This is a genomic window from Methanosarcina sp. 2.H.T.1A.6 (assembly GCF_000979455.1).
In the GTDB taxonomy this organism is placed as follows: Archaea; Halobacteriota; Methanosarcinia; order Methanosarcinales; family Methanosarcinaceae; genus Methanosarcina.
Window position 1 is genome coordinate 1 of sequence record NZ_JJOY01000003.1, and the last position, 57,671, is coordinate 57,671.

54 protein-coding genes, 7 tRNA genes and 1 pseudogene (1 of these 62 running past the window's edge) are annotated in these 57,671 nt (G+C 43.7%); 27 read left to right on the top strand and 35 right to left on the bottom strand.

Annotated elements, in window-relative coordinates:
• Positions 1–45: 45 nt before the first annotated feature.
• Both EO98_RS00240 and EO98_RS18065 read right to left on the bottom strand, forming a co-directional pair.
• Positions 46–690, bottom strand: a pseudogene (locus tag EO98_RS00240) (hypothetical protein); the annotation flags it as partial.
• 652 nt (positions 691–1,342) lie between these two features.
• Positions 1,343–1,498: a hypothetical protein gene (locus tag EO98_RS18065; protein ID WP_156160964.1), complete on the bottom strand. Its 156-nt coding sequence runs from the start codon at positions 1,496–1,498 to the stop codon at positions 1,343–1,345.
• Between the two features lie 493 nt (positions 1,499–1,991).
• Between EO98_RS18065 and EO98_RS00245 the strand changes: the two genes are divergently transcribed.
• Positions 1,992–2,879, top strand: a complete 888-nt coding sequence (locus EO98_RS00245; protein WP_048141947.1) for a hypothetical protein — start codon at positions 1,992–1,994, stop codon at positions 2,877–2,879.
• A 148-nt stretch (positions 2,880–3,027) separates the two neighbouring features.
• Positions 3,028–3,693 (top strand): DUF3795 domain-containing protein, encoded by a 666-nt coding sequence (locus EO98_RS00250; protein ID WP_235283732.1) that lies wholly within the window; start codon positions 3,028–3,030, stop codon positions 3,691–3,693.
• A gap of 396 nt (positions 3,694–4,089) precedes the next feature.
• Here EO98_RS00250 and EO98_RS18070 read toward each other — a convergent pair whose 3' ends face one another.
• The 6 genes from EO98_RS18070 to EO98_RS00280 all read right to left on the bottom strand — a co-directional run bounded on the left by EO98_RS18070 (position 4,090) and on the right by EO98_RS00280 (position 9,676).
• Positions 4,090–4,236 (bottom strand): hypothetical protein, encoded by a 147-nt coding sequence (locus EO98_RS18070; protein ID WP_156160965.1) that lies wholly within the window; start codon positions 4,234–4,236, stop codon positions 4,090–4,092.
• A 137-nt stretch (positions 4,237–4,373) separates the two neighbouring features.
• Positions 4,374–4,458 (bottom strand) — tRNA-Leu (locus EO98_RS00260).
• Positions 4,459–4,661: 203 nt separating this feature from the next.
• Entirely contained in the window at positions 4,662–5,570 is a 909-nt protein-coding gene (gene argF / locus EO98_RS00265) for an ornithine carbamoyltransferase (RefSeq protein ID WP_048141946.1), read from the bottom strand.
• A gap of 437 nt (positions 5,571–6,007) precedes the next feature.
• Positions 6,008–7,309 carry a phosphoribosylamine--glycine ligase gene (purD, locus tag EO98_RS00270; RefSeq protein ID WP_048141945.1) on the bottom strand — a complete coding sequence of 434 codons (1,302 nt, stop codon included), beginning with the start codon at positions 7,307–7,309 and terminating at the stop codon, positions 6,008–6,010.
• Between the two features lie 1,126 nt (positions 7,310–8,435).
• Positions 8,436–8,999 carry an orotate phosphoribosyltransferase gene (gene pyrE, locus EO98_RS00275; RefSeq protein WP_048141944.1) on the bottom strand — a complete coding sequence of 188 codons (564 nt, stop codon included), beginning with the start codon at positions 8,997–8,999 and terminating at the stop codon, positions 8,436–8,438.
• A 149-nt stretch (positions 9,000–9,148) separates the two neighbouring features.
• On the bottom strand, positions 9,149–9,676 hold the full coding sequence (locus EO98_RS00280; RefSeq protein ID WP_048141943.1) for a CDP-2,3-bis-(O-geranylgeranyl)-sn-glycerol synthase: 528 nt from the start codon (positions 9,674–9,676) through the stop codon (positions 9,149–9,151).
• Positions 9,677–9,987: 311 nt separating this feature from the next.
• Between EO98_RS00280 and EO98_RS00285 the strand changes: the two genes are divergently transcribed.
• From EO98_RS00285 to EO98_RS00295, 3 genes are all read left to right on the top strand, one after another.
• A complete protein-coding gene (locus tag EO98_RS00285) occupies positions 9,988–11,007 on the top strand; it encodes a cytochrome c-type biogenesis CcmF C-terminal domain-containing protein (RefSeq protein ID WP_235283729.1) in 1,020 nt (339 codons plus the stop codon).
• Positions 11,008–11,031: 24 nt separating this feature from the next.
• The gene (gene ccsA, locus EO98_RS00290; RefSeq protein ID WP_048141942.1) at positions 11,032–12,093 is read left to right on the top strand and encodes a cytochrome c biogenesis protein CcsA; all 1,062 of its coding nucleotides are present in this window, start codon (positions 11,032–11,034) and stop codon (positions 12,091–12,093) included.
• Positions 12,094–12,972: 879 nt separating this feature from the next.
• The gene (locus tag EO98_RS00295; protein WP_048126873.1) at positions 12,973–13,371 is read left to right on the top strand and encodes a transcriptional regulator protein; all 399 of its coding nucleotides are present in this window, start codon (positions 12,973–12,975) and stop codon (positions 13,369–13,371) included.
• Here EO98_RS00295 and EO98_RS00300 read toward each other — a convergent pair.
• The 9 genes from EO98_RS00300 to EO98_RS00340 all read right to left on the bottom strand — a co-directional run bounded on the left by EO98_RS00300 (position 13,355) and on the right by EO98_RS00340 (position 15,673).
• On the bottom strand, positions 13,355–13,543 hold the full coding sequence (locus EO98_RS00300; protein ID WP_048141939.1) for a hypothetical protein: 189 nt from the start codon (positions 13,541–13,543) through the stop codon (positions 13,355–13,357). The two genes, EO98_RS00295 and EO98_RS00300, sit on opposite strands and share 17 nt — an antisense overlap.
• A 442-nt stretch (positions 13,544–13,985) precedes the next feature.
• Positions 13,986–14,198: a MoaD/ThiS family protein gene (locus EO98_RS00305; RefSeq protein WP_048141938.1), complete on the bottom strand. Its 213-nt coding sequence runs from the start codon at positions 14,196–14,198 to the stop codon at positions 13,986–13,988.
• Positions 14,195–14,323: a hypothetical protein gene (locus EO98_RS19355; RefSeq protein ID WP_255350246.1), complete on the bottom strand. Its 129-nt coding sequence runs from the start codon at positions 14,321–14,323 to the stop codon at positions 14,195–14,197. The genes EO98_RS00305 and EO98_RS19355 overlap by 4 nt, the downstream gene beginning before the upstream one ends.
• A gap of 584 nt (positions 14,324–14,907) precedes the next feature.
• A tRNA-Gly gene (locus EO98_RS00315) sits at positions 14,908–14,979 on the bottom strand.
• A 12-nt stretch (positions 14,980–14,991) separates the two neighbouring features.
• Positions 14,992–15,066 (bottom strand) — tRNA-Phe (locus EO98_RS00320).
• A 116-nt stretch (positions 15,067–15,182) separates the two neighbouring features.
• Positions 15,183–15,256 (bottom strand) — tRNA-Val (locus EO98_RS00325).
• A 67-nt stretch (positions 15,257–15,323) separates the two neighbouring features.
• A tRNA-Gly gene (locus tag EO98_RS00330) sits at positions 15,324–15,395 on the bottom strand.
• A gap of 12 nt (positions 15,396–15,407) precedes the next feature.
• Positions 15,408–15,482, bottom strand: a tRNA-Phe gene (locus EO98_RS00335).
• 117 nt (positions 15,483–15,599) lie between these two features.
• Positions 15,600–15,673, bottom strand: a tRNA-Val gene (locus EO98_RS00340).
• A gap of 453 nt (positions 15,674–16,126) precedes the next feature.
• Between EO98_RS00340 and EO98_RS00345 the strand changes: the two genes are divergently transcribed.
• Positions 16,127–16,882, top strand: a complete 756-nt coding sequence (locus EO98_RS00345) for an MBL fold metallo-hydrolase (protein ID WP_235283833.1) — start codon at positions 16,127–16,129, stop codon at positions 16,880–16,882.
• 174 nt (positions 16,883–17,056) lie between these two features.
• Positions 17,057–18,373 (top strand): methanogenesis marker 16 metalloprotein, encoded by a 1,317-nt coding sequence (locus EO98_RS00350; RefSeq protein WP_048142655.1) that lies wholly within the window; start codon positions 17,057–17,059, stop codon positions 18,371–18,373.
• A gap of 473 nt (positions 18,374–18,846) precedes the next feature.
• Here the strand turns inward: EO98_RS00350 and comE are convergent, their stop codons facing one another.
• The 3 genes from comE to EO98_RS00370 all read right to left on the bottom strand — a co-directional run bounded on the left by comE (position 18,847) and on the right by EO98_RS00370 (position 22,119).
• The gene (gene comE, locus EO98_RS00355; protein WP_235283839.1) at positions 18,847–20,001 is read right to left on the bottom strand and encodes a sulfopyruvate decarboxylase subunit beta; all 1,155 of its coding nucleotides are present in this window, start codon (positions 19,999–20,001) and stop codon (positions 18,847–18,849) included.
• A 97-nt stretch (positions 20,002–20,098) separates the two neighbouring features.
• Positions 20,099–21,349, bottom strand: a complete 1,251-nt coding sequence (locus tag EO98_RS00360) for a cysteate synthase (protein WP_048142657.1) — start codon at positions 21,347–21,349, stop codon at positions 20,099–20,101.
• A 311-nt stretch (positions 21,350–21,660) separates the two neighbouring features.
• Positions 21,661–22,119, bottom strand: coding sequence for a hypothetical protein (locus tag EO98_RS00370; protein ID WP_048142662.1), 459 nt, complete (start codon positions 22,117–22,119; stop codon positions 21,661–21,663).
• Positions 22,120–22,469: 350 nt separating this feature from the next.
• Here EO98_RS00370 and EO98_RS00375 point away from each other — a divergent pair, with 350 nt between their 5' ends.
• Positions 22,470–22,679, top strand: coding sequence for a zinc ribbon domain-containing protein (locus EO98_RS00375; RefSeq protein ID WP_048134804.1), 210 nt, complete (start codon positions 22,470–22,472; stop codon positions 22,677–22,679).
• Positions 22,680–23,066: 387 nt separating this feature from the next.
• On the opposite strand, the gene EO98_RS00380 is transcribed toward EO98_RS00375, so the two are convergent.
• Complete coding sequence (locus tag EO98_RS00380) at positions 23,067–23,846, bottom strand: tetratricopeptide repeat protein (protein ID WP_048142664.1); 780 nt, start codon at positions 23,844–23,846, stop codon at positions 23,067–23,069.
• A 209-nt stretch (positions 23,847–24,055) separates the two neighbouring features.
• Between EO98_RS00380 and EO98_RS00385 the strand changes: the two genes are divergently transcribed.
• Positions 24,056–24,496 (top strand): hypothetical protein, encoded by a 441-nt coding sequence (locus EO98_RS00385; RefSeq protein ID WP_048142786.1) that lies wholly within the window; start codon positions 24,056–24,058, stop codon positions 24,494–24,496.
• Positions 24,497–24,566: 70 nt separating this feature from the next.
• Here EO98_RS00385 and EO98_RS00390 read toward each other — a convergent pair whose 3' ends face one another.
• Positions 24,567–25,331, bottom strand: coding sequence for a tetratricopeptide repeat protein (locus tag EO98_RS00390; RefSeq protein ID WP_048142666.1), 765 nt, complete (start codon positions 25,329–25,331; stop codon positions 24,567–24,569).
• 458 nt (positions 25,332–25,789) lie between these two features.
• On the opposite strand from EO98_RS00390, the gene lonB reads away from it, so the two are divergent.
• Genes lonB through EO98_RS00405 form a run of 3 tightly spaced genes read left to right on the top strand, consistent with a single transcriptional unit; the run spans position 25,790 to position 30,554 of the window.
• Positions 25,790–27,898, top strand: a complete 2,109-nt coding sequence (gene lonB, locus EO98_RS00395; RefSeq protein ID WP_048142669.1) for an ATP-dependent protease LonB — start codon at positions 25,790–25,792, stop codon at positions 27,896–27,898.
• A 2-nt stretch (positions 27,899–27,900) separates the two neighbouring features.
• Entirely contained in the window at positions 27,901–29,241 is a 1,341-nt protein-coding gene (locus tag EO98_RS00400; protein WP_235283840.1) for a TldD/PmbA family protein, read from the top strand.
• Between the two features lie 2 nt (positions 29,242–29,243).
• The gene (locus EO98_RS00405; RefSeq protein ID WP_048142674.1) at positions 29,244–30,554 is read left to right on the top strand and encodes a TldD/PmbA family protein; all 1,311 of its coding nucleotides are present in this window, start codon (positions 29,244–29,246) and stop codon (positions 30,552–30,554) included.
• Positions 30,555–30,992: 438 nt separating this feature from the next.
• Here the strand turns inward: EO98_RS00405 and EO98_RS00410 are convergent, their stop codons facing one another.
• From EO98_RS00410 to EO98_RS00430, 5 genes are all read right to left on the bottom strand, one after another.
• A complete protein-coding gene (locus EO98_RS00410; RefSeq protein ID WP_048142677.1) occupies positions 30,993–31,442 on the bottom strand; it encodes a universal stress protein in 450 nt (149 codons plus the stop codon).
• Between the two features lie 823 nt (positions 31,443–32,265).
• On the bottom strand, positions 32,266–33,204 hold the full coding sequence (locus EO98_RS00415) for a nucleoside recognition protein (protein ID WP_048134795.1): 939 nt from the start codon (positions 33,202–33,204) through the stop codon (positions 32,266–32,268).
• Positions 33,205–33,423: 219 nt separating this feature from the next.
• A complete protein-coding gene (locus EO98_RS00420; protein ID WP_048142679.1) occupies positions 33,424–33,882 on the bottom strand; it encodes a universal stress protein in 459 nt (152 codons plus the stop codon).
• Positions 33,883–34,203: 321 nt separating this feature from the next.
• A complete protein-coding gene (locus EO98_RS00425) occupies positions 34,204–34,719 on the bottom strand; it encodes a 4Fe-4S dicluster domain-containing protein (RefSeq protein WP_048142681.1) in 516 nt (171 codons plus the stop codon).
• Between the two features lie 14 nt (positions 34,720–34,733).
• Complete coding sequence (locus EO98_RS00430; protein ID WP_255350247.1) at positions 34,734–35,615, bottom strand: hypothetical protein; 882 nt, start codon at positions 35,613–35,615, stop codon at positions 34,734–34,736.
• Between the two features lie 720 nt (positions 35,616–36,335).
• Between EO98_RS00430 and EO98_RS00435 the strand changes: the two genes are divergently transcribed.
• The 7 genes from EO98_RS00435 to EO98_RS00455 all read left to right on the top strand — a co-directional run bounded on the left by EO98_RS00435 (position 36,336) and on the right by EO98_RS00455 (position 42,364).
• Positions 36,336–36,518, top strand: coding sequence for a methytransferase partner Trm112 (locus tag EO98_RS00435; protein ID WP_048134791.1), 183 nt, complete (start codon positions 36,336–36,338; stop codon positions 36,516–36,518).
• 14 nt (positions 36,519–36,532) lie between these two features.
• Complete coding sequence (locus tag EO98_RS00440) at positions 36,533–37,303, top strand: hypothetical protein (RefSeq protein WP_048142684.1); 771 nt, start codon at positions 36,533–36,535, stop codon at positions 37,301–37,303.
• A 458-nt stretch (positions 37,304–37,761) separates the two neighbouring features.
• Complete coding sequence (gene pyrG, locus EO98_RS00445) at positions 37,762–39,366, top strand: glutamine hydrolyzing CTP synthase (RefSeq protein WP_048142686.1); 1,605 nt, start codon at positions 37,762–37,764, stop codon at positions 39,364–39,366.
• A gap of 258 nt (positions 39,367–39,624) precedes the next feature.
• The gene (locus EO98_RS19360; protein ID WP_255350243.1) at positions 39,625–39,756 is read left to right on the top strand and encodes a hypothetical protein; all 132 of its coding nucleotides are present in this window, start codon (positions 39,625–39,627) and stop codon (positions 39,754–39,756) included.
• A gap of 639 nt (positions 39,757–40,395) precedes the next feature.
• Positions 40,396–40,917, top strand: coding sequence for a YIP1 family protein (locus EO98_RS00450; RefSeq protein ID WP_048142688.1), 522 nt, complete (start codon positions 40,396–40,398; stop codon positions 40,915–40,917).
• 258 nt (positions 40,918–41,175) lie between these two features.
• The gene (locus tag EO98_RS18075; protein WP_156160967.1) at positions 41,176–41,313 is read left to right on the top strand and encodes a hypothetical protein; all 138 of its coding nucleotides are present in this window, start codon (positions 41,176–41,178) and stop codon (positions 41,311–41,313) included.
• Between the two features lie 466 nt (positions 41,314–41,779).
• A complete protein-coding gene (locus tag EO98_RS00455; protein WP_235283849.1) occupies positions 41,780–42,364 on the top strand; it encodes a DUF4013 domain-containing protein in 585 nt (194 codons plus the stop codon).
• 162 nt (positions 42,365–42,526) lie between these two features.
• On the opposite strand, the gene EO98_RS00460 is transcribed toward EO98_RS00455, so the two are convergent.
• The 3 genes from EO98_RS00460 to EO98_RS00470 form a co-directional block, all read right to left on the bottom strand.
• Positions 42,527–44,005, bottom strand: a complete 1,479-nt coding sequence (locus EO98_RS00460; protein ID WP_048142689.1) for a right-handed parallel beta-helix repeat-containing protein — start codon at positions 44,003–44,005, stop codon at positions 42,527–42,529.
• A gap of 113 nt (positions 44,006–44,118) precedes the next feature.
• Positions 44,119–44,358, bottom strand: a complete 240-nt coding sequence (locus tag EO98_RS00465; protein ID WP_048142691.1) for a hypothetical protein — start codon at positions 44,356–44,358, stop codon at positions 44,119–44,121.
• Between the two features lie 103 nt (positions 44,359–44,461).
• On the bottom strand, positions 44,462–44,938 hold the full coding sequence (locus EO98_RS00470) for a hypothetical protein (RefSeq protein WP_048142693.1): 477 nt from the start codon (positions 44,936–44,938) through the stop codon (positions 44,462–44,464).
• A 277-nt stretch (positions 44,939–45,215) separates the two neighbouring features.
• Between EO98_RS00470 and EO98_RS00475 the strand changes: the two genes are divergently transcribed.
• The 5 genes from EO98_RS00475 (at position 45,216) to EO98_RS00495 (ending at position 51,816) form a co-directional block, all read left to right on the top strand.
• Positions 45,216–45,695 carry a hypothetical protein gene (locus tag EO98_RS00475; protein WP_048142695.1) on the top strand — a complete coding sequence of 160 codons (480 nt, stop codon included), beginning with the start codon at positions 45,216–45,218 and terminating at the stop codon, positions 45,693–45,695.
• Between the two features lie 17 nt (positions 45,696–45,712).
• A complete protein-coding gene (locus tag EO98_RS00480; protein ID WP_048142697.1) occupies positions 45,713–47,536 on the top strand; it encodes a PQQ-like beta-propeller repeat protein in 1,824 nt (607 codons plus the stop codon).
• A gap of 374 nt (positions 47,537–47,910) precedes the next feature.
• Positions 47,911–48,777, top strand: a complete 867-nt coding sequence (locus tag EO98_RS00485) for an ABC transporter ATP-binding protein (RefSeq protein ID WP_048142699.1) — start codon at positions 47,911–47,913, stop codon at positions 48,775–48,777.
• 11 nt (positions 48,778–48,788) lie between these two features.
• Positions 48,789–51,065, top strand: coding sequence for a M1 family aminopeptidase (locus tag EO98_RS00490; protein ID WP_048142701.1), 2,277 nt, complete (start codon positions 48,789–48,791; stop codon positions 51,063–51,065).
• An 85-nt stretch (positions 51,066–51,150) separates the two neighbouring features.
• Positions 51,151–51,816, top strand: coding sequence for a hypothetical protein (locus EO98_RS00495; protein ID WP_156160968.1), 666 nt, complete (start codon positions 51,151–51,153; stop codon positions 51,814–51,816).
• A gap of 117 nt (positions 51,817–51,933) precedes the next feature.
• On the opposite strand, the gene EO98_RS00500 is transcribed toward EO98_RS00495, so the two are convergent.
• The 3 genes from EO98_RS00500 to EO98_RS00510 all read right to left on the bottom strand — a co-directional run bounded on the left by EO98_RS00500 (position 51,934) and on the right by EO98_RS00510 (position 52,769).
• Positions 51,934–52,158 (bottom strand): DUF3658 domain-containing protein, encoded by a 225-nt coding sequence (locus tag EO98_RS00500; RefSeq protein ID WP_048142705.1) that lies wholly within the window; start codon positions 52,156–52,158, stop codon positions 51,934–51,936.
• A gap of 111 nt (positions 52,159–52,269) precedes the next feature.
• Entirely contained in the window at positions 52,270–52,590 is a 321-nt protein-coding gene (locus tag EO98_RS00505) for a hypothetical protein (RefSeq protein WP_048142707.1), read from the bottom strand.
• Entirely contained in the window at positions 52,566–52,769 is a 204-nt protein-coding gene (locus tag EO98_RS00510; RefSeq protein WP_048142709.1) for a DUF1835 domain-containing protein, read from the bottom strand. Before EO98_RS00510 ends, EO98_RS00505 begins: the two co-directional genes overlap by 25 nt.
• Before the next feature lie 283 nt (positions 52,770–53,052).
• Here EO98_RS00510 and EO98_RS00515 point away from each other — a divergent pair, with 283 nt between their 5' ends.
• From EO98_RS00515 to EO98_RS00525, 3 genes are read left to right on the top strand one after another with little or no spacing between them, the layout of a single operon-like run.
• On the top strand, positions 53,053–53,481 hold the full coding sequence (locus EO98_RS00515; RefSeq protein WP_048142711.1) for a MarR family winged helix-turn-helix transcriptional regulator: 429 nt from the start codon (positions 53,053–53,055) through the stop codon (positions 53,479–53,481).
• Complete coding sequence (locus EO98_RS00520) at positions 53,478–54,878, top strand: MATE family efflux transporter (RefSeq protein ID WP_048142713.1); 1,401 nt, start codon at positions 53,478–53,480, stop codon at positions 54,876–54,878. The genes EO98_RS00515 and EO98_RS00520 overlap by 4 nt, the downstream gene beginning before the upstream one ends.
• Positions 54,879–54,889: 11 nt before the next feature.
• Complete coding sequence (locus EO98_RS00525; protein WP_048142715.1) at positions 54,890–55,069, top strand: hypothetical protein; 180 nt, start codon at positions 54,890–54,892, stop codon at positions 55,067–55,069.
• A gap of 37 nt (positions 55,070–55,106) precedes the next feature.
• On the opposite strand, the gene truD is transcribed toward EO98_RS00525, so the two are convergent.
• Together truD and EO98_RS00535 are read right to left on the bottom strand one after the other, a co-directional pair.
• Positions 55,107–56,423, bottom strand: a complete 1,317-nt coding sequence (gene truD / locus EO98_RS00530; protein WP_048142717.1) for a tRNA pseudouridine(13) synthase TruD — start codon at positions 56,421–56,423, stop codon at positions 55,107–55,109.
• A gap of 265 nt (positions 56,424–56,688) precedes the next feature.
• Positions 56,689–57,671 carry the 3' portion of a transglutaminase family protein gene (locus EO98_RS00535; protein WP_048142719.1) on the bottom strand. The gene runs 259 nt beyond the window's last position, so the window shows 983 of its 1,242 coding nt (coding positions 260–1,242); its start codon lies off the right edge, out of view; its stop codon occupies positions 56,689–56,691.

The window sequence follows — 57,671 nt, forward strand, 5'->3', positions numbered from 1 at the left end:
ACACAGAGTAGATCGTCGGCAGCGTCAGATGTGTATAAGAGACAGTTTCTGCCATTCTTTTAAATTGTTTTCCTTTCCATAAGTCAAAATCTTGTCATACAGTGACCATACTCCAGGCTTGGTTTCCGTTGCAGGTTTATCTTCAACCTCTTCAAGGGTATATGCATCTACAAATATTCGGTGTTCAACTCCAGTGGCCTTGTCTTTCACCACAGTCATCGCCCCTATACTTGGATAGCTGTATACAACCAAATTGGTTGATTTGATTTTCCCATCCGAATATTCACTTTTGGCTATTTCGATTGATTTTTTCATGGCTTCAGCTGTTTTATAAGGTTCAGGATCAAATACAATGTCGTAGACTGAAGGTCCCAACGTTTTATCGGCACAAATGTCAATTGTACCTATTAATTTATTTTCATTATATACTGAGAACCGATAAAATAATTTTTTACCGTTTGGATCGTAAAGCTCCAATGGTTTGGGGTCAATAGATGCCCCTGTCCAGTTTTCAAAGCCTGGTGCATTGCCTGCCATAAAACTTATCATGTTTGCATTAGCATGTTTAAACGCTTCCTCAGCAGTTACAGAATATTTATCCTCTTCCTGTGCACTTGCAGCTGGTATCAGTGCCATACCAACCAGCATTACCAAAAGAAGTATGCTTATCGTAAGTTTGTTTCTACTCATTCGTCTAACTCCTAAAGTTGTTCTTCCCAAGAGGCAGCAGAATCAGGCAAGCTTAAATACACGCAAAGCTAACATTAATCATGCCTCTTAGGGCGTATTTTATGGAGTTCGGGTTATTGGGAAAGTACTTTTGAACTCCATAAACTCCTCATAGTCGACTCCTTATAACTTTTCTGACCATTCCATCGAACTATCCGTTTTTCATACTTGTTTTGAATCTGAAATTATTTCTTGACCTTTGATTGTTTGATAGTATGGAGAGAAGATGCATATATGAGGACATTACCCCAACTCATATTCAAGCGTTTGTATCAAAGAGAAATTATCACAACTTAGAGCAATATAAATCGATGCGTTGTTGAACCTTATTAATCTTGGACTGGCGTGCGATTATAGGCTTTTCTAGTTACGTACAGCCTCATGACAAAGAGATCTTGCCTACCCTCCTATGGTTCGCCATCCTCTCCGGGGCTGTAAATCACTCCACATTGTAAAGTTGACAGGCTCCGCACAAAAACAGCCTATGAACTTCATCACATTATTACATTTAGCCCCTTCTTTACTTCGTTACCCCTAGAAGGCTTGTAATTCCTTCCTTTCTTTCTTTAATGCCGTAATTTACTGTTATCCCCACTAAATTTGCCGAAAGGCATTATACCCGTGCCTCCCTGCGCATAAATTTGATTCCATTTGGTTCATCAGAGATGAAAAACTCATCGCCCTTTACCCAACCCTTAGCCTTTAAGCTCGATTTCGGAATGATGAACCAAAAAGCTCCTGTGTTGTTGTTTTGTTGGAGTTTTGCCATAATTCTGGCGAATCCTTTCAAGCATATATAGCTGAGTGGCTAGTCTGTCAATAATAGGAGATAAACTAAAAAAATCTCTTAATACGAGCATCTGCGCATTATGTACGCATACCTATTGGGTACCTTGGGATGTTTACAGGCTCATGGATTGAAAACTATACTATATACCAACACAATACCAACACAACCCACAGAACAGCCTAAAATCACCAAAAAACTTGCAAATAAGTTCAAAGAAAGCCATATACCTCTTGTGCTTCTTAAAGAAGCGTCTCTATTACAAAATCGCAACACTAATAATCTCCTAATATCATAGAGTAAGCCAGGCAATATCACCCTGTATATTTATTTATCCGGCGGAAAAGTTTTGTACTGATTAGTAGTTCAAAGTAGCATAAAAAGTATAACAATAATTGTATAAATATGCAGGAAAGCCGGCTTGAAACCTGAATACTATACTACATAATATAGACTGATAAAAGGGGCAAAAATAATGATAACATTAAACGAGGCAGAGGCAGTCGACATAGGTTTATCTTCAGTTGAGGAAAAAAATGAGAGCAAAGTTTTCCAGGCCCTGGATTCCCTTACAGGGATTGCAGAAGATTTCCTCTCTGAAAATGAAGAGGCAGATGCCGGGAGGGTTATCCTCTCAATTTCGGATATCGCACAGGCAGCTGCACAGGAAGGAATGGAACTTGTTACGATCAACTCAGTCCTTGCCCTCGGGAAACTGGCAAAAATAGCAGCAAAAAAAGGATGCTGGCTCGTTCTGAACAGGACGATGGTAGAAACAGGAAAGCTGGGGAGAACAGCAGCTTCAAGTTCGCTTGAAGCCGGTTCAAAGGTAGCTGCTACTACCATGATGGAAATCTGGAACCTTTCCTCTCCTGAGAAGAAAGATCAGGAAGAAATTGTTGCCTTTTCCCTGCTCTTAAGAGATATCGGGTCTGCTGCTGCAGTGCGGGGTATGGAAGACGCTTTGCTTAACGCAATAACCTGTCTTGGAGAGGTCGGAAAAAAGGTAGCCTCAGAAAGCCGTGAGGCTGAAACTATCAGCGCCCTTCTGCTGCTTGAGGAAATAGGTAAGCTTGCTGCAGAAAAATACTTTGATAAAGCACTGAGTTCAGTGGCCCTTTCGATTGAAGATACAGGAAAGCTTTCTTTGAAGAACAAGCTTCATGAGGCTGTACTCCAGAGCCAGTGGGCGCTTGAAACCTTAAAAGTACAGGCTGAAGAAAAAGCCCTGACCAATTCTCCTATTGTTACGGAAATGGCTCTTGAAAGCTTTAAATTCCCAGGAGTCACGGAAACTGGTGAAAAAACCGGGAAACTTCAGGAGATAAAGGAGCTGCAGAAAAAGGTTTATTCAAACCTATAACCTATATTCGGCAGGTCAACATGAGATTTTGAGTATTTTTGCTGATGGTGTTTTTCAAACATTAGGCAAATATGAAGTGGGTTTGAAACTGGTTAACATATGACCCAAATCTCACGACATATATAAACAATGAGCCGTTTTTGCAATAATGTTTAGTATCAAGGATAATGTGTTTTCCAGCAAAAACGCTATCAGTAAAAATATTGCGAAAAAAACAAGTTACCTGCCGAAAGCAGGTTATACTAAAAAGATAAGCATGCATATTAACTATCCTGAGATTGGAGTCTGTGGTCTTTCTTGTAGACTTTGCCCCATGCATAATTCCGAAGCAAAGAGCAGATGCTCAGGATGTAAGAGTCCAACCAGAATGGCTGTTGGTTGCCCATTTATCACATGTGCTGTAAAGAAAAAAGGAATTGAATTTTGTTGGAAGTGCAAAGAAAGCAATAATTGTGAAAAATGGAAGAAACACATAGAAGCAGGTAATAGACATGATTCTTTTAAATGTTATCAAACACTTGAGAAAGATATTTTGTTTATAAATAAGAATGGCATTAATGAATTTGAAAATATACAGAAGCAAAGAGAGCGTTTACTCAAAGAGATGTTAAATGGCTTTAACGAAGGTCGTTCAAAAAGCTATTATTGTATTGCTGCAACCGTTTTAGAATTTGAAGAACTTAAGGAAGCATTGACCCAATCAAAAAAAGAATCCGATGGAATTGATGATATTAAAGAAAAATCAAAGATTCTTCATTCGATTTTAGATAACATCTCTTTGAAGAAAAAATATTACTTAAAATTGAGGAAATGAACAGGCTAGTGTCGCATCAATCCTCCAGAATTTAAGGATTATGAATAGCTGTGATCGGCTATATGCGACATTTTACCGCTGACGCGATACCAGGTTATACGGGCCGTATTGAGAAAAGAAATAATTAATAAATGCCGGATAGCTTTCCAATTAATCAATGTCTGTTTATTACGGCTTTAGATTCAATTGTATCGGCCACTAGAGCAACAAATCCTACTAATTCGTTTTTCCAAAAGCATAACCCGGTTCTACTGATCATATTATCCTGATCACCTAAAGCGTCATTTATCAAAAAGTCATTCAATTCCGAACTTGCACATTTGAAAGAAAAAAGATTATAATTTTTGTCAAGGGGTACCATGGAAAGTTCAGAATCTGAAATAATAGAAGGCAAAATTAAAACCTGTTTTTCTCGTATATTCTCTTTCCACGTTTAAATAATCCTACTAATTCCCTTGATACAACCGGATTTTTCTCGTTCCTGAAGAACTCTTTTGCGTCTTCTCCTTCAAGAACCAATCCGAGTTCAATAGGTTTTGCCATTGTGTACCACCATCTTTTCTGTGATTTAGTAATCTATTATAGAGTTATATTTTTTTATTGCTGGCTTTTAAACTGTTAATGTAAAAGGAATCTTAAAAAACTAGATAAAAGCATAGAATTTATCAAAAAAAGTTTAGTGCGAGAGGTGCGATTCGAACGCACGAACTCCTACAAGACTGGACTCTGAATCCAGCGCCTTTGACCTGGCTGGGCAACTCTCGCATGATGTACTTTGTGTTGTTCAGCAGCACATAGTAGTATTCTTTGTTCTTAAACTTTTTCCTTGGATGCATTCTCGGAGAGTGAAAAATCCCTCTAACCGGGAAAATATATTTATTTTTCTGGTATTCCCTCAACAATAATAGGGAAAATATATTTATTTTTCTGGTATTCCCTCAACAATAATAGGGAAAATTGATGAAATATTATCTCATCAATTTCAGGATAAGGGCTTTCTGGGCATGCAGGCGGTTTTCTGCCTCTTCAAAGATTACAGAGTTCGGGCCGTCCATGACCTCATCCGTAATTTCAAGGCCTCTACGGGCGGGCAGGCAGTGCATCACTATTACATCCGGCTTTGCAGCCCCAAGAAGTTCGGTGTTGACCTGGAAAGAAGCAAAGTCCCTCAGGCGTTTCTCCTGTTCGGCCTCATCACCCATAGAGACCCAGACATCCGTATAGATGACGTCAGCATCTTTTGCAGCAGCTTTCGGGTCGTCTGTAATTGTGAACTTGCCTCCCAGGGCTTTTGCCTGTTCAATGAACTCGGCTTTGGGCTCATAGCCTTTCGGGCAGGCAACTACAAACTCCATTCCCATGATGGCCGAGCCGAGCAGGGCAGAGTTGCAGACATTGTTTCCGTCCCCTACCCAGGCGAATTTCAGGCCTTCTAGCCTGTGCTTGTGCTCCATAATGGTCATGAAGTCGCCCAGGATCTGGCAGGGGTGTTCCCTGTCTGAAAGCGCATTGATTACAGGTATGGTTGAATATTCGGCAAGCTTCTTCACCGTTTCATGGCTCATAACCCTTGCCATGATCCCGTGCAAGTAACCGGAAAGGGTCCTTGCTGTGTCCTCGATGGTCTCGCCTCTTCCCACCTGGATGTCCCTGGAGTTCAGGTAGAGAGAATGTCCCCCAAAATCGGTCATTGCAACCTCAAAGGAAACCCTGGTCCTTGTGGAAGATTTCTCAAAAATCATCCCAAGGCTTTTGTTCTTAAGGTACTCTGTGTTTTCTCCTGCCTTACGCTTTGCTTTCAGGTCCACGGCCGATTCAAGGAGCTCGTAGATCTCCTCCCGGGACAGGTCCGTTATAGAAAGTACATCTTTCTTCATAGTCTCAAACCCCGAATTATTTCTGGCTGAATTTAAAATTTATAAGAAGAAGCGTTAAACCCCCCGGTTTAGCCTGGGGGATATAAGCGTCAACTTCCACAAGATTCGTTTCGTTATCCTTTGACTTGATATGCATCGAAACCAATATAATATTAAGCAATGGTTACGAGAACCAAGTGGCCAATGCAATATATGTTCACCTTCAGACTCACGAGTCATGGAAAATACACCGCCTCTAGCTTGAAACCATTTAAAGCCGAAACAAGCGACGGGGCGGGACATAGTAGGGCAGGGACTGCCCGAATTAATGCCTTTGGAGATTCCGGAAGGTAGTCTATGAATTAGGAAGCCCGTTAAATCTTTAGATTTAGCGAGCAGTTCACATTATTGCATAGTACTTATTTACACGCGCTACTCCTGCATAGTGTTTTAAACAGTTAGCCTCTAATTTCTTTCATATGGTCAATTCTTCTCTGGATAAGACCGACAGTGCCTATATCTTTCCGGAAGAAAAGTTTGCCCCGAATATTTTCAAGAGCGTTCTGGGCGATTTTTTCTGCAGCCTCTATTGTTTCGGCACACCCGACGACAGCAACGGCACGGGAACCGGTAGTGTAAATTCTCCCCTCTTTTTCATACACGCTTGCATAGTAGACTGAAGCCTCTCCTATATCTCCTACAACTACTTCGCTGTCTTTTTCAGGGTTATCCGGGTAACCTGCGGGAACTGCGTACTTGCAGACTGTCGCTTTCCTGCTGAACTTTACAGGCAGGCTTTCGAGGGTTCCTTTTACCACAGCAGACATGATTTCTACAAAATCAGTCTCGATAAGAGGAATAACATTCATGGCTTCAGGGTCTCCGAACCGTGCATTGAACTCCACGACTTTGGGGCCGCTGGCCGTCAGGATAAACTGACCGTAAAGAATGCCCTGGTACCCTGTCCCTGTTTCCTCATACAACGCTGTTACGGTATGCTGCATAATCTTTTTTGCTTTCTCAAGGTCTTCGGAAAGCATGAAAGGAAGGATTTCTCCTGCATCGGTGTATGAGCCCATGCCGCCTGTATTCGGTCCGAGGTCTCCTTCATAGGCCCTCTTATGGTCCTGCACTGCAGGGAAAAAAGCAAGGTTTTTTCCGTCCACAAAAGCCTGGAGGGTAAATTCCTCCCCTATGAAACGTTCCTCAATAACCACAGACCCTTTTTCCAGAAGCTCGCTTGTATATTCCCTGGCAGCTTTGAGGTCAGGGAGCTGGTCACCCATCACCTTTACGCCTTTACCGCCTGTAAGCCCGGAGGGCTTGACTGCAACATCGCCCAGCTTTTCGATGAAAGCATGTGCAGGAACCTCATCCGTGAAAACTTCATAGGCAGGGCAGCCTTCGATTCCATATTTCTTCATGAAGTTTCTTGCCCATGCCTTATCAAACTCAATAACTGCACAGGCTTTTCTAGGACCTACAACAGGGATCCCGGCTTCCCAGAGGGCATCTGCAACTCCTGCTGCAAGCGGAGCTTCAGGACCCACAAAAGCCATCTCAATGTTCCTGGCTTTTGCATATTCAACAATTTTTACAACCTCGGTTTCCTTTTCAAGCAGGAAATCCTCACAAAGTGCGGCAATTCCGGGGTTTTTCTTTGCCATTAACGCATAAAGGCTGGGGTTATGCTTGCTTTTCTTAATTCCTTCGGCAATTGCGTGTTCCCTTCCGCCGCCGCCGATAAGCAAAATCTTCATTTTCATTCTCCTTGTTCAAAAAAAATTATTTTTTAATCTGAAATTTGTTCTTGATACCTGATGAGGAAATACAGTGAAGAAAAGGTGATGGATTATTAGGCTCGCAATACCTTTCTTTCTATTTCAAAAGCATTTTTATCTTTATAATCGATATTTTTAATCAACAATACAATAAAGGATTCCCTAATTCTCTATTTCTTCTGATAAATATCTTCTCATTGTTAAGCTTCAAATCCCGAGTTTCGCCGCTCGAATTGCGCCTCGCCCGAATTGCGCTGGGGGATCACAGTAAATCGAAAATTTTCAGAGAGTTGCACTGCAAGTGCAACAGTACGCGGTCCTTTTCGCTGCGCTCAAGAGGACTAAGAGCCTATCCGAAAAGTCAGTAATGAATGTTGAGAAGTCACAATAGGTCTATAATATCAGAGCATCCGTTCAGGTTTTGTATATTACCTAATGTAAAAGTTACAGCAGGTAACCACTTTTCGGATAGGTTTTAAGTTACAAATATTGGTGAAGTTTGTTATCATTTTGGGGGGTGAGGGGAGTCAAGAATACTCCTTCCTTTACAGGCTACCCTACAATTCTCCTTCATAATATTTTAAATCCTTCTTTTTATATTTAAAAGCTTTAAATTCCTTATTTTAAACACGTTTTGCTCAAAATATAATCCTGAGTAGTCATACTTTAATTGCATTTAGCCAAAAACAAGAGTAGACTTTCAAACGAAGATATTTCAAAAAAGATTGAACCGAGATCTTTCTTTTTTTGAAGGGACGCCAGACAAGCTGGCGAGAGCACTTTATAATTTTTGGATTGAAAAACAGTTTCCGGATAAAGGGAAGTATCTCTCGTGCAAAGCAGGGCATTTCTCTATAGCAGTCAGTTTCTCTTAATGGTATTATTATAAGGTAGGCAGTTATTTTTTCTAGCGGACGGGCCGAATGCAACTGAATGAGTTTCAGGAAAGTGATCCAGCACTTCCCTTACTTTAACAGGTAATTCCTTACTTTAACAGATCATTACTTACTTTAACAGGTTATTACTTACTTTAACAGGCCATTACTTACTTTAACAGATCATTACTTACTTTAACAGATCATTACTTACTTTAACAGGTCATTCCTTACTTTAACAGGTCACTCGCACTTACCAGAGGCACAAGTTCAGCATCTGCTTCTTTCAGCTTTTCCCTTGCTCCTTCTTCCCTGTCCACTACGGTAATTACGTATTTAACACGGGCTCCGGTCTCCCTGACTACCTCGATCGCGTCCCTGACCGAGCCTCCGCTGGTTGTTACGTCTTCGAGCATTACAAGCCTGTCTTCCGATTTAAGCTCGCCTACAAACCTGCTTTTTGTGCCGTAGTCCTTGACAGATTTCCTTACAATCAGCAGTGGAAGCTCAGTTTCGAGGGAAACCGCGGTTGCCAGAGGGACGCCTCCAAGCTCCACACCTGCAACTGTGTCCACATCCATTTCCTTTACCCTGAGGGCTGCCTGCCTGGCAATAATTTTCAGGGTTTTGGGATCGGTGCTGGCTTTCTTAATATCAATGTAATACTTGCTTTTCTTTCCCGAGGCGAGCGTGAAGTCCCCGTAGCGGACAGCTCCGCAGGCTTTCAGGGCTGCGATCAGTTCCTGTTTTTGTGTTTCGAATTCATTTCCTGTTTCTGGTTTTGATTGACTCATTATCTCACCGGTGTTTGCAGCCTTATTAGCGCGATAAATATTTTTTAAGTTTTTTCCTGTGGTTTATTCTCAGTCGTTATACGGGGTTTTTCTCATCTTTTTATGCAATATTTTCCTTACAGGACCTTCATAAATTTTCCAAGGATATTTCACCAGGGTTCTTTTTTCACACCTATAATGTATCCGATTATGTTTGTCGTAAGATGGAGCAGAGGCGTCATTATGAGGACAGTAAGCATGATTCCTGTGGTGAAATTGTTCACGAACCATTCAGGGGCTGCAAGGTATGTAAAAACCCAGGCCCCCACAACAAAGTCCAGCTGGTCTACAAGAGGCAGGGACGCTCCCCTTTTCAGGCCCATCCTGCGCTTGAAAAAGCTCTTGAACATATCTCCGAACAGGGCACCGGAGGCAAGGGCGAGAACAACTTTCAACGCGCTTGCATAGTCCGAACCAAAGCCGGGCATTTCAATTCCCATAATCTCAAAGCCATTCATACTCAGCCAGATCTCAATGCATCCTGCAAGAAACCCGCAAAATATGCCTGAAAAGAGCCCTCTATAGGTCTTTCCGTCTCCCAGAATCCTTTTCCCGTCCTTATACGTCCTGCCTCCGTCAATAGGCTTTCCGCCCCCAAAGACGGCTGCGAAGGGATTGGGAAGGTATGCAGGAATCATCAGCCAGAATGCCTTGATTATCAGCTCTATCGTAGTATCAACTCTCTAATAACTCTCTAATAACTCTCTAATTTCCGGTTCATTCTTTCCTAAGGCAGAAGTTAACTTCCTTCCATATCCTTATCCTTTTTATTTATTTGTATGACTTGTTTACAAAGTAAGCCAGATAATTATTTTCCGCTTTCCTCTCCCCGTATTCTTCAACTTTTTTTAGGTACTTTTAAATAATGTGCTTAAGTAAATATTAATTCCTATTTAATGGTATTTATTTTATAAAGTAATATTTTATATCACATTTTTCAAGGTTTTTTATGAAGCCACTCAACAATATTCTCACAGTTCGCAGCACCATGCTTGCCACGGTCTTTGTCCTGGTGCTGCTCGCAGCTCTGATAACAATGGGGCTTTTAACCCCTTTTATCTTGAGGGTCAGTACAGGAGAAGAGATCCTTCTCGATGCTGCATATTTTAACCTGCGTGCAGCCCTGCCCACCCTTGCTCTGGTCATGCTGCTGACCCTGTGTCTTCTGCTAAGAAGCGCAGGGAGAAAGGAGGCTCTTCTTGTCCTCGGGCTTGGAACTGTCGGTTCTGTGCTCTCGGTTATTTATTCCCCCTTCTCAAGCCTGCCCCTTGACCTCGCATTTCCACTCCTTGCAGCAGCCTTTTTTGCGGTTGTGTACAGGCTGCTTTCTTTGCGGGAAAAGACCCTGAAAGGGACTCTACGGGGAGCTGGCTCCCATATTATCCACCTCGGGGCAGTCCTGCTTCTGGTTGGCATCCTCTTCAGCACGAACATGAATCTTGAAGATTCTGCTGTTGTCCCCCAGGGAGGAGTGGGCACTTTTAAGTCTATGGGTTACAGCGTTCATGTTACCAACATCACATCGGGAATTGAAGGGACTCCCTACGGGGGCTATCCCGGTTCGGCTTACGTGAGTACCGTATATTTTGATGTGTACAGGTGGGGCCAGCCTTTTGACCGCGGACAGGTCAGATATATAAGTGATTTCAAGTGGGAACAGTCCTACACCGAGACCTATATTCACAGAGGGCTTCTGGAAGAACTTTTTATCGCTCCAAAATCCGTGGATACAAAAGCCCGGACCGTGGAACTTTATGTCCGGAAGGTGCCTTTCATGACCGCTCTCTGGGGTGGGTTTTATCTGATGGTACTGGGCGTCCTGATACTCTTCCTCTCGGATTCCCTCCTGAGAGAAAAAGGTGCCTCAGGAGATGATCTTCCTGGTAACCGTTCTTCTGAAAGAAGCTCTCAGGGAAATGAAACTAAAAATGATAATCGAAAGAAGCGAGTTAGTAAAAAAAATGTATGAGACGGGTGTGCAGATGGTGATCTTATGAATACTGGAATGGGGCTCATCTGGATAGCGGGAGCTTCCGGACTGCTTGCTTTTTTAACTTCCCTGTTTTCCTTCTTCAGGCAGGACCGGAAATTTATGGTCCTTTCCGAAAAGCTGGAACTTGCAGGAGGGGCGGGAATAGTGATCGCGATATTCCTGCTTGTCTACCACCTGCTTGGTGTGGACACGGAATACAGTTATGTCTTTCAGCACTCCAGCACTGACCTTGCCTGGCACTACAGGTTTTCGGCGCTCTGGGCAGGACAGGAAGGGTCATTTTTAATCTGGACAGGTTTTATCTTCATAATGCTTGCAATAACGCGTTTTACAGGCACTGGGAAAATTCTCAGGGAGACAAATCTCTTTGCCCTTATGAGATCGGTTTCACTTTTTGTAGCCTCTGTATTCCTGCTACTTCTGGCGTTGAAAAACCCTTTCTCAATGTATTATATAACAGATGCAGGAATGCCTGAAGTTACAAACTGGAACCTCTTTGCGGAGCCTTTCATTGTTTCTTACGGACAGGGCATGAACCCTCTGCTCAGGAACCTATGGATGGCTATCCACCCCCCTCTTCTGTTCCTCGGTTATGCAGCCTTCACCCTCCCGTTCTCTGCTGCAATTGCAGGCCTTGCCCTCAAGGACAACAGGTGGTCCGAACTTGCGACAGGCTGGATGCGCGTTTCCTGGCTCTTCCTTACCCTTGGGATCGGATTCGGAGCATTCTGGGCATATGAAGTGCTTGGCTGGGGTGCCTGGTACTGGACCTGGGACCCCGTAGAAACCTCTTCCCTGATTCCCTGGCTTACGGCAACAGCTTATCTGCATGCAAAGCTCAGGAGCCGGCAGGGAGAGTATGGTTTTATGCTCCCGATGCTTGCACTTGTCTCTTTTATCCTGGTCATTTTCTCAACCTTTGTCACAAGAAGCGGGCTGTGGGTATCGGTGCATTCCTGGCAGGACTTCACAACAGAAGGGATGATAATTGCTTTCTTCCTGCTTGTCCTTACAGGTTCGAGCACAGTTCTTCTTGCCAGGAAGTATTTTAGCGAGGAATAATTTTAGTGAACAAAAAACCTCTGAAGAAGTAAACCTGGAAAATAAAAAAGCCTGGAAAATAAAGCTACATGAAATTTCAGCTTTTTCCAGCCTTTCCAAGTTTTTCACCATCTTTTAGTTTTTTTCCCCAGTTTTTCCATTTAGTTCCATGTTTGCCCCGATTGAACACTTTCAAGAGAGATATCTCAGAAGTCGGAACGAATGCTGTAGATTTATCTGGTTCCTCAGATAATTGTTTGATCTGCGCTGAAATGAGAATATAAACATTTCTAAATTATCCTTGACGTTTTATTGTCAGGATATTTCCCTTTAATTTCTTGGATCAGTACAATTATAATATTTTTGTTGTGATACCCTCAGGTTTTTATCCGTATCATGGGATTATTATGCCTCTTATGTTTGATTTTTTTTCAATACCTGCTAATGTCAGGTGTGATTGAAAGTTTTTCAATTCCTTTTTAATATATACAACTTTAAATAGTATGAGTACATTATTAATTGTTGGAGATGAATAACCTTCTAATTATATACGTATATAGGTTTAATTGCTGAACCAATACGTCTCTTCCCATCAATTTCACAAAACGGTTCTCTGGCAATCGGTTATGGAAATATATTACGTTTGTTTTTGATAACTTATTGTTGGACTTAAAACGTAAACAATCCGCTAGATTGTGAAAAAACGATTTTTATTGAATTTAATATTTTAAAACGGGATAGGTTACCATATAAATATACATATGGTGTAATACTTTGAAAGTTGTTGTCAGCGTTAACAGGTAGTTATGAAAGCTACCTTTCAAGGTCTGAATAATAATTACCGTGATATTCTTTAGCTGACACATAAAATTATAAAAATTGGAATATGAAGGGGTTATCATGAAAGACTATGAAGTAAAAGTGCTGGACGAAAATGACCACATTTTTATTGAAACGTTAAGGAACCTCGGGATGTCAAGAAATGTTGCCACAACTATGGCATATCTTATGAATGTTGATGAAGCTTCATCCCGCGAAATTGAAATTAGTACCGGACTACGGCAGCCCGAAGTCAGTCTTGCGATGAGGCTGATGAAAAATCAGTCATGGGTCAACGTGCGTTCGGAAAAGAAACCCGGTAAAGGGCGCCCGATAAAGATCTATTCTCTTGCAGCTCCGGTTGATGAGATTATAAGCTATTATGAGGATAAGATCTACAAGGAATCTCAGGCAACGATCTCAGCAATTAAAAAACTGAAGGTTATGAGCAAAAAGGTGCCTCTTACTCCTTCGAAGTAAAGGATCTAAAAAAGGTTAGCTCCATAATGGCTGACAGTCCTTCCTGGAAATCACCATTATGGAAATAAAATCCTTCCCTTATTAATTCATTTAATTTTATCTCTTCCAGGTTCTGTTCCTCTTTTTGTTCGTCTTCGTTTTTCCCCTTCATTTCCCGGGGTTTCTTTTCCAATCCCCTCCCTTTCTGTCCCCTTCCTGTCCCCTTCCTCTGCCCCCTTCCTTTCTGATCCCCTTATTTTCTGATCCCCTTATTTTCTGATCCCCTTATTTTCTGATCCCCTTATTTTCTGGTTCCCTTATTTTCGGGTCTCCATCCTATCAGGCCATCTCTTCAATGTTTTTCAGAATTTTCCGGCATACTCTGGCATTTGGTGCATGATTCACCTTCAGCCTTTTTGCTGATTTTTCCCCATTTTACTCCTTTGCTCTGTCTTTTGTTCAAACCTTCCGGTCGTTTAAAATGTATATGAACAAGAAAATCTGAATGAGAAAAGCCCTGGATATAGAAGTGTCCTGGTTATTGAAGAATTCTATAGAAAAGTAACCTTTAAAATCTCTCTAAAAAGGAGAAAAATAAGTTAAAATAAAGAAGGAAACCTGCCTTAAAGAGCAGGTCAGCCACCTGTTACTACTTTAAGGATTGTTAGTCTATCGGAACTTATCGCCCCATCAAGGGGAACCGCATTCCCTCCATTTAATACAAGAACCGTTTCCTGATTTATGTCCAGCGTATCAAGCAGGTCTTCGTAGGTAGCGCTTTCAGCTACTTCTACGGTCTGTTCGGAAATATCTCCAGCTTGAATTGTTATGTGTACCTTTTTGCTCACTCTATAGATCCACCGCCGCTTACCTGAATTTCGTCTACGACTTTCTTTATTAACTTCTGCTCCAGTTCATATTCTTTTCTGACACCTTTCCGTTCTGCATTTCTTTTCTGGAACTTTCCGGTCATGTTCAAATCTCCTTACGATATTTCAGGTTTGCAACATAGTGGGTATAATCTCTCCAAGTAGACTCTGTTGTCTTTTCGAGATGTATATCCAATAATTATAATGATTTTCTGTTTTAATTAACTTTTTGGTTAACGATCCTTTTTTGATTAATTGCCCATATTTGGTTAACAAATTTTTGGTTAACATATAGTAATTTTCGAGTGTTAGGGCCGCAGTTTATCCTTGTTAGTGTAAAAAAGGGAGTGTTGACATAAAAAATAATCTCGTTCGAAATGTTGGCATAATAAGCTCCATGAATCAATTATAAAAGGAAACTTGAGAATATGTGGTCACGCGCTGAAGATATTATAGCATAATATCCGTATTTATATGGAGATTTCCAAATGATTTATACTGATAAATCCAAATGATGTAAGCTCTTTATTAATAATTAGAGGTTTGAAGAGATACGCCTGATAAAGAGCACATAAATCTATAAAAAAAGTTATATAATATGAAAATGGGCCAAGAAACCAATTAAAATCAAGAAACCAATTAAAATCAAAAAAACAATTAAAATCAAAAAAACAATTAAAATCAGTTATACACCAGTCGGGATTCGAACCCGAGTTCGAGCGTTGGCAACGCCCGGTGATGACCGCTACACTACTGATGTGCTATGTTTTTATGGTGCCCAGACCCGGATTCGAACCGGGGACAACTGCCTCTTCAGGGCAGCGCTCTCCCACTGAGCTACCTGGGCAGGTAGATCTCATTCACTACGGAATCGCTCTTTATGAATCAAGCTTTAAAAGAGATGTAGTGTTTTTGAATTTTACCTTCAGGAAAGATCTCCTGAAAATTTTAAGTATCTTTGAGTGGGCCCGCTGAGATTCGAACTCAGGACCTCCGCCATGTCAAGGCGACGTCATAACCGGCTAGACCACGAGCCCTCTAAGATGCGTGTTGTTTTTACTCCTTATAACAAGTGTACTTGAAATAAGGATTCTAAAAAAGTTATACACCAGTCGGGATTCGAACCCGAGTTCGAGCGTTGGCAACGCCCGGTGATAACCGCTACACTACTGATGTGCTATGATTTTATGGTGCCCAGACCCGGATTCGAACCGGGGACAACTGCCTCTTCAGGGCAGCGCTCTCCCACTGAGCTACCTGGGCAGGTAGATCTCATTCACCACTGAATTGCTCTTTAAGAATCAATCTTTAAAAGAGATGTAGTGCTTTTGATTTTTACCTTTCAGAAAAGATCTCCTGAAAGTTTTGAGTATCTTTGAGTGGGCCCGCTGAGATTCGAACTCAGGACCTCCGCCATGTCAAGGCGACGTCATAACCGGCTAGACCACGAGCCCTCTAAGATGCGTATTGCTTCGGTTTCTCTTACCGAAGTGCAACACCATAGTACGCATCATCATTTATATAAGTTTTGGGTGGTTCGGGGTTTTTCTACTTGAATCAACCCTCAGAAAAGCAAAAATTCTGCATTGTTTGTATCCGCTTATCCCTTATGGGTTCTAATGAGGAATATTTTTTAAGAGATTCGGTTTTCCAACCAGCATTGCAAAATTCCTAATTTTTCCTCTCGATTTATGTAATTATGTAATTATGTAATTCCGCAAATGCCATCTTCAGATCCATTTTCCACATGAAAAATATGACTCATTATATCGGATCAATGAAAACCATATATTAGATTATGGGATACATAAAAACCAACTAAAGAAAGGCTCAATATTCAAAAAGCAGCTCAATCTGCAGTTCGGATAGATACTATATTTTTGCCCCTAATCCTCGGAGAATTCGGAATGATTTCCAGCGAAAACAACCGGCTAACTCGTGAGAGGTCGAGAAGTAACAGGCCAGAACGCGATAGGCCTTATACTGTAATTAAAGTCCCAATGGGGCACTCAAACTCCTATCTGATAATTTCAGGTGGTCAGGGACTCCTTGTGGATGCAGGATGCCCGGGCAAAATAAAAAATGTCCAGACTGCCCTTGAACAAAATAATCTCATGTTTACGGATATCGTTCTGGTCATTCTTACCCACACTCATTATGATCATACAGGTTGTCTTGCCGAAATAAAAAAACGAAGTGGAGCAAAAGTTCTGGTCCATGCATCAGAAAAAGGATACCTGGAAAAGGGCATGACTCCCTTTCCAGGAGGCACCATGTGGTTCTCAAAAATCATTTCGGGAATAGGAAACGCCCTGATGGTCTCTAAATCAAAATATCAGCCCGTCAATCCCGATATAGTGGTAAGGGGTGACTATGACCTTGGAAAATACATCCCTGGTGCAAAAGTCATTTCCACCCCTGGCCATACTGCAGGCTCGATAAGCCTTGTGATCGGAGATGAAGCCGCATTCGTCGGAGACACTCTTTTCAATATCATGCCTTGGGGCGTCTTTCCCCCTTTTGCAAATGACATCCCCGAACTTCTAAAAAGCTGGAAGAGGTTGATTGCAGCGGGCTGCAGGACATTTTACCCGGGTCACGGCAAACCCATAACTCTCCAGAAACTGAAGGCTTCATACGAACAAAAAGACAACGAGAAGTGAAGATGAATTCCAAGTTAAGAATTCCAAGTTAAGAATTTCGAGTTAAGAATTTCAAGTTTATCCTTCCCTTCGAAATCGCTAATTCCAGGGTTATTCTTTCCGCAAAAGGATCTAATTCTCAGGTAATCCTTCTCCCTAAAATAGGATGAATACAATATTTCCGCTGAGGGTAACATGAACGGAGCACCGGACAATACAGATAAATGTCGGACAATCCCCGAGATCCAGGCAAAAATAGACACTGGAGAGGCTGTGGTCCTTACGGCTGAGGAAATCAGCGCAAGGGTCAAGGCAGGGGAGGAAATCAGGCTGGAAGATATTGATGTCGTAACTACCGCAACCCGAGGTATTATGAGTGGAACATATGCAGTTCTCTCTTTCAAAGTTTCCGAACCCGATTCTTTTGTACGAGCCTCCAAAGTCCTGCTGAACGGAGTGCCGGCAGTCGTTGGTCCCTGCCCGAACGAAAGGCTTGGAGTCCTGGACCTCATCGTACTCGGGACCGCCCACAGCGAGACAGATTCACGCTACGGAGGCGGGCACCTCTTACGAGAACTGGTGGAAGGACAATCCATTCCAGTGGATGTAACTACCAGTGGAGGGGACCGCTTTTCCGTTGAAACGGGACTTTCCGAGATGCCTTTTGCACGGCTTTATGCAACCAGGCATGCTTTTAAGAATTACCGGGCTTTCGTAAATCCGGGAAAAGAGCCCATTAAAACCATTTTCCATGCCCTGCCCTTTGACGGCGAGTTCAGGGAAATGACCTTCTGCGGCTGCGGCGAGTTAAACCCCATTCAAAATGACCCCAAACTAGAGACCATAGGCATAGGGACAAGAGTACTTATCAATGGAGCCGAAGGGTTCGTTACGGGTCAGGGCACCCGCAGTACCCCTGATAACCCCAATCTTGCCGGTTTTGCAGACCTGCACGACATGACCCCTGAATATATGGGAGGCTTTGCAACTTCCGCCGGCCCCGAAATCATTAACACATGGGCTGTCCCCATCCCGGTCCTTTCCCAGGGGATGCTGGAAAATATCCTTAAGCTGGACAGCCAGATCCCGCTCAAGCTGGTAGATCTTGCAGGCAGGATCCCCCTCTGCGAGATCACTTATGGGGATGTCTGGGATAACACAGACCTGAATGTAAAATACGAACCCGAAAAATGCATTGACTGCAAGGTGTGCTGTGTGGCTGAGGCATGTCCTATGGGTGCGGTAAGCAAAGGAGAAAATGGAGTTGTACACGACCCTGAACTTTGCTTTAACTGCGGGCTCTGCATCTCAAGGTGCAGAGGAGAAGCCTTCAGCGCAAACCTTGGCACTGTCAGCTGTACAACCGGAGGCTGCCTCAGAGATATCAAAGTAACCCTGCGCCAGTCGGACCGCGCCAGGGCAGTAAAAGCCGCGCAGGAACTTAAAGAACAGGTCCTTTCGGGAAAATTCAGGATCAAGGAACCTGTGGAGAAAATAAGCTGGAGAGAATAAGGCTTAAGAAAATTAAGCAGAATTAAAGCTTAAAAGCGGCGATTAGTAGTAAAGCGGCGAACTGAGGCGGTTAAAAAAATATCGGGATTTCCGCCTTTTTGCCCGCCTTTTTTGTCCCGCTCGACACAGAATAGTTGTCTTTCTTCCTCTCTTCTCTTTCAAATCTGTTTTTCTTCTTTTTTTGCAGGGCCGCCAGACAAGCTGGCGGAAGCGCGTGTATTACCCGTGAATTAAAAACCAGCCTCCGGGGTAAAGAAAAATATTCCCTCAGCCCGTGGACATTTTTTCAGCTTATTGTCCCTCTCTAATGAGATGTCGTTTTGTTGGTCGCTTTTTATCTGGCTGACGGTAGGCCCAGACCCAGTGCGGCGCAGGGAGAGAAAACTGAGAGATTCTTTTCCCCGGGGCTCTGGAATAGATTAACCAGTTAGTCAGACCCCACCAAAACTTTTCTTTTCAAGAAAACTTTCCTTTTAAAGCTTTTCTGATTCCAGCGCTTCTTTGAAGCGTCTTGTGGTTTCTTCCGGGCTCAGGGGAATGTTGGGAGCTGCCGTGTTTCCGGGCTTAAGGATCACATGGATAAAGGATGTTTGCCTGGCATTAAGAGAATCTTTGTACACGTATACGAGCTCCTCTTCCGTGTTGACCTTATGCGTGTTCTGAATTCCGCAGGCGTTTGCCAGGATTTCCAGATCAATGTAGCGGAGGGCGCAGGTTTCCTGGGAGCCTGTAGAACCGTAGGCACCGTTGTCCAGGGCTACGATGACCAGGTTTTTCGGGGCTTCCTTCCCGATTTCCAGGAGAGCGTTAGGGTTCATGAGGAGGCTTCCGTCCCCATCGAAGACCACAACCTTCCGGTCCGTGCGCAGGGCAAGGCCGAGCCCGATGGAGGAGACAAGCCCCATGGACCCGAACATGTAAAAGTTAAGGCCCCGGTCTCTGGCAGCGTAGAGTTCCTTGCAGGGGACTCCGAGGTTTGTTACGGTGATTTCTCCGTCCAGTTCGGCTGCCACGGCAGAGATTGCATCGTTCCGGATCATGCGGGGTTCAAGGACTTTCTGGGTCAGGCGGAATTTGCAGATCCTTTCTTTCTTCGGCAGCTCCGGGGAATTCCGGGCTTCCCAGGCACAGCAGTCCGAAGCTTCCCACACTTTAGGAGAAACCAGAGCTATGTGGGGCCTGGAGTTTTCAAAGGCATCTTTGATCACATTTTCAAGGAGAGGGAGCTTTTCAGCTTCGTCAATTATCGTGTATTTCAGCCCTGCCCCTTCCAGAATACCGGGCAAGTGGGTTCCCAGGGGGACCTGCGCTTCTATGGCTTCTTTGTAAACGCCGCGCCAGCTTGTCAGGATAGGCAGGGGTATTTTACATGTTACGTTCAGGGACTCAAGGACATTGATCATATTCCCGAGCCCTGTGCTCTGGATAAGCATCATGGGCTTTCCCCCTGCAAGGTAGGCCCCGGCACAGATCCCAACCCCGCTTTCTTCTCTGGTCAATTTGATCTCGGGAAAGTTTTCCGAAACCAGGGGAAGCAAATTTTTGATCCTGTCACAGGGAAGCGTTGCAGCAAGGTCAATACCTGTTTTTTTCATGATTGCTATTACTTCTTCTTCCGGGTTTACCACGTAAATACCTCTTAAGCTTATTTTCTCTTTTTCTTACAGGTTTTCAGAACTCAGATCAAAACCAGGACCGGAACTCAGATTAAAACCCAGCAGGAACTCAGATATTCAGCTCCTCAAGCGGAACGTCAGAGTCCCGGACAGTAACTTCAGGTTCCACCTGGAAAAGTGTGAAGTCTTCCTTCAGCCGCTTGAAACCTCCGCCTGCAATATTCAGGAGAATGGTGTCATCTTTTCCGACATTTCCGGCTTCTACGGCTTTTAACAGGGAGGCAGCCGCAACCGCAGATGGGGGCAGGATATCTATACCTTCAAGGGCCTCAAAAAGCGCTTTTGCTTCAAGGGCCTCCTCTTTAGTAACTGCATACATTATCCCGTCCGTCTCGACAAGTGCATCATAGAGCCCACCTGTTACGGAATATGGAGGTGCACGGTTGGTAAGCACAGTGGCATAGGTCTCTTCGATCTGTTTCTTTGCATCTTTCATGTCAATTTCGGGAATTATCTCTCTTCTTCCTGCCTGCCATGCACTGTACATGGGGACGAAAGGAAGGTTCTGGGCAAGCTGGAGCTTTGGAAGTACGGAGCCAAACCGCCCGTCGGCTCTTAGGCGCAGCGCAGCTTCCCAGGCTGAGATCCCTCCTGTGCCGCTTCCGACAGCCTGGAAGTAGTGGTCAGGCATCCTTCCTATGGTTACGGCTGCATCCAGCATTACAGTGCCCATTCCTTCTCTTCGGGCAACATTCCTGGCTCCCCCTTCAGGGACCATGCCGGGAAGTTTTGCAATTCTTCCTGCAAGGTTGATAGCATCGGTATAATCGTTCCCCGGGGTCATACTGATAAGGTGAATGGAATCGGTTGGTTCTTCAGGCAGCCAGAGTTTCGGAATGCCTGAATCAGGAACCACTATATAAACATCCGTTCCTGTAAGAGCAGAAGCGTGTGCAAATGCCCTTCCCGTATTCCCTGCAGAAGCAAGGACAATGGCTTTTCCCCCGGATTCCTTGAGAAGCTGCATCGTAGGATGGGCTTCGAGTTCTTTGAAACTGCAGGTTTTGATAAAAGCCCCTTTCTCGGGCCAGTATCCACTGAACCCTATGTAAAGGTTCGAAAGCCCCAGTTCCCGCGCAAGAGCTTCGCTTTTATACGTGACGGGCCCGGCTTCGGTAGTAAGCTCGTCCTGAACAGGAAGCCAGGAATGAAATTTACCTATCCCGGGCTGGTCTCTGAGCTCAAGCCTTTTTTCAAAGTATTCCGCCCGCAAAAGGGAGTCGTCATCCTCACAGGTTAGCCTGTATTCCTGGCCGTATTCTCTTCCGCATTTCAGACATTTTAATATGAATCGTCCCATTGCTATCAAAGAAAATTGGGTTTCTTTTGCTAAATATATGTTCCTGAAACCAGGATATAATATCCTGTATGTGTCACTGCACGTGAGAAATTATCTCATAAGGAGAATGGGTTCTCAGGAATGGAAGAATACCCCTGGAAATAAATTAAAAGAAATAAATGAGGTGGCGAGATGAGATGGCTAGAATGGATGATCGATCAGGGGCAAGAATGATCGCAAAAATAAATTTTGGAAAGGGATTAAGGAGAAGGTGTAGAAGAATTCACAGGTAAAAAGTTAAGAAAAAAGATAAGAGTTTGTGGTTAAACACGTTATTTGTAAAAAAGATCAGGAGTGGCTGTGGCATGTTCGATATTTTGCCTTGCCGTGGTAGGATAAACAAGGGTAAGTACGTCCGGCTGCATCCCTAACTTTCTGGAATCGTGCAGGTAAAATTCATCATTTTGTCTCGAGATGTTCTCGATATGGATCAAGGCACTGTTTCTTCCTATCCTCTCGACCTCCACATCCTCAAAATCAAAAAAGATCTCCTCTATTTTAGGCTCAAGATGCCTGCTCCCGAACAGGAACATATAAGCCTGGGCGAAGGGACTGAGGCTATATTTTACCTGGACGTCAGCATCCGTCTTATCAAATTCTATCACCATACTGTCAATATGGATATATTTCCCTTCCCTGAACTGCTCCATATTAACTCCGGGCGATACTTTTGAAGCCATTAAAGCAGCCGAGATTATCAGGGCGATTGTAATTATAGCTTTTATTTTCATGTGTCTAACGCTTTATAGGTATTCTTTTCTAATATATTTATTTCCTGCAAAGATTTGCTCCCTTAAGGAAAAGTCCGGTTGATCTTCCGTATGTCCAGACAAACGTTATGTCCAGACAAACTTTTTATCTGAAGATATAATAATCATCCCTTTCATTCTTGCATCTTCTTTGTTTTTCCCGGATATGGCCTTATCAGAAAATATCAGAAAATCCTTTTATATATATCTCTCCGGCACAACCCATAGTTTTTTTCTTTTCGATCCCGATTTTTGCAATAATATTAAATAGTGCAAGAATAAAGCTATTCCATCCTTCAGACTACCTGAAAAAACAGAGTGAGGCTAAAAAAATGAGCAAAAATGTTAATTTCATCTGCCCCAAATGCGGGAACACCTCCTACGAAACCGGCGAAATCCGTTCCACAGGCGGTTTCATCAGCAAAGTCCTCGATATCCAGAACAAGAAATTCACCCACGTCACCTGCAAGCGCTGCAAGTACACCGAATTCTACCAGGCTGACAGCAGCATGCTCGGAAACATCTTTGACCTGTTCACGTAAAATAAGCGAATCGGGGAGTTTTCAGCGCCCGAGTTCCGTCCCGCCCGAGTTTCGCTTCGGGATCACAGGAAATCGGAGATTTTCTGGGAGTTGCACTGTAAGTGCAACAGCACGAGGTCCTTTTCGCTGCGCTCAAGAGGACTGAATTACTTATAATCTGACCCATACAACCATATTCGTCACATCATACCGTTCTTTATCCGCTTTCTTCTCAGAAAAGAGGCTTTAATCTGTTTGCGCGTCGTGGAAGGTTGGGATTATCGAACCTCACGCGGGCGAAATATAAAAAAACAGTTATTTATCTATTTTCGCACAGGAAAAAGCCGCATCGCAGGCGTGCGGACAAATTAGGGCACAGACAGCTATTCAGACTGCGAGATTTTAGATTTAAATCGCTTCGAGCCTTTTCCGCGTGAGGCTGATTTCCTCCTTGAGCTTTTTGTTTCCAGGGTCTTTTTTGCTCAGGGTTTTCAGGATCTCAAGCGCTTTTTCGAAGTTTTCTTTTGCCTCTGCTTTTTGCCCTTTTTCTGAAAAGAGAGTCCCGAGGTTGTTGAGGGTCATTGCTGTGTCTGAGAGGTATTCCGGGTTTTCCGGGAAGTTTTTGAGGAGGAGTGCGTAGTTTTTGAGGGCGTTTTCATATTTGTCTTTTGCTTCTTCTGCCTGTCCCATTGTGAAAAGCAGTTCCCCGAGGTTGTTCTGGGTGTTTCCGGCGTACATCCGGTAGAATTCATTTTCGGGATGAAAATCGAGTTGTTTCTGGGAGATTTCGATGCCAGTTTCATAGCACTGCTGGGAGGAGGGAAAGTCGCCTGCCCTCTGGAAGATGTTTCCGAGGTTTCCAAGGTTGTTGAGGTTCATGTGGAGGGTATCAATGTAGAATTTGTTTTCCGGGTCGTCTGAGAGTAGTTTTACGCTGGTTGTTAAGGAGAAAGTGTAGGTCTCCATGGCTTCTTCAAGCCTACCCATGGACTGCAGCAGCTGCCCTCTTACTTTTAAGGTGTGAAACAGGATAGCTCCGTCTTTTGCTTCATGTGCGGCTTTTTCGGCTTTCCGGAGAGACTCAAGGGCTTCTTCGGACTTTCCTTTCTGCATCAGGTCCAGGGTTTCGTTGAAGCTTTTTACTGCTTCCTCTCTCAATTTCTTGGGCTTCTCGGGTGTTTCGGGCATATTAAAAAAAAGGCTTTTAATGTTTTATAGGTTGTGTTATAGCCTGCGTTTTTCCTCAAGTCCCTGCCTTTTTCCCAACTCCTATATATGTTATTAAAAGCTTAATTATAGATGTCCAAAGTTCCATATCTTTCTTTAACCCATGTTTTCTGGATATTTTGCTGCTTATCGACATTAGAAAAGGATATGTGCAGGTAGGGGGGGTCAGCATGGACAGGGAAGCAGAGAAAGACAAAAGGAATATAAGTTCAGGCAGGGGTAGGAGCAAAGCTGCTGGAAAAAGCAAATATGAAAAACTTTACGTGATACTCGTTGGTATCTTCCTTGCAGCCATCTTTTTCTATACTTTTTACATAGGCCAGTTTCTCTGGGGCATAGTCATTGATATCCTGGTCCTGAGGCTTTACTTCCTCATGCAACAGGAACAGCGTTATTTCATAGAGTCTGACCTCAATGAAGAGGAAGCCGGGACCCCGCACGACCCACGGATGAAGCGGAAGATCAGGCTTGCAAATATCCTGATCACTTTATTTGTGCTCGGGATCATCGTCTACTCATATTTATCTTTGCAGTTTATCTGGGGGATTGTAGTTGGACTAATGATCCTTCTCTATGTTCACATGTTGCTGTTCTCTGAGAAAAACCTGTAAGGCAAAGCTGTAAGATAAATCTGTAACTGCACTATCAAAGACCTTCTGCACTATCAAAGACCTTCGAGCCTTAAATTCCTTCCAGCCTTTCCCTTGTCAGGGTGATGGCTTCTTTGATTTTTTCGTTTTCAGGCTGCTGGGCTAGCAGATTTTCCTGCATTTTGAGGGCTCTTTTAAGGTTAGTTTTTGCAATTTCGGCTTTTTCAGGTTCCTGCTGTTTGAGGCAACTTCCTAACTGGCTGAGCGCGACTGAAAGTTCTGCCTGATAACCAAGGTTTTCGGGCTTCTCATTAAATAGTTTTTCGTAGGTTTCGACTGCTTCATTAAGGATTTCACAGGCGGTATCCAGGTAACCGGACTCTGTGAGGAGAGAACCGTAGTTATTCAGGTTTTCTCCGGCATAAGAATGGAAAACAGCATTTTCAGGGTTCTTTGTGATAAGGTCCGAATAGATTTTGCGGGCGCAGGAATAGGATTCGGCAGCCCTGTCAATTTCTCCATTCTTTCTAAGGAGGTTTCCTGTATTGCTAAGGGTTGTACCCATATAATGCTGGTAATCGGCATTTTCCGGGTCGGTTTTCAGGAGTTCGGAACCTACTTCAAGGGCTCTTTCATAGGTTTCAAGGGCCTGGTCATACTCTTTTGCCGAGTAGAGGATACCTCCGCGAGTAAAGAGAATATAGTAAAGAGCATCTGTGGATTTCGCCTGCCTTGCAGACTTTTCAGCTTTATCCAGGGTTTCGAGGGCTTTATCCAGTTTGCCTTTCTTGATCTGGGTTACAGCACTGTGAATCTGTTTCAGGAGGAGAAGATTTTTTACCTTGCTTCTGGACATAAGATAAAAATCCCCTTTGTTTTTTTAAATAGCTGTCGATATCGGTTTGCAGGTACTGGATGAACCCCTCAACGCAAAGTTCCTTTGAAGCTGATGTTTAATTATATATAGAGGATGTAGCATACGTATGTAAAAAATATCTTAAAACCCTCTTGTATATCAATTTGGGAATTGATTTTCTGATCAAGTTTTCGACTCAAATGTCCAGCTAGCAAATGGTATATAACAAAAGGTTTCTATATACTGTATATACAATGGCAGGTTAATTATATATACCGTAAGTTTATATAATTAGCCGAAGTACGGTTGGGGTTACAGTAACTTCAGGAGTATGTTATTGTAGCAGCCGTTTTTGACCATTATTCTACCATCAAGTTTGTTGTTTTTTCAAAAGCGTCAAGTATATAATCTCGATCAGATAACGTCTATCCAATAACGTTCTAATATGTGAGCTAACCATGGTGTATAATAATAATCAGAACATAGACGGGTCTTCGGAGAATATGGACAGGAAATCCCCTGAAGTGGACGAGACTGTTCCAAATATGGACAGGAAATCCCCTGAAGTGGATGAAGCTGACCCAAAAGTAGACACGTCTGCGGCCGACCAGACGAAGGATGCGCCTACTCAGGTCATGGCCGAGTCTGAGTTAAGTGATGAAATAGACGAAGATGACATAGGCTTCCAGTTTGAAGACACTTCAAACATAGAGGTCCCAAAACTTCTTATTGACCAGGTGTTGGGACAGGAACATGCAGTGGAAGTCGTAAGGAAGGCTGCCAGCCAGAGACGGCACATCATGATGATAGGGACTCCGGGAACAGGAAAGTCCCTGCTTGCAAAAGCAATGGCAGAGCTTCTCCCAAAAGAAGAGCTCAAGGATATCCTTGTATATCCTAACCTGGAAGACCTTAACAATCCCAAGATCAGAGAGGTTCCTGCAGGGAAGGGCAGAGAAATTGTCATGGCTCACAAGATGGAGGCAAGAAAGAAAGCCCAGGCCCGGAACATGCTTATGATGCTCTTTGTTTTGGGTATTATCATCTATTCTTACTTCGTCGCCCAGCTGCTCTGGGGTATCATTGCAGGCATTATGATTCTCATGTTAACCCGCCAGTTCCTTCCCAAAGAGGAAATGATGATTCCGAAAATGGCGGTTTCAAATTATGACAAGGAGCACGCACCCTACATCGATGCAACCGGAGCCCACGCAGGAGCTCTGCTTGGGGATGTCAGGCACGACCCCTTCCAGTCTGGAGGGCTTGAGACCCCTGCACACGACAGGGTAGAAGCCGGAGACATCCACAAAGCCCACAAAGGGGTGCTTTTCATTGACGAAATCAATACTCTCAGGCTTGAGTCCCAGCAGAGCCTCCTGACTGCACTTCAGGAAAGGGAATACCCGATTACCGGGCAGTCCGAGAGAAGCTCGGGAGCTCTTGTTAAGACCGAGCCTGTACCCTGCGACTTCATTATGGTCTCTGCAGGGAACCTGGATGCAGTACAGAAAATGCACCCTGCACTCAGGTCAAGGATAAAAGGCTACGGGTACGAGGTCTACATGAGAGATTCCATGGAAGACAGTCCCGAAAACCGGAAGAAACTTGTCCGCTTCGTTGCCCAGGAAGTCGTCAGGGACGGGCACATCCCTCACTTTGACGAAGGTGCAGTAGAAGATATAATCAGGGAAGCCAGAAGGCGTGCAGGCAGGAAAGGCCACCTTACTCTGAAGCTCCGTGACCTTGGCGGGCTTGTGCGTGTTGCAGGAGACATTGCCCACTCCGAAGGGGCTCCAATTACAACTTCCGAGCATGTGCTTGCGGCAAAGAGGATCGCAAGGTCCATCGAACAGCAGCTTGCAGACAGCTACCTCGAACAGCGCAGGGACTACGAGTCCTTCATGAGGAAAGGTTCTGCTGTGGGTAGAGTCAACGGGCTTGCAGTTATGGGCGGAGATTCAGGAATCGTGCTTCCCATAGTATCCGAAGTCACTCCTGCTCTTTCCGGAGCCGAAGGGCGAATTATTGCAACGGGCAAGCTCAAGACCATTGCAAAAGAAGCGGTGCAGAATGTATCTGCCGTGATCAAGAACATGACCGGCACGGACATTTCCCGCCACGATGTCCACATCCAGTTCGTAGGGACATATGAAGGCGTGGAAGGGGACAGTGCATCGATTTCCATAGCAACTGCCGTAATCTCTGCGATCGAAAAGATCCCTGTGGACCAGACTGTCGCAATGACGGGTTCTCTTTCTGTCAGGGGAGATGTCCTGCCTGTTGGCGGGGTCACCTACAAGATCGAAGCTGCAGCCCGGGCCGGCATGAAGAAAGTCATTATCCCAAAAGCCAATGAGGCAGATGTTCTTGTTGAAAAGGCATACAGGGATAAGATCCAGATCATTCCTGTTTCCTCTATTGCGGAAGTAATGGAACACAGCCTTGTGGGCCCAAAAAAGAACACAATTATCGAAAAACTCAAAAATATTACAAAACTAAGTTTCGATATTCCGGAAGTATCACCCGCTTCCGTACAGTCCATGAACCTCTTCGGGTGCAGGAACTAATTATGAAAGGCATTATGCAGGACATAAAGTTTTATGACTGCAGGGTGATAGAAGGCAGTTCCACTTCTGTCATCCTGGATAACGGAAAGATCGAAGAAATATCCAGAAACTTCACAAGGGGGGCCGGAGTAAGGGCCCTCTGCGGAGGTTCCTGGGGTTATACGGCTGTTGAAGGGGATATCGACCTCAAGCGAGGGGTTGATGCTGCCTCAAAACTTGCTTTTTCTATGAATGCGAGCACCCCTAAAGAAGAAGTCGAACTCGCAGCCGTAAGTTCTCCTGATGTAAAGGACCTTCCTGAAGTCAGGATCGACCCGAGAGACATTGCAATTGAAGAAAAAGTAGACCTTTTGAAGAGTATTGAAGAGCATGCAAGGATTGCAGGCGTTCACAGTACAAAGGTAATGTATCTCGAATCCGAATTTAAAGTCCAGTACCGAAGTTCCGAAGGTCTGGAATGTGAATATGAACTTTTGAATGTCGGTTTTGCAGTTTCTGCCGTTGCTTCGGAAAACGGCGTCTACCAGGCAGGTAGAGAAAGCCGTTTCGGGTATGGTTATGAGCTTTTTGAGAAAGAAAACGTCCTCGAACTTGCCGGAAATGCAGGAAAGACCGCAATTGAGCTCTTGAAGGCTAAAACCCCTAAAGGTGGAGAAATGCCTGTAGTGCTTGATCAGGAACTTGCAGGAGTATTTGCCCACGAAGCTGTAGGACATGCTTCGGAAGCCGACCTTGTGCTTGAAGGGGATTCCATTCTTGAAAACAGAATCGGAGAACAGATTGCGTCCCCGCTGATAACGATGATAGATGACCCTACTCTGCATGAATTCGGGTATTATCCCTTTGATGCCGAAGGTTCCGAATCAAAAAGGACCGAAATAATCAGGGACGGGGTTTTCAATTCCTATCTTCACTCCAGGGAAACCGCAGCCAAACTCGGGGGAACTCCCGGAAACTGCAGGGCTCAGGGCTATTCCATGCCTGTTGTCAGGATGAGCAATACCTTCATTGACAACGGTGATTCTAAATTTGAAGAGATGCTGGAGGACGTCAGAGACGGCATGTACCTTGTAGGGTCAAGAGGCGGACAGGTAAACACCGGAGAAGGCATATTCCAGTTCAACGCCGAAAAAGGGTACCTTATAAAGAACGGGGAGCTTTCCGGGCTCTTAAGGGATGTCTCCCTCTCAGGGAATACTCTTGAGATCCTGAACCATGTAACACATGTGGGAAATGACCTGAAAATGACTGCAGGAAGATGTGGAAAATCCGGACAGCTTGTGCCTGTGTCTGATGGTTCTCCTCATATTGCAATCTCAAAAGCCCTTATAGGAGGCGCCTGAAAGTGTACGAGCTTGCAAGAAAAGCCCTGAAACTGGCAGAAGAAGCAGGGGCTGAAGAAGCTGAAATTTATTACGCCGCAAACCATTCAACAGGCGTCAATTTCAAAAAGGATTCACTTGAAAACGCTAAAGACCGTTTCTCGGAAGGCCTGGGAATCCGTGCCATTGTAAACGGTGCAGTGGGCTTTGCCAGCACCAACTTTGCAGGAGACCTCGAGAACGCCGTAAAGATTGCGGTTGCAGAAGCCAGGGTCCGGGAAAATGATCCTGACTGGGTAGCCCTTCCTTCTAACGGAAAATACCCTCAGGTCTCGGGCATCTTCGATAAAAAGATTGAAGCTCTTGAACTTGAAGAATGCATTGGCTATGCCGTAGAACTTGTTGAAGGAACAAAAGAGATGCCAGGTACGCTCCCTACTTCAGGCGGCTTTACCCGTTCAAAGAGCAGGCAGCTTATCCTGAACACAAACGGGATCGAAATTGAAGAAGAATCCACAGCAGTTTCCGGTTTTGTTGATGTGATAACCGTAAACGGGGACACCTCTACAGCCTATGACTTTGCGGTTTCCCGTTCCCTTGACATTGACTTTTTTGCGCTCGGGAAAAATGCTTCCGATCTTGCCCTGAAATCCAGGGGCGGAATAAAAATAGAGCCGCAGAAAACCGATGTTATCTTTCATCCTTTTGCTTTCTCGGACATCCTTGAAGAAGCCCTTGCCCCTTCGATTGACGCAGACAACGTGCAAAAAGGAAGGTCAGGCCTTATAGGGAAGCTCGGGGAAGAAATCGCTGTCCCGGAACTGAGCATTTACGATGACGGGCTGGTTGAAGCAGGCATAGATACCTCGGCCTCGGATGATGAAGGTGTTCCTTCACAGCATACCACAGTTATTGAAAACGGTGTGCTTGAAACCTACCTATATGACAGCTATACCGCAGGAAAAGCCGGTGTGAAAAGCACAGGAAACGGCTCAAGGTCCTCCTATACAAGCCCTCCCTCAGTAGGGCTCAGGAACTTTGTTATCGACTACCCGCAGGAAGATATTATTGCAAATACTACCTCCGGAGTTTTCGTAAACACGATTATCGGCGCCCATACTGCAAACTCAATTTCCGGGGATTTTTCCGTAGAAGCCAGAAATGCCTTCACAATCAAGGACGGAGCCCTGGATAAGCCTATAAAATCCCTCATGATCTCAGGCAACGCCTTCGAACTCCTGAAGAACATCACAGGTGCAGGCTTTGACGTAAGGAAGGTCGGAGGCATAATCACGCCTTCAATCCGGGTTTCCGGCATGAGTGTAATAGGATAAGAGTTAATATCTTAAATTACTGCAGCTAAGTTTTTTGACCTCAAAGGCTCTGTTGTTAAGAACTTAACCTCGTGTTGTTAAGAACTTAATATTGGAGTAAGCTCCTGAGGTCAACTTTTTTTCAGAAAATTTGATCCGGTTTCTACGTATCCTGGTAATTTCGGGTTAATTTCAGGTCAATTTCAGGTAAATTTCAGGTCAATTTTATTATATTTCTTTTAACTACTCGGGTTCTATAGAGAAATTCTAGAAAACGCCTTCACATAACTCGATAAATATTTAGCCTGATCTCAAAAGTCTGTTTTGAATCCAAAATAAATATGGTACCTCCACCAGCTTGTCTGGCGGCTCGTCGAAAAAAGAGAACGAAATAAAAAAGAGAACGAAATAAAAAATTTGAAAAATAATGAAAAGAGCATTTTTCATGTAGACTTTACTTTATTTCGGGAATTCGCCTCTTACCACGAGTACAGGTGTCTTTGAATGCCTCACCACGTTTTCAGCTACACTCCCGAGCAGGAACCTGTCGAGTCCGGTTTTCCCTAGTGTTCCTATCACAATCATTTCGATGCCGTTCTGTTCCGCAAATTCTACTATTTTATCTGCGGGGTGTCCTTCCAGAAGTACAGATTCCACTTCTACTCCTGTAGATTTTGCGGTATCTTCCACAAAACGCGTAGCTGCTTTTCCTTCATTCCTGAAGTGCTCCATGGCAGCCTTTTCCCAGCCAAAGTCCCTGGCAGAATGGGTCGTCGGAACTACCACATATACAGCGTAAAGTTTAGCTCCACTGAGCCTGGAAATTTCAATCGCCGTATCAACCGCTTTTTTGACGAGTTCCGAACCATCGGTTGCAACCATTATTTTTGTATAAGTTCCCTCTCTCATACCAAATTCCTCTTTTTTATTCTCCGGTCTTATTTTTCTGTTAGCCTGTGATCAGCTCCGGCTTTCTGAAGTATTATCCGGCACAGACCCCCATCTGATCGGCGCATATGTGCGTGTCAGTTATACCTGCATCACATTATATGCGATCCAAATTTATACTATTCTAATTATTATACGTCGCTTTTCCATATAATCTTAAGTGATTTATACCGTCCTTTGGTATTAGAACTGAAATACATTTTACGAAATATCTTTGGCAGAGATTCTTTACTCCTTTTGTTTCTACCTTAGACCGTTTTATTTTTTTAAAGGTACCCGGATTCCTTTATTTATGCGCTAATAATTCTTTTAATATACCATTTCAGGATAAAAACTCTCGAAACTTAGTGATTTTCTATTTATTATGGCACAAAAAGGCATTATCCTAATTATGTGCCAAAACGCTTATATATGGCTTAATCCTCTGAAGTATTTGGTGAACGGGTAAAGCTCAAAATCAGATATTGTTGCTCATATTCAAATCCAACATATTTTAACCTCCTCCAAAAACCCCCGTTCACTGATTTGCTCATTATATTTTTAGTAAGTTTATGCAAGTAAACTTGAATTCGATTTTGTATATTTTTCTTTCCTTTGAATAGCTCTTCTCATATTTTTTTAAACATTGCCCTATGAATAAGTCTTTCTCAGGAAACACTTCCCTGCTAAGGGTAACCTTCACTGTCCTGGAAAATTCTATTTGCCCGGGATACCCGGTACTATTCTCAATCTGCTCTTCTCGGTTCTTATACTGTTTTAGAGAACTTATGCAATTCCTGGTGCTTCAGGAAGCCATACTCAGCAGTAATAACAAAATTACAAGCCTTACAAATATGCTTATTGCCGTAGAATACGCAACAATCTGGACTCCAAGGCGTGTCCCGAAAATAGCTACTTTTTTTGGGAGCTGGCTGCGGATGGCAAAAATCGGGAGCATGAACATACTGCCAAGCATAAGCACAATCATTGCCTGCACATTTGTTATCTCTCCTGAATGGATCATGGGACCGAGAAGTGAAATTCCGAGTATAGGGCTTGCAACGTAACTTGTCAGAGGGACAATTGTCTCCGGGGGTATTTTAAAAAGCTCGGCAAGGGGAAGCACACTGAAAATCTCAAAAGCTCCCTGCTCCTGAAGGACAAAGATGATGGTGGTTGCTATAAGGTAAACTCCCGCAATCTTCAGAAAAACCCTTAACTCTTTTTTGAACGCACGTTTAAACGCGGTCTTCAAAGACACTTTTTCCGTACTCCGAGTTTCAGGGGCTCTGCAGGAATTGCCTTTAAGAAAAAGCTTGCTTGCAACCGCAATTACCAGGATCTTAAACACTGCAGTGACCACAAATACAAAAGAGTAAAATCCCCCTACTACGAGACCGAGCGCAGGTAGCACGATAGGAATCTGATAGGTGAAGAGTTCACGAAAATAGGCAGGGGTTGCATTCATCATTGAACAGAGCACGGTCTCCCTGTCGTTAAGGCAGTTTTCCTTTTTGGCCTGAAAAAGCATACTGTTTGCAGCAACAGCAGATCCTATTGCCACAACGAAAGCTGAAGCACAGGTTTCTGGCAGGTTCGTATAGGCAAAAATAGGGCTTACAAATTTTGAGACCTTCTGCATCAGGCCGAGTTCCACAAGCACGCTGGTACCCATAAGCCCCACAAAAATCATAAACAGTATCGGAAGCGCAAAGTCAAGTACGTTGAGAAAAAGTCCTATCATTGAAAGTTATTTGGGCCGGGCAGGTAAATCAATCTATCCCGAAAAAATCCAGGGCTCCTGCCCTGAAAAATCCTAGCTTTTATATTTAGTTTTTTAACGTTTAGCATTTTACACTTAGCGTTTTACACTTAGCGTTTTACATTTAGTTTTACATTTATTTCCGGTATTTAGCGTTTTACATTTAGTTTTACATTTATTTCCGGTACTTTGCATTTAGTTTTACTTTGCTTCCATTTCCTTTACAACCAGTACGGCTTTCCGGGAATGCCTCACCACATTCTGAGCCACGCTTCCCAGCAAAAACTTCTGGATTCCTGTCCTGCCGAGTGTTCCCATTACGATAAGGTCCATGTTATTTTTTTCTGCAAAATCGATAATCTCATGCGCAGGACTTCCTTCAAGGATAACGGATTCAACTTCAACATCCGCAGCTTTTCCTGCGGTTTCGACATAAGCTGTTGCTTCCTTTCCTTCGGTAGTGAGATGCTCTTTCATTGCTTTTTCCCACCCCAAATCTCTAGGATGAGCCATCGACCCACCTCCCGAAGAGACAACATATACGGCATAGAGTTTTGCCTCGCTTAGTTTTGCGACTTCAACAGCAGTATCAACCGCTTTTTTGATGAGTTCCGAACCATCGGTTGCAACCATTATCTTCCTGTAAATATTACTGTTCATACCTGACTCCCCTTTTTCTTTTCCGGTTCTTTATGTCAATATTGCAATAATCATTTATATATATCATCCTGGAACTCAATGAGCTAAAGGCAGCAAGTTTCCTGTTAGAAAACAGGGACAAACATGGCAAAAGATGGAACGTACCTGATATTTTACCTCGACATTATACTCCATATCAGGTTATGATCTCCTTTTGCAGAATTAAAGCGTGGCGTGAACAAAACCCCGTTACCTTCAACGAAGTCTGCCGGCGTAGGGGTCTGACAGCGTAGTTTTGATTCACCCTGGAGATTTCAGGGAAGCCTCAGTGCATTTTGTTCCTTAACGCCTTTCTACCTCCGAAAACACAAGGGCATGTGTGGGACAGGCCTCCACGCAGGCAGGCAACTCCCTGCCCTCGCAGAGGTCACATTTTATCACGGTCCCCTCTTCAGTCCGCCTGCCGATCACTCCATAATTGCAGGCCATGGAAGAGGTCCAGCACCCTGCAGCAAGAATTAACTGGTACAGAGAAGAAAAACGGGTGCAGACCGTAGAACAGGTCCAGCAGTCCACGCAGCGTTCCGGGTTGTGGCTTACAGTGCTTGTAATTGTGTCTCTGGAAAGAGCTTTTGTGGGGCAAACCGAAACACAGGGAGCATCCTCGCAATGGCGGCAGGTGATCGGCACGGAGGCTTCAAGGGCAGAGATGTATTCAACAGAGATGCGTTTTTTTGGGGCTGGTTCTTCTCCTAAAGCCGAAAAGAGGGTTTTGCTCTTAGAATGTGCAACAGCACAGGCAACTTCGCAGGAGTGGCAGCCCAGGCAGCGTTCAGGCCGGATTATCACGTCTTTCATTGTGAATGCCTCCCTTACTTCAAGCCCAATGCCTTTCTTTTTCCTTCAATATGCTCAAGCATCAGGTTTGCAGCTTTGAAGGGGTCAGGCTCAACTGCAAAACTTGCTCCAACAACACTGTCCAGGCCTTTTGTCAGCAGAGCCGTAACTGCCTGGCTGCCAAGGACAGGGGGGATCGTGCCGAGAACGGTAAACACTCCGGAAGAAACAACGTAAGCCCCTATACTCACTGCTTTTTCGCTCATCCATTCAGGGGCTGCACCGGCAGCGGGGAGGTCACTTATATCCACACCCAGGCGGTTTGCAATTGCCGAGGCAAGCACCAGGATGCGGCTGATATCAACACAGGAACCCATGTGCAGGACAGGAGGAATGCCAAGGGCTTCGCAGATGCCTTTGAGTCCGTCTCCTGCCAGAACAGCAGCTTCCGGCACAAGAAGCCCGGCTTCGGCACAGGCAATCGCATTGCATCTGGTGGTCACTGCCATGACATTATTCTTGATCAGCTCCTTTACAAGGTTCACATGCCCGTAATTGTGCTGGACCTTTACATTATTGCATCCAACAACCGCTCCGATTCCTTTCACCGGACCTCCGGCAATCGCCTCGATGAGAGGGTCAGGGCTTCCTCCAAGGGCATTGAGGATTGCTTCGACACTGAAACCGACCATGCACTCCTGCTTTTCTTCCGGGATACTTACCTTTTCGCGGTTCCGGTTCGGGAAATTTTCCACGGCTGCCCTTACAATTTCTTTTGCAGTTTCATAAGCCTCATCTTCATGGTATTCCATTCTCACAGTTCCCGGGAAATCGGCTTTTGGAGATGTGGATATAAATTTTGTACGGTAGCAGCCGGTAAGTCCTCCAAGAGACGGCATAATGCACTGTACATCCACTACCGCGTGATCCTAAAATAAGTTGAGCTAAACCTGATCTTGTTCCTGAAGCTCAATTTGTTAAGTTGATAAAATTATTTAGGACTACCAAATGTTTAGGACTACCAAATGTTATTATTTTATATACTTTTTTAAAAAACGCAATGTGTGAATATATATTTGAAGTTATTCCTTCAGGCAGATGTACTAAAAACTCAACTAATAAATAGCCTGAAAAATGATAGATTACCTGATACTTAGATCACATTAAAATAGGAAGATGAATTGAAGGAAGATTACTGAATAAAATAAGTATCCTGCATAACATGGATCAAAGGATACGGATAAGAGAAGTCAATGGAATATATAAATAAGTCAAAAGAGAAGTCAATGGAATATATAAATAAGTCAAAAGAGAAGTCAATGGAATATATAAATAAGTCAATGAATAGGAATCGTCAGGAATAAATCGATGCCTGAAGATAAAGGCATCAGAAAACCAAATAGCAAGGATCAGGAACACGAGATCTGCGAAAGAATGCCAGGTCCACAAAAGATATAAGTAAATAACCCTGGCGAATATATAAGAATTAAATGTAAATAGCAGGATAAGGTTCTCATGTCTGAGAATGAAGGATAAATAAGAATCAGGATCATTTGAGTACAGGACCTTAAAATATCCCCGCTAAATGTAAAATTCTGTTTCCCCTATCGCAAAAGTGGCTTTGATGGTGAATTTTTGTGAAAAAAGATCTTATGGATATTCTGGCCTGCCCTATATGTAAGGGCGATCTGATTTTGAACGTTGTTGAAGAAAACGAAGAAGAGGTCATATCCGGAACCCTCTACTGCCCTGTCTGTAAAGAGCATTATCCCATAGATGAGGGGATTCCGAATTTGCTTCCTCCGGACCTCAGGAAATGATGTGAGGGTTGAACTTGGAGCAAATATTCCAGAATGTTATCATTAACCGGCAGGAAATAAACTCTATTGAGTTTGAAAACGAAAGCATTGAGATTCCTCTTTATCCAGGCGGAGAGCAGACTTTCGAAATCCTGGTTACAAACTACGGGTCTCCAACTCATATCCACCTTTCAGTGAGTGAAGAACTAAAAGGCCAGATCACTTTTTTGCGGGACAACCCCTATGTGCTCCAGAAAGAATACGTTTCTGCAGTTGCAAGAATCCCACAGGAAGGCAGGGTACTTACAAAAGGTCATATTTATATCACTGCAGGTTACGGCTCGAAAAAGAAAGGTTTTCCAGTCCATCTCGGAAAGGCAGGGACTGAGGCAAAGCCGCAGGAGCCCTCAAAGGATGAGGCTACAAAAAGGGAAGAAGACACGGAAGAGTTAAAGCCCTCAAGGCCTTCCGTAGTGGAACCTGTAATAAAAATATCTCGTCCAAGGACAGGGGGCGGAAGCAGAAGCGGATTTAGCGGGATTTCATCTCCCTTCCGGAGGAATTTTAAGGGAGGGTTTTCACCCACTTCAGGAAAAAAGACTCGAAAAGGTATGGGACAGAACGAAAGGCTTCCTCTAGCCCTGGCTTTTGGAGGCTTTTTACTGCTTGTATTCTTATTCTTCCTTTACTTCATTCTGCCAGCTGGACTCCAGTTCAGTGTCAGTTTTGCTCAGGCCCTCTTATTCTCAATCCTGTTTGTGACCTGTACAACCTACATCCTGCTAAAAATTATGGAAGACGGTTGAGCAACCCAGGGAAACCGGGCTCATATATCATTTTGCAGTCCGGATGAAATATATTTGGCTAAAGTGGATGAAATATATCCTCGGCAAAAATCATACTTTCAGGAAAATAAAATTATAAGTTAACTGAGGTCCTCAGATAAGTTCGCTTATCTGAATTTCCTTCTTGTTTTAATTCTTAATCGAGCTTCATGAGTTCTTTTTTTAGCTTTTTTGTAAGCTTGCTCTGTTTATCGTTTGCTGTAATCCTGCTTTGGTTTTCGTTTGCGATTTGAGATTATTTTTTCCTGGAATTAGAGAGTAATTTTTATATCATGAAGATATTGGTATTGTGTTCGTACGCAAGAATTGAAGTGAATCATTTGTATATGTTGTTCATCTGATTGCTTTTTAGTCTAAAGTTCACAGGGATCTTTTGATCTAAAACCTTCTATTAGAAAAATTATCAAGGAAGCTTACCCATGAAATATATCGTAGTTACCGGTGGGGTGATGAGCGGGCTTGGGAAAGGCATCACCATCGCGTCCATCGGCAGGAACCTGAAAAACAAAGGATATAAAGTTACGGCCATCAAGATCGACCCTTACATCAATATTGATGCAGGCACCATGAGCCCCTACCAGCATGGGGAAGTTTTTGTTCTCAGGGACGGAGGAGAAGTTGACCTGGACCTCGGAAACTACGAGAGGTTCCTTGACACGGAACTTACCAGAGACCACAACCTCACCACAGGCAAGGTTTACCAGGAAGTAATCGCCAAGGAGAGAAGAGGAGACTACCTCGGAAAGACCGTCCAGATCATTCCCCATATTACAAACGAGATCAAAAATAAAATAAGAAAGGTTGCAGCCAGGAGCGGGGCTGATGTCTGTCTTGTTGAGATCGGAGGTACTGTAGGAGACATTGAGAGCATGCCTTTCCTTGAGGCTGTCCGCCAGATGCACAGGGAAGAACCTTCCGAAAATATTGTCTTTATCCACGTTACCCTTGTTATGGAAGACCTTCAGGGCGAACAGAAAACCAAGCCTTCCCAGCATTCGGTGAAGGAACTCCGAGCTCTTGGTTTGAGCCCCGAAGTAATCGTTGCAAGGTCAAAGACTCCTCTTCAGGAAAGCGCCAAGGAAAAGATTGCCCTTTTCTGCGACGTGCCACAGGAACTGGTTATCAGCGCTTATGATGCAGACGATATTTACGAAGTGCCTCTTGTCATTGAAGAGCAGGGACTGACCGCCCAGCTCATGAAGCACCTGAAACTTGATTCCTGTATTGAAGATGACAGGTGGAGAGAGATGGTTGCAAGGATGAAGTCCACAACCGACGAGGTCAAGCTGGCAATTGTAGGCAAATACACAAACCTTGAGGACTCTTACCTGAGTATACTTGAGGCTGTCAAGCACGGTGGAATAGATAATGGGTGCAGGGTTGAGGTCAAGATGGTTGAGGCCGAGACTCTGGAAGACGATCCTGCAGAAGTTGAGAAGTTCATGCAGGTTGACGGCATCCTGATTCCCGGAGGCTTTGGCGGGCGCGGGACTGAAGGTAAGATGCTTGCAATCAAATATGCAAGGGAAAACAATATCCCGTTCCTCGGAATCTGCCTTGGCATGCAGCTTGCGGTGATCGAATTTGCAAGAAATGTGGCGAAGCTGGATAACGCAAACAGTACGGAGTTTGATGAAGATACTCCTTACCCGGTCATTGACATCCTCCCGGAGCAGACCGGAGTTGCGGATATGGGCGGCACCATGCGTCTTGGAGATTACGAAGCCATCCTTAAAGAAGGCTCCCTTGCCACAAAGCTCTACGGCACCAATTATATTGTTGAGCGCCACCGCCACAGGTATGAGGTGAACCCCGAGTTCGTGGACAGGCTTGAACCCTTTGGCATAGTCTTTTCCGGCAAAAACAAAAACCGGATGGAAATCGCCGAAATTCCTGACAAGCGTTTCTTCTTTGCTTCTCAGTTCCACCCGGAGTTCAGGTCAAGACCGGGAAGGCCGTCTCCCCCGTTCAAGGGCCTCGTCAGGGCAATGTGCAAATACAGGAAAGAAAAGGAAGGGCAGTAACCCCATCAGAGTGATTGGAGGGAATTATTTTTCTCTTTAATCCTCTTTTCGGGCTCATTTTTACCCTTATTGGGATCTATAAAGCCAGTTTCTAACCCATTAACTCACGCCCAGATCAAAGAGTTTCCCTTTCGCGGGAAAATGATAAATACTTCTAAAACTGAGAATAATAGATTACGATGGTATCTGTTTCGGCACTGTACTTCAGTAGCATGTACAGGTATTGCGATTTCACCAAATATTATGAAGGTATATACAATGGCAATGTCTAAAAAAGATATGGATAAGAAGAAGAGCGCTAAGAAAGAAAAGATGGGAGAGCTGGAAAAACTAGCTGCCGCAGGTAGCAAGGACGCAAAGAAGAAACTTGCAAAGCAAAAGAAAAAATAATCCTTTGATACTTTTTTCCTTTTTGTCTTACATTTGTGAGAGGGGCCGGGAATTTCAAAAACCCGGTCCCGAAAATATCTTCTCAATTACTGTGTAATTTATCTGTTTTTAATCTCCCTATCTACTATGCTCGTTGAGAAAGATTTTTTTTCAACCGGAAACATTAGAATTAGACTCAAACTTTTCTATCATAAGTTCTCTTGACCCTTCGCATTTCCTGCAGAAACTTCTTGCGTGCTTTCTTTTTCGCCACTCTTCAGCTTTATAAATCAGACCGTAGCGTTTACGCAGACGCACAGCTCTCATTTCGTGTGGATTCTCTGTTCAGATTATCTTTTCAGGCAGGGAGTTATCAATTCCAATTTTCTTTTCTATATTCATTTTCCTGAAAAAATGTTCTCCTGGTAGGTGAGCCAATTTTAGATTCCTTCTATTTTTTGTTCAGTTTTACTGCTTTCAAATAACTATCTGGAAAAGAAAAAAATATCCGAATAAGGTACTTATAGAACTTCTTTTGTTTGTAGTGATACTTAGATTACTCACAATACTTGCTTACATTATCAAATATTCTAAAATTTTCGAGCTACTGAATCCTTTATAAGATAGTTTACTCTTTATTTGCCGGAGTTGGTCATCCAGATGAGTTACATAGATACATGGAAAGAGGTCGTTTTCAGTCCTGACCGATTTTTCCGAGAGATGCCAAAAAAAGGAGGTTATGCAGATCCTGTTGTTTTTACAGCCATGAATACGTTGGTTGCAGGTTTGCTCACATCCACAGTCGGCAGGATCTTTGATCCTCACCTGGATGTAATATGGGAAGCAGGCAACGTTTCTTTTTTGTCCGGCCTTCTCTTGCTAGTAATTGGTGTTATTTTATTGAACTTTATCTATGGAGCAATACTCCATATATTATTCAGACTTGTTGGAGGCACTGGCAGCTATCAGGGGACTTACCGACTTGTTGCCTATGCCGAGGCTCCGGGAATATTTGATTCCGTACCTATTTTTCATTCCATCATTTACACACCCTATCTGCAAACCATTGGGGGAAAGCATGTCCATAACATTAGCACAAAAAGGGCTGCAGTAGCTGTGCTCCTTCCGATTCTGTTGTTCTTAATAGGGATATTTATGCTTATAGGGCTTGAAAATCCCTGATTCTATGACCCAATGCAGTTAATCCGTAAATGTATATTCCAAAACCCTTCTTTTTAAGTCTGGTCCTGGATATTCTCATTATCCAGTTTCTTCATTTTTCTTATTTTAATCTGCCTTATTTGAGTTTTTCCTTCCGGACAGAAACTATTAAATATTTTCAACACTTATGCGCCATATTTGCAGCAATATATAAAAGAGTTGAAGCTGCATAAACATTACGAAGAGGTTGCATAAGCAGTCTCGCTGAAGGTTTGTTATATGGCAATGGCTAAGAAAGATATGGAAAAGATCTCTAACTCCAGAGCTCGCAAAGAAATGGAAAATCTGCAGAAAAAAGCTTCTTCCGGCGATAAGGAAGCAAAGAAAATGCTCGAAAAAGATAAAAAGAAAAAATAACCGGGGCAAGTTTTTCATCTCAACAAATTTATGCAAAGATCCGGAGGGGTTAGAAAAAACCCATATCTGAAAGCTTTCCATTTCAAAAATCAAATTCAGACTGTTTACAAGCATACATTAAGCTAATCCCAAAACTCAAAATGACGTCTCCAAGTCCCTTATTTCAAACATTTAATCGAGTTTTTGCTCATAGAAAAACAGTCCTAAAAACGTTAATGATTTGGGAACAAAGCTGGTTTTGGGATTAGCTCAGTTACGAACAGGCTTTTACAGTAAGTATCTCCATTTTTCTTGATTTTCGTTTACTTATATCTTGATTTTCGTTTGCTTATACTTCCTGATTGTTACTTCTCGGCTTTACTTTTTAAGGGACGGTGTCTTTGTAAATTAATTTATGTGATAGTATATATTACTCTAGCGTTATTTTTACAAAGTTTTATATACTTACAAAATAGGACTATATCTGGTGATTATTATAGAAACCATAAGTTTTTCTGAAGCTGTTAAATATCCGTTCAAAGTGCCGCAAAGGCTTCTTTACATACTCTTGTTATTTATTCCCATAATAGGGTGGCTTGCACTTTTCGGCTACGTTGTAAGGCTCGTTAATGAATTTATTGAGGGCAGGTATGAGGGGCTTATTAAACTCGATTTTATGGAAGACCTGAAACTCGGGTTTATGGTTTTCCTGAAGTCTCTTCCTTTCTACATTGCATATACAGTTGTACTGCTTGCTACAATGTATGTTAATGAAACCCTGGGGAACATTGTCAACCTGCTGTTAGGGTTCTTTGTGATCCCTATGCTTGCCGTTAATTTCTTCAGGAAACAGACCGTTGAGTCTTTCTTTGAGTTTGACATCCTGAACGTCGTCAGGGACAACCTTGGGGAATATATCATTACCGTACTGAAACAGTATGCTCTTTTTATTATATTTGCAGTCCTTTCAATTGTACTTGTGGGCATACCTGCAATGTTCTTCACAAATTCGATATTTGTTGCAAACCTGTATGGAAGGTTAGTGGAAAGGAAAGCAGGCTATGGCCTGTAAAAACGTTAGAATGATGTTATATCCGTTTACGACCGGATTTTTCTGGCCTGAATATTTTTTTATTTTCTGGATTCACGGAATAGTATCTCCGGGTAAACTGTTAAGGTTCGGTCGGACTCCGGAAACTTCCCTTTTCGCGAAATGGTCAGCATTTCTATAAAATCAATTCGCCGGAATTTGGGGAGCTAATAAAAAATCCCTTATCCTGCCAATTATTGTCATTACCCTGGAAGCAAAAGGAGTATCCGGGGTTGTTTTGCCATTGAAATGGTTATCGTAAATGCTGTTTTCCGAACCATTTGCCACGATGGCTTCACTATTACCATTCAGGTAATTCCCGCTTACCGTATTGTTGTTGCTGGAGTCCTCGAGGAACCTGCAGTACTTGAAATCCTCGGTCACTATCCTTGTGTTCACTGTTTTATTATTCGAGGGGTCAAGGTAGATGCCGTAAAGGCTGTTTGAGCTTACGGTGTTGTTATTGAGCGTGTTGAAGGTGGAAGACTTGAGATAGATCCCGTGCCCGTTGTTCGAGTTTGCAGTGTTTGCTTCCAGGGTGTTGCCGGAGGTTTCGTTCAGGTAGATCCCGTTTTTGCTGTTAAGGTTTGCAGTGTTTCCTGTCAGGGAATTGTTTTCGCTGTAATAATACAGCATGATCCCGTTCTCGTTCCTTGAAGCGGTATTGTTTTTAAGCTCGTTGTTCCAGGAAAAATGGTTGAGATGGATGCCGTATTTCCTGTTCAGGTCTGCCCTGTTGCTTTCCAGGCTGTTATTTGAGGAGGAGTCCAGGCAGATCCCGGTTTCATTGTTCGAGCTTGCATTGTTGTTTATCAGTGTGATATTTTCGGCGCCCCGGATATAGAAGCCGTTTTCATTGTCCAGGGCGGTGTTGTTGATAAAAATATTATTACTGCTGTAATATTCCAGCAGAAAACCGGTCCCGCTCTTCGAAATCCTGTTCTCGCTAAATGCGTTGTTTGCGCCTCCGAACATAAAGACTCCGCCCTTATTGTCCGACGCGGAGTTGCCCTTCAGTTCATTGCTGTCAGATGCAGCCAGAAAGATAGCGATATAGTTATTCGACGCGGTATTATTGCTCAGGGTGTTGTTGTCGGCATCTTCCAGGAAAATGCCCAGGATGTTGTTGGATATTTTATTGTTGGAGAGGGTGCAGGCATAAACTCCGCTATCTGCTTCTCCGTCCATTCCCCCGTTCACTCCTCCATTTACTTCTCCATCAACTCCTTCATTTACCCCATCATCCACATTTTCCTCCGGGGCCCTGAATAATTCGGATCTTCCATCAAGGTATATCCCACAAGGCTCGCGGCTTTTCCCGGCACTGTTTGCTCCTGTAACGTTAAAGCCGCTAATTGTAACATTACTTGCCGTCATATGGAACACATGATCGCTCGGGTCGGCTGCCTGGACAATCGTATCCTCCGGGTTTCCGGACTTTGAGATTATGGTTAATTCCCTGTTCACGTCCACATTTTCCGTATATATCCCGCTGAAAACGAGAATGGTGTCCCCGGATTTAGAATGGTTTACAGCTTCCTGTATGGAGGTATAGTCTGCTCCTCCGTTTTCATCCACAGTGATGCCCGTAGCTGCTGCAGCGGTACCTGCGGGTATTATCATTAAAAAGAATATCAGTAAAACGAATTCCAGTGAAAAGCAGTTTTTTATTTTCAGTTACCCAAACCCCTTTTTCACATTTAGCTTTTATTTATATACAATATCTAACCGTTTGTTTAATTTCCTTTAATATGCCTGAAAACGAGTTTGAAGGCTGATATGCTTAGAGCGCCTACGGCCACTATCAGCAGGACAAAAAACACTCCGCCCACGAATTGGCTAAAGAGCATAAAAGAAGAAACTTGCCCCGGAAAAAAGAACTCTTTTATGTAATACAAAATTGTAACAAGTATCAACATTACTAAAGAGACCATTGCTAAAGCCCGGGTGGATATTTTTTGTAACATTTTTGCCATTCTCCTTCGTGGAATCAGGATCAAGCCGGGTCAAAATTGTCTTCATCCCTTAAGGAAAGCTAAGCTGTTCTCTTTATTCCTCTGTAGCTGCCTGCGCACGATCTCAATTTGTTGTTGACTCGTTAGCATCATTTGTTGTTGGTTCGTTTACTTCACCAGCTGGTGGTTCCGGGAAATCATCGGAACTGTTGTTTTGCTGTTCCGAGAGGTTTTGCCTCGAAAGATAATCTTCGATCATCTGTCTTTTTAATTCTTCAGGATAGTTTTCCGGAAGGTGCTCGATATCCTCAAGACTTTCGATCCGGACTGGCTTAAGCTTCTGGTCCTCTTCGAGCATTTTCCTTACAGTCTCGTTCTTTTCGGCAAGGGCACGAAGTTCATCAGTGCTGAGCCGGTTTAATTCATCACCTTCAGCAAACCAGGGGTCGCCTTCATTAAACCAGGGCGCATACGCAGGTTTTTCTTCTGTATCTTCTTCCTCTTCCCCCTTATCTGCAGCTTTTTGTGTGCCCTCAGTCGGTGCAAAGAAAACGGCTGCAAGCAATACTGCCATAACCAGTGCAGATATTCTAAATTTCATATTTGTTTCCCTATTCCTTTCTGTAATTCATCTCCTGTTTTTCGATTTCTCGTTTGAATACTATAGTTCAACTCCCTTTATTTTTAAATATAGGAATTATTTGTCTTTTGCTCTCCACTCCATCAAACAAAGAGTGGAAATTGAATTTGATCTTACTTAATTATATTAGAATATAACAATATTTGATTTTTCACAGAAATATTATATGATATAATATTTCTTTATAATTTTGTAATGTAATTGATTTTATTCTATATTGATCCGTGGAGAGTCTTTCATGAATAAAATATGGGTAGCAGTAATCGTATTTTTTTTGTGTGTCATCGGAATTTTCGGGATATTTTACGAAAGACAGGTTGAAGCAGCCGCTGATGTAGTTCTTTCCGGCAATATTAGCTATACGGATGAGGAACTGCAAGAGATGTACGAAGAATACAATATTACGGAAAATGACCTCAAATTTGCGAGGGGAGAACTTCCAAATTATCTGGAAGGCACTATTCTTTACAGTGATCTTAGAGTCATAGCCAGTGAGACAGGAGAACCGCCGGAGGGTGCGATAGAAGGCGAACATTATGATGTGGTAATAAGCGAGCAGGAGATGTCAAAAATAATAGAGGAAGCAAGGGAAGATTACATTGAAAAATATGGGGTAGACCCTGCAAATCCCAAACTTGACGAGGTCGACGGCTACCTTATTCCTGTACAGGAAGCAAAGAGACTCGTGTTCCTCGATATGGTAAGGGAACTGGAATAAATCTGAGAGGTCCTGTGATGAAAAATTTGTTATGTGTCACTCTATTATTATTTGCTTCTTTATTTATTTTCATATCAGATGCTTCAGCAACTGAAATAATTCTCGACACCGAACACCACCACCTTGGTGATGATTTTAAAGAAGAATTAACACCGGCTGAACCGGAAAGTCTTGTTTACACAGGAACTTTTATCCTTAACTCTTCAGCGAATATCGAAAACGCAGAACTTATAGTGTCGGTCAAAAGTGTTGTTCCGGCATCAACAGACGAATTTTTAGATAAAGTGTACCTTAACGAGGTATATGCAGGTGCCCTTAACGATTATATCCCGGCAGAAACTCCGGATTCCTCCGAAGTGGAAATCAAAATTCCTATACATCCAACTCTTTTTAATCCCGGGAATAATACCCTGAAAATCATCTCCGGAAGTAATGCAGCCGGCAGTAATTATGACGATTTTGAGTTTCACGGGCTTTTGCTTCAAATAGAAGAAATCGAACCTGTAACCATAGAACCGCCTTTGAAAGTTGCCTGGACTTATGAATTGCCCTGGGAGCTCGGGTATGAGACACCTCCTGGGGTAACACTTGCTGCGGACGGCGTCCTCTATATTGCTAGAGAGGATTTTGGAGATGCTATTATTATAGCCGTGGATGCGGAAACAGGCGCCGTACTCTGGAGTAAAGAATGGGATGATAAACTAAGCGTTGACCTGGAGTATAAAGACGGAGTTTTGTTCGCCGTACACTCTTCAAATATTGATGCACTGGACGCAAAAACCGGGGAAATAGTGTGGAGTAAAGAATATCCAAATACCCGCCGGGGCATACCCGTTGTATTTGGAAATACCCTGTTTATCAGTACGCCTTACGACAGGTATGTGTCTGCTATTGATGCGGAAAACGGAGCTTTGAAGTGGGAGTATGGACTCAACATAAGCGATGCTGGAGCTAAAGGCTATGGTTATGAACTGTCAAGAGTTGTGACTAATGGAAATCTTGTGGTATTCGGATACCAGGAAAGACCTGATGATGAGGGCATAATTGCGCTCAATGCGCATACAGGAGATGTGGAATGGGAATTTGTCTATTTAGGCAAGGATTTACGTCTCGAACCCTTCCTTTACAAAGACCTGATTTATGCTTCGAGACCGAGGAGTATTATTGCATTGTCTGTTGAATCCGGAGAAGAAGCCTGGAAAACAAACAACCGGGGGTTTGAGAATGTTGTTGAAGTAACAAATGGCAAATTATTTGTTGGTTATTCAAATCGTAGTGTCTTAAATGCTGAATCAGGTGAAATTCTGAATGAGTACTCCGATTCAAATGTGAGTTTTTTCAAAGCTGTGATTAGCGATAAATTCATATACTGTACGGATTCGAGCAGTATACAATTTTTTGATTCCAGCACCGGGGAACTCGTATGGAGCAGTAGCAGAATAAAAGGATACGATGTCTCGAAGCCCTTACTTTACAAAGACAAATTATACCTCGTTTCAACTGAGGGAACACTGTATGCTTTTGAACATGGAGAAGAAGGTATGTTCTTTACAAAGGGCCTCGAGAGTTCTGCATCCATTTATTTCCCCAAGATCGCCATTGCTGCAATGCTAATCCTGTTGTTAATACTTCTGATAAAAATAAAAGACAGGGCCCTTGTCTTTGGCTCCTGGCTAATAGCTCTTACGGGAGTTATTTTTCTATCTATTAAAGCCTTAGAACCTTATAGTGCCGGACTTGGATTCGGATTCTTTGTTGCTTTTGCCTATCTGTCTATGTTTGTAATCCTTATTGCCGGAATTGCGTTTCTTGCTTATGGGCTCCGGAAGAGAAAAAAGTGAAAAGAGAAATGGAAAAAATATAGAATCAGAATACAAAACGGAAGTTGCTATTGATCGTGAATGATGTTAAAGCATTTCTCGTACATGGCATTTTATAGTAATATATTTATAATCAGAGTATAAAATGTCCACAATTATTTTTGTTTTCGTTTTTGTTGGCATAAGCGAAAGCATGTTACTTCAGATTGGAATTCAGTCGTGAATCTAACCTCAATATGGGATTGGTACTGTATTTTTGCGAGAATATAGATAGGGGTCAGGATATTCAGGTAAGATCCCTTCAAATAAACTATGGGAATAATAATAAAGTGATAAGGATGTTTGGAAAACCTGATAGTTCAATTTATCTTATTCAGGGGAACGGGGAATAAACAATGGAAATTGAAATTAAAAACCTGTCAAAAGCATACGGACCGGAAAAATCCGTGCTTTCAGGAATCAATCTCGAGCTTCGGCCTCCTTCCATGGTGGGATTAATAGGGCCAAACGGGGCAGGAAAGACCACCCTTATGAAAATCCTTGTCAGGCAGCTCCTTGCATCGGCCGGGTCAATAAAAATAGACGGAATGGACATAGGCAAAAGCGAGAATTACCTTAAGAACCGGCTTGGATATCTGCCCCAGGAGTTCGGCCTTTATGAGGAACTAACCGTATACCAGTTCCTGGATTATATGGCGCTTTTAAAAGGTCTCGGCCCCGAAAAAAAAGAGCGGATTGAAAGCTGCATAGAAAAAACCGGGCTTTCCGAGAAGCAAAATACCAGAATAAAGACTCTCTCAGGGGGGCAGAAGCAGAGGGTTGGAATTGCACAGGCGCTTTTAAACGATCCCGAACTTCTGATCGTCGACGAGCCTACTGTGGGCCTTGACCCGGCTGAGAGGGTCAGATTCCGAAATCTCCTGGCCGAAAACGCTAACCACAGGCTTGTACTCCTCTCAACTCACATTATTGAAGACGTAGAATCGATCTGCAACCGGCTGATTGTCCTGAACAGGGGTGAAATCCTCTTTGACGGAAACCCGGTGGAACTGATTAAAAAGGCTGCAGGGCATGTGGGCATACTTGAATCTGGTTGTGAAGCTGGTCAGGATATCGAAAAGGATTGCATAGTGACTTCAAGGCTTATAACAGAAACCGGAGCCCAGTACAGAGTTGTCGGAGATAAGCTTCCTTCAGGCATAAAGCCCATGACCCCTTCTCTTGAAGATGCTTATATGTATCTGATTACACAGAACGGATGAAGGAGCGTAAAATGGCAGACAAAACTCCTTTTTTAGCAGGATTTTCCTTTCTGTTCAATGAAATCAGGCTGATTTCCAGATCAAAGCTGACACTGATATCCATATTCTTGACGGTTCTGGCTACAGTGCTGGGGCTGAATGATATCGATTATACGAATGAACGCAGTTTGGTAGGGCTGGCAAAAACTTCTTTTACCGTAACCCTCGGTCCTGCACAATACGCAGCTATAACCGGTTCCCTTCTCTTTGCAGTGCTCACACTTATACTGCTCAGCAAGGACCACCGGCATAACAGCAAGGACATTTTGAATACATCCTGTAATTATTCTCAGCTGCTGGTGTTCCGTACAGCAGCAATTCTCTTTTACGGAATTTTTACAGTAGTGCTGGGGTCAATTGCCTTATATGCAGTCCAGGTTTTTGTCCTCAAAATTGCCTTTGATCCTGTAGTTTCTCTCTCCGGTCTACTGGTAATTACGCTTGCAGGAATCTTTTTTACAGTTCTGATTTGCAGTGGACTCTACCTGATCACGGAAGATCTGGATATTTCTTTTCTCATATACTGTATTCTTTTTTTCATGAGTATAGGCAGTTCAAATTACCTTTTAATGTGGGTCCGGGCTCCGGTAGTCATGTATTCGGACTTCGGCGGAATCCTCCCGGTTTTTAAGCTTGTTCTCTACAACAGGCTTTTCTGGATTTTTGTTTCCACCGGAATTTTTACCTTCGGGCTGCTGTGCAGAAGACGATATGAATCAAATTTGAGCTTGTCTTTGAAGCTCAATGCAAAGCAGTTCTGGATTCCTGTTCTGGTCCTGCTGCTTCTGGGCGCTTCTCTTTTTGTCTATATCAACGAACCCTATATTAACCGAAATGACAGTGTATTCAAAACCGAACTTAAGGCAAATGAAAATGTAAAATTAACTAATGTTTACTCGAATGTTCAGTTCTTTCCTGTAAACCAGAGCCTTTCGGCCAGGGTACTCTATGAATTTGAAAAAGAATCGGGTACTGAATACATTGATTTTATCACAAATTCAGGGCTTCATATAAAAAAACTTACTGTAAATGGAGTTGAGGCTCCCAATTCCTTAAAGAGTATAAAGGGAACGGATAAGGTACGTTTGGAAGTCCCTGCCGAATCAAGGAACGTTACCATAGATATTAGCTACGCAGGCAAGCTCAAATATCCTTCTTCAATCGGCTTTCCCGGTTATATCTCAAAGGAGAGTATATACCTGCTGGAAAACTCACACTGGATTTTCGAACCCCTGACCGGTTCAAAAGATATGATAGAGATAAAGGGTTCTGTCACGGCTCCGAAGAACCTGGTAATGGTCGTTCCCGGGGAATTAACAGGAGTTCTGGAAGAGCACGGCCGAAAAACCTGGGAATACAGTGCCCTTTCCAATGATTTTTCACCCGGAGTCTTTGCAGGGAACTACGAAGTAAAAAAGATGCTGGCTGGCAGTACTGAGATCGAGTTCTATTACAGTCCAAAACACAGGGCGTATATAGAAGCCCTTGGGATTGAAAACTATTTAATAAATATTGTTTCCTATTATGAAAAAAACATAGGCGTCTATCCGTATCAGGAATACCCTTTAAAAATAGTAGAAAGTTCTATCTACAAAACCGGCGGGCATTCCACCCTGAATATCGTAACGGTTTCAGAATATGTGTTTAACAGAGAACTGGACAGGGAAATTGGAGGAGATTCAGATGGCTTTTCCCCTGATCTCACATCTCTTAAAGACATCACCTTTGTTGGAGATATGGACCTGTTAGCCCATGAAATCGCTCATCAGTGGTGGGGAACAGGAGTTTTCGTGGAGGAAAATCCCCCCTGGTCGTCGGAAGGGCTTGCAGATTACCTGGCCTACAAATACGTAACAGAAGAGTTTGGTTCCTATGCATCGGGATATATCCTGGCAATGTGGAAAGGCGGGGTAGATTCCATGGAAAACAGTTATTACTATGCGAATCCGAAAATGCTGGAAAACCTGCCTGAAAAACAGAGACAAAAGTATGAAATGGAAACTCGAAAAATAGAACTCTATTCCCAGATGCCTATGCTCTTGCTGAGAGCCGAAGAGCTGCTCGGGGAAGAGTCATTTTTTATAAAGTTATCGGATATTTATGCGGAGTACAGGTTTAAATCCCTCTCTTATGAAGAATTCCTGTCTTCAACAGGTCTGAGTGAAGTCGATCTTGATGAGGACCCGGTAAAGGGGAAAGAAACGGGGACAAAAGAAACAGCAGAAAGGGAGGCGGTTTTCGATGAATAAGCCCTCAACAAATAATTTCCCTAACCTGTTGAGAGTCTTGAAATATGAAGTTTTGAGGCTGGCATATAATAAAAAATATTTTTACATGGTACTCATCGAGTTGCTATTTGCCTGTTACATCCTTGTGAGCTTTGTATCAGGCGGAACAGACGGGACCGCTCCTTTCTCAAAATGGACGTATTCGGGATTTCTCTCTCTTATAGGGCCACTTTTATCAGTTATCCTTATCCTTCTCTGCATGTCCGTTTTTTCGGAAAAGGAAGTTGCGGTTCGAAATATAATATTTTCGACCCCGCTTTCCGAGCCAAAATATTATCTGCTAAAAGCTTCGGCAATCACGGCTGTTTTCGTATTTGCTGCTTCTTTGCCGATTTTATTGAGCTTTGTGTATTATGCCCATTACTTTAATTTCTACGCTTATGCTGAGTTCACGCTTCCCTTACTGTTATTTCTGTTGCCTTCCCAGATCTTTGTACTGGGGCTTGCCCTAACGGCCGGGAGAGTCCATTCCAGACTGCTTTACCCTCTTTTGCCTCTTGTGCTGTTTCTGGGATTTTTTAATCCGAGATTTCCTGCATGGATTGACCTGTTTGGGAATAATTTTCTTTCGTGGCCCCTGAGATGGCATCTGGGGGTCATGGAGGGTCAAATACCCTATATTCTGCCTGATGATTTCCTCTACAGTAGACTGGCTTTTGTATTTATGGGTATCTTTCTGCTTGTACTTGCCTGTAGAATATCCAAAACTTGAGTTTCGCCGTCTCTTCCTATAGAGCTTGTCCCGGCAAAGAAAGTGTACGGCCCCAATTTCATGGGTGTGTTTGATAAAGTTAATGGGCAGTGCTTGAGCAGCTCTTGAGCAGGGTTATTAATGCGAGCTGCCCAAGATTTTCCTGACTTTCAGGAACCTCATAGTACGGCGCTCTCTTTCAGTCTCGACAAGCCCGGCTTTTGCCGGTTTGAGCAGGCGGGAATAGAGAAACATATCCCCTGCAAGGTTGTATTCCTCCGAGAGTTTACCAAGCATTTCCCTGATAACTCTTGCCGCGCTGACCCAGGTTTCAGGCACACTTTCAAGGATTTTTTTCGTCAAAAAGATCGGGGTTTATGGCATACAGCTGCCCTCTTCAGAGAGTCCGAAGAGGCCTGTTATCTTTTTTCAGCTCCTCCCGGATGTGCAGGTAATAAGCGAGTTATTCTTCCGTTAAGCGCCTTGCCTTTTTTTCCCGGATAGGAGCCACTCCGGCCGTAATTCCTCAAGGGAGATCGGGACTACACGCTCGAGTTTCCCATTTTCATGAACAATGTCAAGGCCCTCGGTGAGGTCAACAACAAGGAGTTCGGAAGGATTTTTTCCCCAGGAAAACAGTTCCAGGAATCCCGTATATTCAATAACGGACCTGCGGGTAAACCAGATGATCATTTCGGCTTCGGTTTCAGATACCTGCTTCCAGAAATCTTTCACCCGGTTCCAGAACATTTCGGCTTCGGGAGATTGGGTCATGTAGGCTGCTTCGTCTTCCATTTCTGCAAAAAGGGATTCAAAATATTTTTCCTCTTTTCCAGGTCATATGGGGAGATCGGGCCGAGGCTCAGGTCATCCGGAAGGGCAAGGACATTTTCCCCGGGATTGCCACGGAGAACAAATTTCAAGGAGCCCCACGCCGATTCGGTGAAGATTATATGAACTGTTTTGGTTGTCATTTTCAAGCACCATGTTTTTGAGAGAATTATTTAAGTGAGGTGGTGAATAGACAGGATTTTTTAATGGATAATAGGCTTACTTACATAAAAAAATGTAGTAGTGAAAAAATATATTTCACCTCCATTTTTCAAATATGCTGGCTTAGGAAGGTGTTTATGGGAAGATGAAGCGGATTTTACAATTCTATATTTAGCCGAAGGAAAACCTCAAATATTAGTTAGACGATCTAACTAGTTAGTCTGGCTAACTAAATCCCACTAATCTCATTAATGGAGAGCAAAAATGGCAATCTCTCAGTTTTTTGAAAAAATTGACCGATATTATCAAAAAAATTTAAAAGAATATGAATTTTCAGAGGAATACAGTGATATCAGCTTCAATACCTTCCTCTACCTCAGGAAAATAAATTCCCTGGGCAATCCCACAATATCCGAACTGGCAAAGGCCATGGAGGTCAGTAAACCTTCTGCAAGTAACATGGTCTCTAAAATGACGGAAAAAGGCCTGGTAGAAACAGGGGCTTCTCCGAAAGACGGAAGAGTTTGCCTTCTAAGGCTTACCGATAAAGGGAAAAAGGTAGTTGAGATTGAAAACGGGGCTGACATGAAGTTTTTCGAAAAAGTCCGGGAAATCTTGGATGATGAAGAACTTGAGGTTCTGGAGAAGATTTTTGAGAAAATCGCCGCCGGTCTGGAAGAGGAAAATGCATGACCGATGAGCAGGAAATGAGGGATGCAAGCATCGGGAAGCTGTTCCTGAAATTCGTATTCCCTACAACCATCGGGTTGATCGTTGTGGGAATCCAGGGAGTTATTGACGGTTTATTTATCGGAAACGCCGTGGGTGATCAGGGACTGGCAGGGGTGACCCTTGCGTTTCCCGCGCTTATTGCCATAGCCGCAGCAGGTCACATGATAGGAATCGGGGCATCAAGCCTTGTAGCCCTGGCCCTTGGCAGGGGAGATCAAAAGCGGGCTCATCGACTTGTGCATAATGCTTTTCCCCTGCTCCTGCTTGCGGGAATAGGGCTTACCGTCTTCGGGCTAACCTTCTCGGATTCCTACCTCCGGCTGCTGGGAGCTTCCGGCCCGGTCTTTGCCATGGCCGATGACTATCTCAGGATTCTTTTTGCAGGATCGGTATTCCTGCTCCTGGCAATCGCCCTCGATCCCCTGGTCCGAAACGACGGAAGACCCGGCCTTGCCATGTTATGTATGGTTGTGGGTGTTGGCGTAAATCTCGGGCTAGATTACCTCTTCATCGTACGCATGGGCATGGGAATTCCGGGAGCTGCCACTGCCACCGTAATCGCGTTTTCCCTTTCCGGAATCCTGTTGTCGCTCTACCTTTTCAGCAGGTGGGCCAATCTGAGGCTAAAACCCCGGGCTTTTTGCCTGGAGACGGGAGTTATTCTCGAGATCATAAAGGCAGGCCTTCCGTCCTTTGCAATTCAGTTTTCAACCTTCTTCCTGCTCTTTGCAAACAATTACATGCTGCTCAGGTACGGATCGGCCCTTGCGGTTTCAGGCTACGGTATCATAGGATATGCCTTCTCGATCTTCTCCCTTATCTTTGAAGGAATCGCGGTTGGCACCCAGCCAATAATCGGATTCAATTACGGAGCCCGCTGTTACTCCCGGGTTGCAGGAACCCTGAAGCTGGCTGCGATTTCCTGCATTGGAACCGGAGCATGCGGATTTCTCTTTCTCTCAGTATATCCGGAACAGGTTATCCGTATCTTCAACCACGACAGCCCCGAACTCCTGGCAATTACCCTCAACGGCATGGGGATTTTCATTTTTGCCCTCCTTGCCCAGGGAACGGTCATGCTGGGTTCGGTATATTTCCAGGCCATAAACAGGGTCAGAACTTCCCTTTTCATCCAGCTAGGAAAAGTATTTCTTTTCCTCCTCCCCTTGCTCTGGATTTTGCCCTCCTCCCTGGGCATTGATGGGGTCTGGCTCGCAACCCCTGCTGCGGAATTCCTGATGCTTGTGGTTGTACTGGGCTTGCTCTGGAGGGAATTTGATTTTCTCAGGAGCAGAAAAACTGTAAGTGAGGAAGGCCACTGCCCTGTTTCTGAGATAGTATTAACTCCCAACGACTAAAGAAGGCTTCCATGCCCCCTGCGAACACTGCCTTCAGAACTCCCCGAATGCGGAATTCAAGGACCCAGACGTCAAGGGGGCAAAAACCTCTCGATTGCGTTGAGTGCGGGTGGGCACGTTTTGGGAAACCGGCGGCTGCCCTGGCTAAAAAGAGTAGAGGGCTGCCTTACTTAGCAGCCCTTTTTTCCTGACGCCTGATTTTCCTGACGCCCGGCTCGTTTTGAGTTCTCAGCTCATCTGCAGAGGGTCCACTTTCATATATTCCCGCAGCACGGTTGTTGCATAACTTCCCTTGGGCAGCATGAATTCAAGCACTGCCTTTGATTTTCCGGGGTTCAGCTCGTCTTCCGAGACCTCGAACTTCGGTTCCACCTGCAGGAGGACTTCCCTGCGGGTTCCTTTCGAGCTCATTTCCGGGAACTCTTCTATATTAAAGCCTTCGAGAGAGACTTCAAGTTCTTTAAGGACCTCGCTTTCGATTTCTCCCGGGATCCCGGATGCAAATGCAGTCTTAAAGCCCGGAAGTGGGGCTGTAATGAAAGCACGGCCTAGCTTTATCAGGCGGTTCATGGCGTTTACGGTTTCTGAGGTGACTTTTTCAGTCTTTGAGGAATCCGGAAGGCCGGCTTCGTTCCTGAAGCAAACGAGATCTCCATCCACTGCCTGGTTTAAGGGGAGGCCACGTTCAATCCGACGGCAGAGAATTATGTTATAAATATAGGACTGGTAGCCGTGTACAAACATCCTGTAGAGGTTCTGGGGAAGTACGCGGAAAGCTCCGGAATAATCTTCCGGATTTGATATAAGGTGATTCATCATTGCCCGTTCATGGCCCAGCCGGAGGGGATAGGTTTTCAGGCCCTCTTTATAATCGCGGGTCTCTTTGACAAACTGGCGGGCCTTTTTTGTCTCCTCAGGTTCATCCGGGAAGGGATCGGCAATATAGCGGAGGGCTGCTTTTTCAAAGTTTCCTTCAACAATGTCTTTTCCTACCAGATGAGTCACAGGGCGGACAGAGCCGAAACGCTGGACCCCGAAGAAGTTGGGAACGCCGCCCTGCGCAAGAATTTCGTCAGTTGTCTTTTTGAGCAGAGAACCTGTCTCTTCGGGAGAACTCTCAATATTCCGGATTGTAATTATGAAATCATTTCCCCACAGGTCTCCAAGTTCCACGGACTTCCGGGAGCGGCCCAGCACTTTTAATTCTATGTCTTTTAAGTGGATTTTTTCAATTTCGGATGCATCGGTATCAAATATGCTGATCTTCTGGGTGGTGAGTGCCCTTTTGTCCTTTGTGCCTGCAACGCTGATTCTTTTCTGGCTTACCTGCAGGATTTTTGCGAGGGTCCGGGTCATGTGGTGTGTATCCCAGTCCCGTTTTGTAAGTTCGAGGATGAGGTATTTTCCTTCCTTTCCTTCCTCCCGGTTTGTGATCTCTTTTACAATGAAATCCTCTATTTCCTGGCGGATCTGCCCTCCAAGACCTTCGGTATCAGTAAAGTAAAGATTCATTCCTATCTGTTTTTCAATTTCCGGAACTTCCATAAGTTGTAAACACTCCTTTAATAAATTGGGTAATATTTCCTGGTAAAAATTTACGGCTTGATTTACGGGATAAAATTTACTGGATAAAATTTACTGGATAAAATTTACTGGATAAAATTTACTGGATAAAATTTACTGGATAAAATTTACGACTGGATTACTGACTAAGAATTAAAAGGATAAGATCTGCTGATTAATGGTGCAGATCAAAAGCTTCCAGGGAAGTGTTTTCTTCCCGTGTGCTGCCGAGGTTAATAGATGGAACTTATTTAATTGCTCTGGTGCTGATGTCAATCACTTTTACTTCGCTTGTGTTTACGAAGGTCCAGCTCCTGTAAGTTTCGTTTTCTCCGACTGCCTGAACCTTTGCCTGAGCTGTTTTTCCAGGAAGTCCGCCTGCATAAAGGCTTGAAGTCGGGTCGAGCATGAGCCAGGAACCGTATTCATCGGTCAGGTAGTTTACATCAACATTTCCGTAATAAGCCCTTATTCCTTTAACTACAGCGTCAGTTGAACGGGTTCCGTTACCGATATAGACACCTGCGAAGGCATGGCTGTCTGTTAGATAGACTCGAGTCGTACCCCCCACAGCTTCGAGCATGGATGAGAGGAGAATTGCCTGATCTTCACAGTCTCCTGCCCCGATCCTCAGAGTAACGTTGGCTGGCTCCCATATGTCGTTACCCCTCGGGTCACTTACATATTCGACTTCTTCTTTTACCATGTCAAAGAGGGCACAGACCTGATAGATATTATAAGCTCCGGGATATGAGCGGGCTACTTCGGCTGCTCTGTTCCTTACATCAGGCTCGGCTGGTTCCACCAATTGGTTTATTTTTTTAAAGTAATAAGCAGGATTGTATCTGTATTTTGGAGTAATTTTTTCGGACATCGGCTTTAGATCCGTAGTAAACCCGTTCATTAAATAAGGCTCATATTCATGCCATTTGCCTTCCGATGTCGAGGCAAGCAGCCAGAGGACGATGCTGATGCTGGCTTTTTCTTCTTCGGGCACCTGAACTGCGATTATTCCGAGACTCTGCTCTTCTCCCGGGATAAGTAAAGCTCCACAGTCTTCGGAAAAGATCTGGTTTTCAGAAGCGTTAACAGAAACTCCGTACCTATCAATAAAGATTGGGTTTCGGCCTTCGTTTTTGATACTTATTTTAAAATAACTTATTCCTCCCTGGAAAAAATCTGAGGTCTGATAACTGCTGCTCAGAGAGAAACCAGGCTGCAGTGGAGTTC

Bases quoted from the DNA above. Each gene is read 5' to 3' on its own strand.
- EO98_RS18065 (WP_156160964.1), bottom strand. From the start codon at position 1,498: ATGGCAAAACTCCAACAAAACAACAACACAGGAGCTTTTTGGTTCATC.
- EO98_RS00245 (WP_048141947.1), top strand. From the start codon at position 1,992: ATGATAACATTAAACGAGGCAGAGGCAGTCGACATAGGTTTATCTTCA.
- EO98_RS00250 (WP_235283732.1), top strand. From the start codon at position 3,028: ATGTTTAGTATCAAGGATAATGTGTTTTCCAGCAAAAACGCTATCAGT.
- EO98_RS18070 (WP_156160965.1), bottom strand. From the start codon at position 4,236: ATGGCAAAACCTATTGAACTCGGATTGGTTCTTGAAGGAGAAGACGCA.
- argF (WP_048141946.1), bottom strand. From the start codon at position 5,570: ATGAAGAAAGATGTACTTTCTATAACGGACCTGTCCCGGGAGGAGATC.
- purD (WP_048141945.1), bottom strand. From the start codon at position 7,309: ATGAAGATTTTGCTTATCGGCGGCGGCGGAAGGGAACACGCAATTGCC.
- pyrE (WP_048141944.1), bottom strand. From the start codon at position 8,999: ATGAGTCAATCAAAACCAGAAACAGGAAATGAATTCGAAACACAAAAA.
- EO98_RS00280 (WP_048141943.1), bottom strand. From the start codon at position 9,676: ATGATTCCTGCATACCTTCCCAATCCCTTCGCAGCCGTCTTTGGGGGC.
- EO98_RS00285 (WP_235283729.1), top strand. From the start codon at position 9,988: ATGAAGCCACTCAACAATATTCTCACAGTTCGCAGCACCATGCTTGCC.
- ccsA (WP_048141942.1), top strand. From the start codon at position 11,032: ATGAATACTGGAATGGGGCTCATCTGGATAGCGGGAGCTTCCGGACTG.
- EO98_RS00295 (WP_048126873.1), top strand. From the start codon at position 12,973: ATGAAAGACTATGAAGTAAAAGTGCTGGACGAAAATGACCACATTTTT.
- EO98_RS19355 (WP_255350246.1), bottom strand. From the start codon at position 14,323: ATGACCGGAAAGTTCCAGAAAAGAAATGCAGAACGGAAAGGTGTCAGA.
- EO98_RS00345 (WP_235283833.1), top strand. From the start codon at position 16,127: ATGATTTCCAGCGAAAACAACCGGCTAACTCGTGAGAGGTCGAGAAGT.
- EO98_RS00350 (WP_048142655.1), top strand. From the start codon at position 17,057: ATGAACGGAGCACCGGACAATACAGATAAATGTCGGACAATCCCCGAG.
- EO98_RS00360 (WP_048142657.1), bottom strand. From the start codon at position 21,349: ATGGGACGATTCATATTAAAATGTCTGAAATGCGGAAGAGAATACGGC.
- EO98_RS00370 (WP_048142662.1), bottom strand. From the start codon at position 22,119: ATGAAAATAAAAGCTATAATTACAATCGCCCTGATAATCTCGGCTGCT.
- EO98_RS00375 (WP_048134804.1), top strand. From the start codon at position 22,470: ATGAGCAAAAATGTTAATTTCATCTGCCCCAAATGCGGGAACACCTCC.
- EO98_RS00380 (WP_048142664.1), bottom strand. From the start codon at position 23,846: ATGCCCGAAACACCCGAGAAGCCCAAGAAATTGAGAGAGGAAGCAGTA.
- EO98_RS00385 (WP_048142786.1), top strand. From the start codon at position 24,056: ATGGACAGGGAAGCAGAGAAAGACAAAAGGAATATAAGTTCAGGCAGG.
- EO98_RS00390 (WP_048142666.1), bottom strand. From the start codon at position 25,331: ATGTCCAGAAGCAAGGTAAAAAATCTTCTCCTCCTGAAACAGATTCAC.
- lonB (WP_048142669.1), top strand. From the start codon at position 25,790: ATGGTGTATAATAATAATCAGAACATAGACGGGTCTTCGGAGAATATG.
- EO98_RS00400 (WP_235283840.1), top strand. From the start codon at position 27,901: ATGAAAGGCATTATGCAGGACATAAAGTTTTATGACTGCAGGGTGATA.
- EO98_RS00410 (WP_048142677.1), bottom strand. From the start codon at position 31,442: ATGAGAGAGGGAACTTATACAAAAATAATGGTTGCAACCGATGGTTCG.
- EO98_RS00415 (WP_048134795.1), bottom strand. From the start codon at position 33,204: ATGATAGGACTTTTTCTCAACGTACTTGACTTTGCGCTTCCGATACTG.
- EO98_RS00420 (WP_048142679.1), bottom strand. From the start codon at position 33,882: ATGAACAGTAATATTTACAGGAAGATAATGGTTGCAACCGATGGTTCG.
- EO98_RS00425 (WP_048142681.1), bottom strand. From the start codon at position 34,719: ATGAAAGACGTGATAATCCGGCCTGAACGCTGCCTGGGCTGCCACTCC.
- pyrG (WP_048142686.1), top strand. From the start codon at position 37,762: ATGAAATATATCGTAGTTACCGGTGGGGTGATGAGCGGGCTTGGGAAA.
- EO98_RS19360 (WP_255350243.1), top strand. From the start codon at position 39,625: ATGGCAATGTCTAAAAAAGATATGGATAAGAAGAAGAGCGCTAAGAAA.
- EO98_RS00450 (WP_048142688.1), top strand. From the start codon at position 40,396: ATGAGTTACATAGATACATGGAAAGAGGTCGTTTTCAGTCCTGACCGA.
- EO98_RS18075 (WP_156160967.1), top strand. From the start codon at position 41,176: ATGGCAATGGCTAAGAAAGATATGGAAAAGATCTCTAACTCCAGAGCT.
- EO98_RS00460 (WP_048142689.1), bottom strand. From the start codon at position 44,005: ATGATAATACCCGCAGGTACCGCTGCAGCAGCTACGGGCATCACTGTG.
- EO98_RS00465 (WP_048142691.1), bottom strand. From the start codon at position 44,358: ATGGCAAAAATGTTACAAAAAATATCCACCCGGGCTTTAGCAATGGTC.
- EO98_RS00470 (WP_048142693.1), bottom strand. From the start codon at position 44,938: ATGAAATTTAGAATATCTGCACTGGTTATGGCAGTATTGCTTGCAGCC.
- EO98_RS00475 (WP_048142695.1), top strand. From the start codon at position 45,216: ATGAATAAAATATGGGTAGCAGTAATCGTATTTTTTTTGTGTGTCATC.
- EO98_RS00480 (WP_048142697.1), top strand. From the start codon at position 45,713: ATGAAAAATTTGTTATGTGTCACTCTATTATTATTTGCTTCTTTATTT.
- EO98_RS00485 (WP_048142699.1), top strand. From the start codon at position 47,911: ATGGAAATTGAAATTAAAAACCTGTCAAAAGCATACGGACCGGAAAAA.
- EO98_RS00490 (WP_048142701.1), top strand. From the start codon at position 48,789: ATGGCAGACAAAACTCCTTTTTTAGCAGGATTTTCCTTTCTGTTCAAT.
- EO98_RS00495 (WP_156160968.1), top strand. From the start codon at position 51,151: ATGGTACTCATCGAGTTGCTATTTGCCTGTTACATCCTTGTGAGCTTT.
- EO98_RS00505 (WP_048142707.1), bottom strand. From the start codon at position 52,590: ATGGAAGACGAAGCAGCCTACATGACCCAATCTCCCGAAGCCGAAATG.
- EO98_RS00510 (WP_048142709.1), bottom strand. From the start codon at position 52,769: ATGACAACCAAAACAGTTCATATAATCTTCACCGAATCGGCGTGGGGC.
- EO98_RS00515 (WP_048142711.1), top strand. From the start codon at position 53,053: ATGGCAATCTCTCAGTTTTTTGAAAAAATTGACCGATATTATCAAAAA.
- EO98_RS00520 (WP_048142713.1), top strand. From the start codon at position 53,478: ATGACCGATGAGCAGGAAATGAGGGATGCAAGCATCGGGAAGCTGTTC.
- EO98_RS00525 (WP_048142715.1), top strand. From the start codon at position 54,890: ATGCCCCCTGCGAACACTGCCTTCAGAACTCCCCGAATGCGGAATTCA.
- truD (WP_048142717.1), bottom strand. From the start codon at position 56,423: ATGGAAGTTCCGGAAATTGAAAAACAGATAGGAATGAATCTTTACTTT.